The organism is Arthrobacter sp. R1-13, from assembly GCF_054161475.1.
Genome location: NZ_CP096420.1, coordinates 1,309,707 through 1,367,377 on the forward strand (window position 1 = coordinate 1,309,707; position 57,671 = coordinate 1,367,377).

At 62.1% G+C, this 57,671-nt stretch carries 43 protein-coding genes and 1 tRNA gene (1 of these 44 only partly in view); 26 read left to right on the forward strand and 18 right to left on the reverse strand.

Going from position 1 to position 57,671, the window contains the following annotated elements; translation table 11 throughout:
- A protein-coding gene (locus M1D88_RS06080; protein WP_458113660.1) for an ABC-F family ATP-binding cassette domain-containing protein crosses the window boundary here: on the forward strand, positions 1-365 show its end. Its footprint begins 1,462 nt before the window's first position; the window shows 365 of its 1,827 coding nt (coding positions 1,463-1,827); its start codon lies beyond the left edge, outside the window; the stop codon is at positions 363-365.
- Between the two features lie 275 nt (positions 366-640).
- Here the strand turns inward: M1D88_RS06080 and M1D88_RS06085 are convergent, their stop codons facing one another.
- Positions 641-1,240 carry a TetR/AcrR family transcriptional regulator gene (locus M1D88_RS06085; RefSeq protein WP_458114448.1) on the reverse strand — a complete coding sequence of 200 codons (600 nt, stop codon included), beginning with the start codon at positions 1,238-1,240 and terminating at the stop codon, positions 641-643.
- A gap of 210 nt (positions 1,241-1,450) precedes the next feature.
- Here M1D88_RS06085 and M1D88_RS06090 point away from each other — a divergent pair.
- The 8 genes from M1D88_RS06090 to M1D88_RS06125 all read left to right on the forward strand — a co-directional run bounded on the left by M1D88_RS06090 (position 1,451) and on the right by M1D88_RS06125 (position 14,330).
- A tRNA-Gln gene (locus M1D88_RS06090) sits at positions 1,451-1,522 on the forward strand.
- Between the two features lie 173 nt (positions 1,523-1,695).
- The gene (glmU, locus tag M1D88_RS06095; protein ID WP_458113661.1) at positions 1,696-3,186 is read left to right on the forward strand and encodes a bifunctional UDP-N-acetylglucosamine diphosphorylase/glucosamine-1-phosphate N-acetyltransferase GlmU; all 1,491 of its coding nucleotides are present in this window, start codon (positions 1,696-1,698) and stop codon (positions 3,184-3,186) included.
- Positions 3,183-4,163: a ribose-phosphate diphosphokinase gene (locus tag M1D88_RS06100; protein WP_458113662.1), complete on the forward strand. Its 981-nt coding sequence runs from the start codon at positions 3,183-3,185 to the stop codon at positions 4,161-4,163. Before glmU ends, M1D88_RS06100 begins: the two co-directional genes overlap by 4 nt.
- 282 nt (positions 4,164-4,445) lie before the next feature.
- Positions 4,446-5,039, forward strand: a complete 594-nt coding sequence (locus tag M1D88_RS06105) for a 50S ribosomal protein L25/general stress protein Ctc (protein ID WP_458113663.1) — start codon at positions 4,446-4,448, stop codon at positions 5,037-5,039.
- A gap of 147 nt (positions 5,040-5,186) precedes the next feature.
- Positions 5,187-5,771: an aminoacyl-tRNA hydrolase gene (pth, locus tag M1D88_RS06110; RefSeq protein WP_458113664.1), complete on the forward strand. Its 585-nt coding sequence runs from the start codon at positions 5,187-5,189 to the stop codon at positions 5,769-5,771.
- Between the two features lie 211 nt (positions 5,772-5,982).
- Positions 5,983-8,721 carry a LuxR C-terminal-related transcriptional regulator gene (locus M1D88_RS06115; protein WP_458113665.1) on the forward strand — a complete coding sequence of 913 codons (2,739 nt, stop codon included), beginning with the start codon at positions 5,983-5,985 and terminating at the stop codon, positions 8,719-8,721.
- A 25-nt stretch (positions 8,722-8,746) separates the two neighbouring features.
- On the forward strand, positions 8,747-11,419 hold the full coding sequence (locus tag M1D88_RS06120) for a LuxR C-terminal-related transcriptional regulator (protein ID WP_458113666.1): 2,673 nt from the start codon (positions 8,747-8,749) through the stop codon (positions 11,417-11,419).
- 217 nt (positions 11,420-11,636) lie between these two features.
- The gene (locus tag M1D88_RS06125; protein WP_458113667.1) at positions 11,637-14,330 is read left to right on the forward strand and encodes a LuxR C-terminal-related transcriptional regulator; all 2,694 of its coding nucleotides are present in this window, start codon (positions 11,637-11,639) and stop codon (positions 14,328-14,330) included.
- Here the strand turns inward: M1D88_RS06125 and cysC are convergent.
- Both cysC and M1D88_RS06135 read right to left on the reverse strand, forming a co-directional pair.
- Positions 14,311-15,690, reverse strand: coding sequence for an adenylyl-sulfate kinase (gene cysC, locus M1D88_RS06130; RefSeq protein WP_458113668.1), 1,380 nt, complete (start codon positions 15,688-15,690; stop codon positions 14,311-14,313). The two genes, M1D88_RS06125 and cysC, sit on opposite strands and share 20 nt — an antisense overlap.
- The gene (locus M1D88_RS06135) at positions 15,687-16,679 is read right to left on the reverse strand and encodes a sulfite exporter TauE/SafE family protein (RefSeq protein ID WP_458113669.1); all 993 of its coding nucleotides are present in this window, start codon (positions 16,677-16,679) and stop codon (positions 15,687-15,689) included. The genes cysC and M1D88_RS06135 overlap by 4 nt, the downstream gene beginning before the upstream one ends.
- A 504-nt stretch (positions 16,680-17,183) precedes the next feature.
- On the opposite strand from M1D88_RS06135, the gene M1D88_RS06140 reads away from it, so the two are divergent.
- The 7 genes from M1D88_RS06140 to M1D88_RS06170 are packed head-to-tail and all read left to right on the forward strand — an operon-like array spanning position 17,184 to position 24,569.
- Complete coding sequence (locus M1D88_RS06140) at positions 17,184-18,731, forward strand: sugar transferase (RefSeq protein ID WP_458113670.1); 1,548 nt, start codon at positions 17,184-17,186, stop codon at positions 18,729-18,731.
- A complete protein-coding gene (locus tag M1D88_RS06145; RefSeq protein ID WP_458113671.1) occupies positions 18,731-19,651 on the forward strand; it encodes a 3'(2'),5'-bisphosphate nucleotidase CysQ in 921 nt (306 codons plus the stop codon). Before M1D88_RS06140 ends, M1D88_RS06145 begins: the two co-directional genes overlap by 1 nt.
- A complete protein-coding gene (gene cysD, locus M1D88_RS06150; RefSeq protein WP_458113672.1) occupies positions 19,651-20,568 on the forward strand; it encodes a sulfate adenylyltransferase subunit CysD in 918 nt (305 codons plus the stop codon). The genes M1D88_RS06145 and cysD overlap by 1 nt, the downstream gene beginning before the upstream one ends.
- The gene (locus M1D88_RS06155; protein ID WP_458113673.1) at positions 20,568-21,815 is read left to right on the forward strand and encodes a sulfate adenylyltransferase subunit 1; all 1,248 of its coding nucleotides are present in this window, start codon (positions 20,568-20,570) and stop codon (positions 21,813-21,815) included. Before cysD ends, M1D88_RS06155 begins: the two co-directional genes overlap by 1 nt.
- Positions 21,816-21,868: 53 nt before the next feature.
- Positions 21,869-22,372, forward strand: coding sequence for a UDP-N-acetylglucosamine--LPS N-acetylglucosamine transferase (locus M1D88_RS06160; RefSeq protein WP_458113674.1), 504 nt, complete (start codon positions 21,869-21,871; stop codon positions 22,370-22,372).
- Complete coding sequence (locus M1D88_RS06165) at positions 22,369-23,664, forward strand: glycosyltransferase (RefSeq protein ID WP_458113675.1); 1,296 nt, start codon at positions 22,369-22,371, stop codon at positions 23,662-23,664. The genes M1D88_RS06160 and M1D88_RS06165 overlap by 4 nt, the downstream gene beginning before the upstream one ends.
- Positions 23,661-24,569: a glycosyltransferase family 2 protein gene (locus tag M1D88_RS06170; RefSeq protein ID WP_458113676.1), complete on the forward strand. Its 909-nt coding sequence runs from the start codon at positions 23,661-23,663 to the stop codon at positions 24,567-24,569. The genes M1D88_RS06165 and M1D88_RS06170 overlap by 4 nt, the downstream gene beginning before the upstream one ends.
- Positions 24,570-24,661: 92 nt before the next feature.
- On the opposite strand, the gene M1D88_RS06175 is transcribed toward M1D88_RS06170, so the two are convergent.
- From M1D88_RS06175 to M1D88_RS06190, 4 genes are all read right to left on the reverse strand, one after another.
- Positions 24,662-25,741: a CDP-glycerol glycerophosphotransferase family protein gene (locus tag M1D88_RS06175; RefSeq protein ID WP_458113677.1), complete on the reverse strand. Its 1,080-nt coding sequence runs from the start codon at positions 25,739-25,741 to the stop codon at positions 24,662-24,664.
- Positions 25,738-27,315, reverse strand: a complete 1,578-nt coding sequence (locus tag M1D88_RS06180) for a lipopolysaccharide biosynthesis protein (RefSeq protein ID WP_458113678.1) — start codon at positions 27,313-27,315, stop codon at positions 25,738-25,740. The genes M1D88_RS06175 and M1D88_RS06180 overlap by 4 nt, the downstream gene beginning before the upstream one ends.
- Complete coding sequence (locus M1D88_RS06185) at positions 27,293-28,933, reverse strand: hypothetical protein (protein ID WP_458113679.1); 1,641 nt, start codon at positions 28,931-28,933, stop codon at positions 27,293-27,295. Before M1D88_RS06185 ends, M1D88_RS06180 begins: the two co-directional genes overlap by 23 nt.
- Before the next feature lie 84 nt (positions 28,934-29,017).
- Positions 29,018-31,255, reverse strand: a complete 2,238-nt coding sequence (locus tag M1D88_RS06190) for a hypothetical protein (RefSeq protein ID WP_458113680.1) — start codon at positions 31,253-31,255, stop codon at positions 29,018-29,020.
- Positions 31,256-31,533: 278 nt separating this feature from the next.
- Here M1D88_RS06190 and M1D88_RS06195 point away from each other — a divergent pair, with 278 nt between their 5' ends.
- The 7 genes from M1D88_RS06195 to sufU all read left to right on the forward strand — a co-directional run bounded on the left by M1D88_RS06195 (position 31,534) and on the right by sufU (position 40,986).
- Complete coding sequence (locus tag M1D88_RS06195; RefSeq protein WP_458113681.1) at positions 31,534-34,710, forward strand: PKD domain-containing protein; 3,177 nt, start codon at positions 31,534-31,536, stop codon at positions 34,708-34,710.
- 1 nt (position 34,711) lies between these two features.
- On the forward strand, positions 34,712-35,401 hold the full coding sequence (locus tag M1D88_RS06200) for a hypothetical protein (RefSeq protein WP_458113682.1): 690 nt from the start codon (positions 34,712-34,714) through the stop codon (positions 35,399-35,401).
- A gap of 77 nt (positions 35,402-35,478) precedes the next feature.
- Entirely contained in the window at positions 35,479-36,846 is a 1,368-nt protein-coding gene (locus M1D88_RS06205) for a Gfo/Idh/MocA family oxidoreductase (RefSeq protein WP_458113683.1), read from the forward strand.
- An 83-nt stretch (positions 36,847-36,929) separates the two neighbouring features.
- The gene (locus tag M1D88_RS06210; RefSeq protein ID WP_458113684.1) at positions 36,930-38,231 is read left to right on the forward strand and encodes a hypothetical protein; all 1,302 of its coding nucleotides are present in this window, start codon (positions 36,930-36,932) and stop codon (positions 38,229-38,231) included.
- On the forward strand, positions 38,221-39,111 hold the full coding sequence (locus tag M1D88_RS06215; protein ID WP_458113685.1) for a sulfotransferase family protein: 891 nt from the start codon (positions 38,221-38,223) through the stop codon (positions 39,109-39,111). The genes M1D88_RS06210 and M1D88_RS06215 overlap by 11 nt, the downstream gene beginning before the upstream one ends.
- A gap of 73 nt (positions 39,112-39,184) precedes the next feature.
- Positions 39,185-40,510, forward strand: a complete 1,326-nt coding sequence (locus M1D88_RS06220; protein WP_458113686.1) for an aminotransferase class V-fold PLP-dependent enzyme — start codon at positions 39,185-39,187, stop codon at positions 40,508-40,510.
- Positions 40,511-40,536: 26 nt separating this feature from the next.
- Positions 40,537-40,986, forward strand: a complete 450-nt coding sequence (gene sufU / locus M1D88_RS06225) for a Fe-S cluster assembly sulfur transfer protein SufU (protein WP_458113687.1) — start codon at positions 40,537-40,539, stop codon at positions 40,984-40,986.
- A gap of 126 nt (positions 40,987-41,112) precedes the next feature.
- On the opposite strand, the gene M1D88_RS06230 is transcribed toward sufU, so the two are convergent.
- On the reverse strand, positions 41,113-41,331 hold the full coding sequence (locus tag M1D88_RS06230) for an SCO4848 family membrane protein (RefSeq protein WP_458113688.1): 219 nt from the start codon (positions 41,329-41,331) through the stop codon (positions 41,113-41,115).
- Between the two features lie 4 nt (positions 41,332-41,335).
- Positions 41,336-41,833: a DUF2505 domain-containing protein gene (locus M1D88_RS06235; protein WP_458113689.1), complete on the reverse strand. Its 498-nt coding sequence runs from the start codon at positions 41,831-41,833 to the stop codon at positions 41,336-41,338.
- A gap of 363 nt (positions 41,834-42,196) precedes the next feature.
- Here M1D88_RS06235 and mfd point away from each other — a divergent pair, with 363 nt between their 5' ends.
- Entirely contained in the window at positions 42,197-45,841 is a 3,645-nt protein-coding gene (gene mfd, locus M1D88_RS06240; protein WP_458113690.1) for a transcription-repair coupling factor, read from the forward strand.
- A gap of 6 nt (positions 45,842-45,847) precedes the next feature.
- The gene (locus M1D88_RS06245) at positions 45,848-46,681 is read left to right on the forward strand and encodes a metal-dependent hydrolase (RefSeq protein ID WP_458113691.1); all 834 of its coding nucleotides are present in this window, start codon (positions 45,848-45,850) and stop codon (positions 46,679-46,681) included.
- Between the two features lie 54 nt (positions 46,682-46,735).
- Here M1D88_RS06245 and M1D88_RS06250 read toward each other — a convergent pair whose 3' ends face one another.
- From M1D88_RS06250 to nirB, 6 genes are all read right to left on the reverse strand, one after another.
- Complete coding sequence (locus tag M1D88_RS06250; RefSeq protein WP_458113692.1) at positions 46,736-46,966, reverse strand: hypothetical protein; 231 nt, start codon at positions 46,964-46,966, stop codon at positions 46,736-46,738.
- Positions 46,967-47,062: 96 nt separating this feature from the next.
- Positions 47,063-47,821: a deoxyribose-phosphate aldolase gene (gene deoC / locus M1D88_RS06255; RefSeq protein ID WP_458113693.1), complete on the reverse strand. Its 759-nt coding sequence runs from the start codon at positions 47,819-47,821 to the stop codon at positions 47,063-47,065.
- A 70-nt stretch (positions 47,822-47,891) separates the two neighbouring features.
- Positions 47,892-48,797, reverse strand: coding sequence for an FAD-dependent oxidoreductase (locus M1D88_RS06260; protein ID WP_458113694.1), 906 nt, complete (start codon positions 48,795-48,797; stop codon positions 47,892-47,894).
- Between the two features lie 218 nt (positions 48,798-49,015).
- Entirely contained in the window at positions 49,016-50,194 is a 1,179-nt protein-coding gene (locus M1D88_RS06265; protein WP_458113695.1) for a uroporphyrinogen-III synthase, read from the reverse strand.
- An 8-nt stretch (positions 50,195-50,202) separates the two neighbouring features.
- On the reverse strand, positions 50,203-51,237 hold the full coding sequence (gene cobA, locus M1D88_RS06270; RefSeq protein WP_458113696.1) for a uroporphyrinogen-III C-methyltransferase: 1,035 nt from the start codon (positions 51,235-51,237) through the stop codon (positions 50,203-50,205).
- A 3-nt stretch (positions 51,238-51,240) separates the two neighbouring features.
- The gene (gene nirB / locus M1D88_RS06275) at positions 51,241-53,883 is read right to left on the reverse strand and encodes a nitrite reductase large subunit NirB (protein ID WP_458113697.1); all 2,643 of its coding nucleotides are present in this window, start codon (positions 53,881-53,883) and stop codon (positions 51,241-51,243) included.
- Positions 53,884-54,196: 313 nt separating this feature from the next.
- Here nirB and nirD point away from each other — a divergent pair, with 313 nt between their 5' ends.
- Positions 54,197-54,562: a nitrite reductase small subunit NirD gene (gene nirD, locus M1D88_RS06280; protein ID WP_458113698.1), complete on the forward strand. Its 366-nt coding sequence runs from the start codon at positions 54,197-54,199 to the stop codon at positions 54,560-54,562.
- Positions 54,563-54,597: 35 nt separating this feature from the next.
- Here the strand turns inward: nirD and M1D88_RS06285 are convergent, their stop codons facing one another.
- The 3 genes from M1D88_RS06285 to M1D88_RS06295 form a co-directional block, all read right to left on the reverse strand.
- Positions 54,598-56,346, reverse strand: coding sequence for a phospho-sugar mutase (locus M1D88_RS06285; protein ID WP_458113699.1), 1,749 nt, complete (start codon positions 56,344-56,346; stop codon positions 54,598-54,600).
- A 100-nt stretch (positions 56,347-56,446) separates the two neighbouring features.
- The gene (locus M1D88_RS06290) at positions 56,447-57,280 is read right to left on the reverse strand and encodes a purine-nucleoside phosphorylase (RefSeq protein WP_458113700.1); all 834 of its coding nucleotides are present in this window, start codon (positions 57,278-57,280) and stop codon (positions 56,447-56,449) included.
- Positions 57,281-57,336: 56 nt separating this feature from the next.
- Positions 57,337-57,597: a hypothetical protein gene (locus M1D88_RS06295; protein ID WP_458113701.1), complete on the reverse strand. Its 261-nt coding sequence runs from the start codon at positions 57,595-57,597 to the stop codon at positions 57,337-57,339.
- Between the last annotated feature and the right edge of the window lie 74 nt (positions 57,598-57,671).

Here is a 57,671-nt window from a genome sequence, read left to right on the forward strand (position 1 = left end):
AGATCCGCGCCCTGCCCCGCGGCGTGGATCAGTACCTGGAACTGCGCGAATCGGCACTCGCCGGTTCCACCATCACTGGAGGCGGCAATCCCGTCATCGCAGCAAGCGGCAGCACCGGTCCGGCGGCGCCCGGAGCGTCCGAAGCTGAGAAGCGGGACGCCCGCAAGGCCAAGAACAGGATCGAACGCCAGCTCGGCAAAGTCAGCCAGCAAGAGGAAAAGATCCACGCGCAGATGGTTAAGAGCACAGCCGACAACGACTTCGACGCCATGGCTGAGCTCAACAAGAAGCTGAAGACCCTGGCGGACGACCGGGAAGCCCTCGAGCTCGAATGGCTGGAAGCCCTGGAAGTCCTCGGCGAATAGTCTCTTCTCATCGTTGGGTGTGGCAGCAAGTGACATCCTCTGCTCGCCCTGGGTGCCTGAACCGGCCCTTCCGCGTCGCTTAGACACAGCACATAGGGAGCGCTCGGTCGCGGGGCGACCTCCGCGCTCCGATGTGCCGCGATGCGCTCCTTTCGGAAGAACCGCTTCCGGCGATGGAAGTCACCTCACGCTGTGGAACGGTCGGCAAGAGCGGTGCGGGGGACCTTCGTGTAGGAGCGCATCGCGTAGGTGCGGGGGAGCGGGGGACGGGTGGATTAGCCCTCGCTGTGGAGCTCTGGTTCCTTTTGCAGGCCTGTCAGACCGTTCCATGCCAGGTTCACGAGGTGGGCGGCTACTTCGCGTTTGTCCGGCTGGCGGCTGTCCTGCCACCACTGCCCGGTCATTGCCACCATGCCCACGAGCATCTGGGCGTACATTGCGCCGTCGGCCGAGCTGAAGCCGCGGCGGGCAAACTCGTCGGCAAGGATGTGCTCCACGCGTGCTGTGACATGGGAAAGCAAGGTGGAGAAGGCGCCCTCCGGCTGGGACGGCGGCGCGTCGCGCATCAGGATTCTGAACCCGTCCGTCCGGTCCTCGATATAGGTAAGGAGGGCTAACGCTGCACGTTCCACCAAAACCCTGGGCTTGGCTTCCTCTGTCAGGGCTTCATTGATGGATGCCAGGAGGATGCGGAACTCACATTCCACTACTTGCGTGTAGAGGCCCTCTTTGGACCCGAAGTGCTCATAGATGACAGGCTTGGACACTCCTGCGGCCGCGGCGATTTCCTCGATCGTGGTTCCATCAAGTCCGCGGACTGCGAAAAGCCCGCGTCCCACTTCAATCAGCTGGGTGCGTCGCTGCAGACCTGTCATTCTGGAGCGCGGGGTGTGGCGGGGCTCCCCGGCCGGCGTGCCGGTTGGGTTCTGTGCCCCGCGGGGCAAGCCTGCGCTCTTGCTCACTGCTCCATCATGCCCTATCAGGCGGGGTGGCCGGGGGAGGCGTCTGGGGTGCTGAGTCGCGTGTGCGCCGACGTTCATGGCAGAATTGATTCTCGTGCCGCGGGGCTTCACTCCGAGGCGCGGTCCGCTCTGGTGTAATGGCAGCACCCCGGCCTTTGGAGCCGTGGAGTATAGGTTCGAATCCTATGGGCGGAACTGCCGCAGTAGCCGGGTCACCGGAAACCCGGGCCGGTATGAAAGCGTGTCCAGTAGGATGATCTTGATGCCGCGACCGGACTGCAGCTCCGGATCGCATGCCGCATCATAGGCCAGCACGAAGCACACTGAACGCGCGATCCACCGAGCAATCTAGCAAGGAGACCCTGTACGTGAGCCCCGTAAATACTGGTCCCGCCGCCGTGATCGTCCTGGCTGCAGGTGCCGGTACCCGGATGAAATCGCGCACACCAAAAATCCTTCACGAAATTGGCGGACGTTCGCTTGTGGGGCACGCCCTCCACACTGCCCGCTCCGTCAACCCGAAGCAGCTGGCTCTGGTGGTCCGCCATGAACGTGATCTTGTCGCTTCCCACCTGAACGAGCTGGATCCTTCCGCGTTGATCGTGGATCAGGACGATCTTCCCGGCACCGGCCGCGCTGTCGAAGTTGCCTTGGAAGCCCTGGACAGCACCGCGCCGCTCACCGGAACTGTTGTAGTCACCTACGGTGATGTCCCGCTCCTGACCGGGGAACTGCTCTCCGAGCTGATCTCGGTCCACGAAGCGGAGGGGAACGCTGTCACCGTGCTGACGGCTGTACTCGACGACGCCACAGGTTACGGCCGGATTCTCCGGGACCTCGATGGAACTGTCGCAGGGATCCGCGAACATAAAGATGCTTCCGACGTCGAGTTGGGCATCAGCGAGATCAATTCTGGAATCTACGCCTTCGACGCAGCAGTCCTGCGGGATTCGTTGCGCCACATCACCACGGACAACGCCCAGGGCGAGAAGTACCTGACCGATGTCCTCGGCCTGGCCCGGGCGGCAGGCGGACGCGTTGCGGCCGTGGTCACCTCGGACCGCTGGCAGGTTGAAGGCGCGAATGACAGGGTCCAGCTCTCCGCGCTGCGTGCAGAGCACAACCGCCGCATTGTCGAGGCGTGGATGCGGGCAGGGGTCACCGTTGTTGACCCCGCGACGACCTGGATCGACTCGACGGTGATCCTTGAGGAAGATGTGCGGCTGCTGCCCAATACCCAGCTTCACGGCGCCACGCACGTGGCGAGGGACGCCGTCGTCGGCCCCGACACCACGTTGACCGACGTGACGGTGGGGGAGGGCGCCACCGTCATCCGGACCCACGGCTCCGGGGCGGTTCTTGGAGCCGGTTCGAACGTCGGGCCGTTTACCTACCTCCGGCCCGGCACCGTCCTGGGCGAGACGGGCAAGATCGGCGCGTTCTACGAAACCAAAAACGTCACGATCGGACGCGGCTCTAAACTTTCCCATCTTGGTTATGCCGGTGACGCTGAGATCGGTGAAGACACCAACATCGGCTGCGGGAACATCACCGCAAATTACGACGGCGAGAAAAAGCACCGCACGGTGATCGGCTCCGGTGTACGGACGGGTTCAAATACAGTTTTCGTGGCCCCTGTCGAGGTAGGCGACGGAGCCTACACCGGAGCGGGCGCCGTCGTGCGGCAGAACGTTCCCGCCGGGGCACTGGCTCTGTCGCTGGCTAAGCAGCGCAACGCCGAAGGCTGGGTGGCAGCGAACAGGCCAGGCAGCGTCTCGGCAAAGCTGGCGGAAGAAGCAGCCCACCGCGAAGATTCCTCAAATACTCCGGCATCAACAGAAGAGGGCAAGCAACCATGACCGAAATTACGGCGCGCGGCGAGAAGAAGCTGGTACTCGCTGCTGGGCGGGCTCATCCCGACCTTGCCCGCGAGATCGCCAAGGAGCTCGGCACAGAACTGCTGCCAGTTGACGCCTATGATTTCGCGAACGGCGAGATCTACGTACGCGCCGGCGAAAGCGTTCGCGGCACCGATGCATTCGTTATCCAGGCGCATCCGGCTCCGCTGAACAACTGGCTGATGGAACAGCTGATCATGATTGATTCGCTGAAGCGGGCTTCCGCGAAGCGCATCACCGTGGTCTCCCCTTTCTACCCGTATGCGCGGCAGGACAAAAAAGGCCGCGGCCGCGAGCCCATTTCGGCCCGCCTGATCGCTGATCTGTACAAAACGGCCGGTGCTGACCGCATCATGAGTGTGGATCTGCACACTTCCCAGATCCAAGGGTTCTTTGATGGCCCCGTGGATCACTTGATGGCCATCCCGCTCCTGGCCGATTACATCCGCACCCGCGTGGACGCTGACAACATCACGGTGGTGTCCCCGGACACCGGACGTGTGCGCGTTGCCGAGCAATGGGCGGAACGCCTGGGCGGCGCACCGCTGGCTTTCGTCCACAAGAGCCGCGACCTCACTGTTCCCAACCAGGCGGTCTCCAAGACCGTGGTGGGCCAGATTGAGGGCCGGACGTGCGTTCTTATCGATGACATGATCGACACCGGCGGTACCATCTCCGGTGCGGTCCAGGTCCTCAAGAACGCCGGGGCCAAGGACGTCATCATCGCCGCCACCCACGCCGTGTTCTCTGATCCGGCCGCACGCCGGCTCTCCGAGTCGGGAGCGCGCGAAGTTGTGGTCACCAACACCCTGCCGATCACCGCCGACAAGAGCTTCCCCCAACTCACAGTGCTCTCCATCGCACCGTTGATTGCCCGGGCCATCCGCGAAGTGTTCGACGACGGATCGGTGACGAGCCTGTTCGACGGCAACGCCTGAGCGCAGCCGGCAACAATTGCCGGCTTTGCCGGCTGGCGGCACAAGCCGGCGTCGGGCCCGTTTTCAGGAATCGGGCCCGACGCTGGTAAACTTCTTGACGATACCTTGGCGAGGGAGAGCGGCCGTGAGTTCCGGTAACTTACGGATCAATACCGCAGTCTCCGTTATCGACTGGGTCTGAATCTCCTTCGTGAAGGGCAGCCGCAAAAGGCTGGCCGGCGTTGAAGGTCGCAACAGACCTCCGCCCTTGCTGAACACACAATAGCTTTCAAGGAGATCGACATGTCTGAGCAGAAGCTCGCAGCAGAAGTACGTACCGAATTCGGCAAGGGCTTTGCCCGCCGCGCACGCATGGCCGGCCAGATTCCGGCCGTCATCTACGGCCACGGTGCAGAGCCCATCCACATCACCCTCCCGAGCAAGGCCACCACGCTCGCGGTCCGTAAGGCCAACGCCCTGCTTTCCCTGGACATCAACGGCGACGTTCACCTCGCCCTGGTAAAGGACATCCAGCGCGACCCGATCAAGCAGATCATCGAGCACATTGACCTCCTGACCGTTATCAAGGGCGAAAAGGTCACCGTCGACGTCCCCGTCCACGTGACCGGCGAGCTTGCTCCGGGCAACGTCTACAACCAGGAACTCACCGTCATCTCCCTTGAGGCCGAGGCAACCCACCTGCCCACCGCCGTCGAGGTAGACATCGAAGGCCGCACGGCCGGCGAGCACATCCACGCATCGGACCTGGTCCTGCCGAAGGGCTCCGTCCTGCTGGCCGACGCCGACGCACTCGTGGTCCACATCTCCGAGGCTACCGAGTCCGCTGAAGGCGAAGAGGCTGAAGCCGCCGAGGCAGCGGCCGCTTCCGCCGAGTAGCACAGGCAAGTTAAAACAGTGGCCGGGTCCGGGTGGACCCGGCCACTGCCGTTTCACGGCGTCGCTCTAACCAGGCACTGCTTTAGCCGGCATCGCTTTAGCTTGCATTACCAAAAACAGGGCGTTCGCCAACCTAGGATGGATTTCATGACTGAGACGTGGCTGATAGCAGGCCTTGGAAACCCGGGACCCGGGTACAGCCGCAACAGGCACAACGTGGGCCAAATGGTCCTGGACGAGCTTGCAGCCCGTCTGGGGGGCAGCTTTAAGACGCATAAGGCGAGAGCGCAGATTTTGGAGGGCCGGCTGGGACCCGGGGGTCCACGAGTGGTGCTGGCCAAGCCCCTGAGCTACATGAATCTCTCCGGCGGTCCTGTCTCAGGCCTGGCCGCGTTTTACTCAGTGGATCCGGCGCACGTCGTTGTTGTCCATGACGAGATTGATATTCCCTTTAATACCGTCAAGTTGAAGCTCGGTGGCGGGGAGGGCGGGCACAACGGACTAAGGGACATTTCGAAGGCGCTGGCTACCAAAGATTATCTGCGGGTGCGTGTAGGAGTGGGCCGTCCGCAGGGTCGAATGGACACGGCGGACTACGTCCTGAGGGATTTCTCGACGACAGAAAAGAAGGATCTTCCCTTCCTCGTGGATGAGGCCGCCGACGCCGTCGAACTCCTCGTCAGGGATGGCCTGACAGTGGCCCAACAGAAATTCCATCCGGCCAAAGCGTGACGTCCGGCAGGTCACGGAGAGGCCTCTGAGATGGAAAGGAGTTCGTCCCTTTCAGGGGCGTCACGGGACGGCGTCGGAATGCGCAATTCTTGATGAAATCTAGGTGCCAGCTGCCCTGTTTTACAGTCGGGGCCACGGGGTAGTCTTGCTCCTAAGCGGGGGAAGGTCATAAGCGCCTTATACCCGCCACGCGGGACGTAAGGAAAAGTTCATGTCAATCGAGCCACTCAGCTGGGGACGTGGGTCTACTGGTAGCGCGCTTGCTGATCCAGTGACGTTTGCCGGTCCGGACGAGCATCAAAAATGGTCACTGCCGGCAAGAAGCGCTGATCTCGGCCACATCCGCGCCGCACTAACCGAGGCCGATTCCCTGGGCGTTGTCATCACTGGGGCACGCGGGGTCGGGAAGTCTTCACTGGCCAGGACCGCGGTCATGGAATTGGGTCCCGAAGTCTTTACACTCCAACTGCGCAACACTTTGGCTGGCTCAAAGACTCCGTACGGCTGCCTTGCATTTCTCCTCGCCCGCCTGCCGCAGGCCGCCATGGGATCGCCCACCGCTATCCTCCAAGGCATCACTTCCCTCATCCGGAACGATGCCGGCGGACGGGAGTGCGTCATAACGCTGGACAGCACAGCCAGCCTGGATGACATGAGTGCCGGGGTGCTGCTGAACATCCTCCTGACACGCACGGCGAGGATCATCGCGATTGCCCCGAACATCAGTGATCTGCCGGCGGATTTCCACTGGCTTTTGACGGAGCGGCGGCTCACAGAGGTCCGTTTGGAGAACCTCAACGAACTGCAGACCAAGCAGGTGCTGCTCTCTTTGCTTGGCCATCGTGTTTCCTCCTCGCTTGTGAGTACCTTCCACTCCATTGTTGGCGGCAACCCCATGCTCCTGAAGGCGCTTGTGGCTGAGCAGCAACTGGCGGGGAACCTTATCCTTTCCGACTCGGTGTGGACGCTGCGGGACAAAGTGGTTCTCGACGGCGGCACCGGGCTCGATGACATCGTCCGGTCCCGCTGGACCCGCGAAACCCCCGAGACACGGGCAGTCATTGAAATGCTGTCCTGCGCGCGGACGGTTTCCTTGGCGAGACTGACCGGCGTGTTCGGCACAGACATCATTGCCGATATGGAAGACGCAGGAGTGCTGAGCGTGGCCCGGTCCGACAACCGCTGGGTGACCCTCAGGGAACAGTACCTCGGTGATGTGGTGCGCTCCTGGCTGAGCGTGGCGCGGCGAAGGGAGTTGCGGACCAGGCTCGTGGGCGACCGTGAGCCGGACGTCTCGCATATGACACTCGAAGAGCTCATAGGCTTCGCGGCGTGGACCCATGAATGCGAGGCCGAACTGCGGCCGCCCGTCGCGCTGGCGGCCGCTGAGGCGGCGAATCAGCTGTTCGATCCGAGGTTTGCACTCACCTGTGCGGGCAGCCTGAAGAAAACGGACGACGAATGGGTGGCGGGGCAGCGCCAAAAAGCGGCATCCTATCTGCTCCTGGATCTTCCGCTGCAAGCCATGGCCGCCCTCAAGGACATCACGCCGACTCAACTGCAAGAACTCGCTGACCTGGACTTCGCTGAAGTTGTTGCGGCCAAATGCGACGTGATGGTGTGGTTGCCCGAACATAAAAGCAAGGTGCCCGAACTCCTGGAGCAGGCACGGGAGCGCCTCGGAGTGAAGCGCGGCACCAGGCTGTCCTGGCCGGATCCGCTGGCTGCGGCCGCTAACCGCATCAGCCTGAGTGAATTCGAATACCACGCCTTCACAGGAAATTTTGGCCACATCATCCAGGACCTTGAAGAGGCGGCCGACCCCCAGCTGAACAATGACCTCTGGTTCAGGATGCAGTCAGCCATCATCCTCATGGAAGCCCTTTCAACCATGGGCCGGGAGATGGACGCTCTGCAGCTCATGCGGATGCTCGGCGGCCAGCTCTCCGACGCCGGACACATCGTTGGTCTCCGCGAAAAGTTCTCGATCCGGGCATTCACCGTGTTGCTTCAGGCAGGCAGGTGGCGGCAGTGCCTGGACCTCGTCAACCCTCCCAGGTCCCAGGACGCCCGTGGCCTCGCTTTCCGGACGTCCGCTTCAGAATTGTCCACGGGGCTTGCCTATGTTTATTCGGGACGCGGAGCCATTGCCCTGGAGTCCCTTCTTTCCTCCGTGGCACAGCTTGAGCTTCGGCCGGTCATGAACACGCTCCAGGCAGCTTATGCGGCAACGGCTTTCGCCTATGCACAGATAGGCGACGCCGGCCAGGCGCGCAAGTACCTTGAAAAGCTCCGCATCTCCCGGGGAGAATGTACCTTCGCGATCAGAACCGTCACCAACTTCTGTGCCGACATGGCAGGCCGGTGGCTGGGGGATGGAGCGGCAACCAACAGGCTCCTCGCCTCCGCACGCGAGGACATTGTCGAGGGCAGGTTTACGTTGGCCGGTATCAGTCTCCTCGGTGCAACAGTTAACGGTTCAGAGGAAGACTTGCGCCTTCTGGAAACCGTGGCCGGGCATCGGCAGGGCCCAATGGCTGAAATGTCGAGGCTGATAGCGATGGGCACCCGGACAAAGGACGCCAAAGTCCTGCTCGCCGGAGGTGAGCTCGCCGCATCAATGGAGCTCGACGTCGTGGAGGCACGTTGTGTGGCCCTTGCAGTTGATTTTGCCCGCATGGCCGGCGACTCAAGCTCTGCCCGGACTGCGCAGTCACGGCTGGACCATCTCTCTTCCACAGTCAGCAGCCTGCCCATTGTCCCCAGCAGCGGAAGTCCACTCCTTACCGCAAGGGAACGGCAGATAGCCCGACTGGCGGGCCGGGGCACCTCCAACCGTGACATCGCCCAGGAGATGGGCGTCTCGGTCCGCACCGTTGAGGGCCACCTTTACCAGGTTTTCACTAAGCTTGGCGTGACGTCACGGGGTGATTTGCCTGGACTCGTCTAGCGGCCGCGTTTCGAAGTCAGGCTCGGTGAACCGGCAACTGACCGGACGCCGGGAGACGATGGAACGCGTCTGCCAGACGATCCTTAGCAAAACCAGCCAGGCAGTTTTTCTGATCTCCGGCCCCGGGATCGGTAAAAGCGCCTTGGTTGAAGCAATCAGTGAACGGCTTACCCGGGACATGAATGTCTTGCGGATCCATGGAAGTTCGTCGCTGGCCAAGGTTCCCTTCGGCGTTTTAGCGCCCTATACCTCCGGATTGTCAGCGGAGGAGGCCGTATCTCCCGTCGCTGTGCTGAGGTCTGTCTGGACCTACTTCCAAAAACTCCGCTCAGCCAAAGACGGCCCGCTCCTGCTGGTAGTCGACGACGCCCATCACCTTGATGACGCCACCGCAAGCATTGTCGTTGACATGGTTTCCGCGGGGTGGGCAAGCGTGCTGGCTACTGGCCGTTCCCGTCCGGGCCTTCCTGCTGCCATGAACCAGCTTTGGTACGACGGACTCGCGGACCGGATCGATCTCCGGCCGCTGACACAGGAGCAGGTGGCGGAAGCGGTGGCCCATGCCCTGGAAGGCACCGTCCCGGAAAGCACTGTGCAGGCTCTTTGGGCAGAATCAGGGGGTAACCCCTTGTTGCTGGACTGCCTGCTGAACGACGCTATCGAATCCGGGTCCTTGGTGAAGCGGAACGGCATCTGGCTGCTCCTGGGCTCCTGGCCGTCGGGTGGACGTAAGCTCACCGACGTCGTAGCGAAGCAGCTGCAGCGCAGGAGCGCTGAGGAGCAGGAGGCACTGAAGCTGATCGCGCTCTCTGAGCCCGTTCCACGAGGACTTATCGAAGAAGTGTGCGGTGCTCCGGCCGTCCGTTCGCTCCTGGAACACCAGCTGGTGCGGGAGTCACCAGGGGGGTCGGCCGAGCTGAGGCTGTGGTATCCCAGCTACAGCGGTGCCATTCGCCGGATGGTTTCAGCATCAAGAAGCCTCCATTTACGCAAGCAGCTGCTTGAGCATGCCCATCACCACCCCACCACGGCCGAGGGAATGCTGCGGATGGTCAGCTGGTCCCTCGAGTGCGGAGCCGAAGTACCCGATGCGGAACTGCTGGAGGCATCTGTCCTGGCCGCGAGACTGTTCCAGGACTCGCTGGCACTGGAGGCGGCCGCCCGGATCCGTGACCCCGATCTCAGGCAACGCGGGCAGGTTGCCATGGCCAGGGCCCACTACAATCGGGGCAGCTATGAGGAGGCAGCCAGGCAGCTGGATCTCCATTTTGCTGCGGACGGGGAACCTGCACGGAACCCTGGGGATGTGCTCCTCTGGGCCAGCACCCATGCCGCCTTGGGGCACATTCCGGAGGCGTTCCTCGAAGATGCCCGGCGACTCCTGGACATTAACGGTCATGCTGCCAAAAAAGAGGAATTGTCCGATGCCTCGGGCAGCGAGATGCGGCACTGGACTGTCTTGGAACTCTTCGCTCTGAGTGCTGCTGCCGATTACCGGTCGCTTGGCAAATACCTGGATGAATTCGAATCCCTTCGGCCGGGAGAGGATCCAAGTGGAGGGTCGCCGGCAAGACGGGCTTTTATGCTGGCAATGCGGTCAGAAGTGCTTCGTTCGGAGGGACGGTCCGGGTCTGCGGAGAACCTTGCAGCTGAAGCTCAGGCACTCCTTAGCGCGGATGGCAGCGAGCTCTTTTTCTTCCCGGAGTTTGTGCTCCATCGCCAGCTGGGTGCAGCAATGGCCGCCGGACACTGGATAGCAGCGGAGGACTACCTTGGAGCGTATACAAGGCAGCGAAGCCATGCACTGGTTACCTTCGGCGGGACTGTTCAAAGCTGGCGCGGCGTTTCCCTGCTGTTGCGGGATCAGCTCGATGCTGCGGGGGCATATCTGCTTCCGGCCGTTGAAGCCCTGCGGGAGAATGACCCGCTTGGCCTGTTGCCCGTGACTCTCGCTGCGGCCACTTACGCCGCTGCCAGGACGGGAGATACTGTGCAAGCCCGGCGCCTCCTTCAGGATTTTGATTACCTGGAAACCCCTGGGAGAGGTTTCGACGCCGAGTACGCCCGGGTCTTTTCTGCTGCAAGCACTGATGTCCTACGGGGCGGTGATGGCGGCCCGGCCACTCTGCTGGCACTTCTTGATGACCCCTCGGTGGTGTCGTCGCCAGGGGCGGAGCTTTTGATCCACGCTGTGGCCGCGGAACTGGGCCATCACGGCGACTACTCCCGGATTGCCAGCCTGACAGAGAATATGGAAGGTACCTGGGCCGGTGCTTGGCACAAATTTGCCGCCGCGCATCTTTCAGGCACCGCTGCGGACTACCTGGAAGCAGGAGAAGCTGTGCACGCGGCGGGACTGATACGGGTTGCACGGAACCTGTTTGCAGCGGCAGCTGACCGTTACGGCACTGCCGGCGATCGGCTTCGGTCACGGGAGGCGGCAGCCCGCAGGGATGATTGTGATCGGGAAGTCCGGGTCACCATTGACATTGGGGCGGCCTCCGAGCCGTCCTCCGGTGTGCAGCTGACGCGGCGCGAGAGGGACATCGTTGTGCTGGCGGTCGAAGGGCTGACTGACAGGCAAATCGCGGACAGACTCATGGTTTCGGTCCGGACCGTTGAAGGGCACCTTTACCGCAGCTATGCCAAACTGGGCATCCGCGGCCGGGATCAACTCGCTTCTGCCGTTCGCCTCTGACCCGTCATCAGGCCGGGAACCACCTGTCCATGCAGAGACAGTAATGATCAGAACTACTTGTTTTTTCGGTGGCGAACAAGTGAGGCATGAGTACACTTGTTCTTCGTACTTCGGCAACTACTGGGAAATGGAGTACTTCGTACTCGTGTCCATGGTCAGGGACTTTCGTAAGTTGGGGGTTAGCACGGGCCCCTAACGGGATACGAAGGACTTCACCATGATTCATACCGACGCCGCCACCCTCTCCGGCCTACGACGCCCTCAGGCTTTTCAGGGCGAGCACGTACACAACGGCATGTCGACGTACTGCAGACAGCCCTTGGTCGATGAGGTTCTGGCGGCTCTGGTGCAGGGCCAGAACCTCGGCGTGGTCTTGGTGGGAGCCTACGGGACAGGAAAGACCTATCTGGCGCGGCAGGCGATCGATCGACTCGACGGGCAGGCCTTCGTTGTTCAAATACGGGGGAGCTCCGCCGCTGATGCCATGCCATACGGCGCCTTGAGTTCGTTGTTGTGCGAACTGGATGAAGACCTGGTCACCAGCCCGTTAGCCGTACTCAGGGGCATAACGCAGCTCCTGCGGCGGAGGGCGGACGGAAAGAGCATCCTCGTGTTTGTGGACAACGTCCAGGACCTCGATGAACTTGCCGCCATGGTCCTCACCCAGCTGGCGGCCAACGGAACCGTGCAGCTCGTCGTCACGTGCCAGGATCTGCCCAAGGCTCCACGTGGAATCGTGGGGCTGTGGAAGGACGGATTGTTGCACCGCGTGGATGTACGACCCTTCAGCCAGCGGGACGTAGCTCAGTGGCTGGAAGCAACACTTGGCGGACCCGTGTCATTGGCCTGCAGCGAGGTGCTCTACAACGCCAGCGGCGGGAACCCACGCTTTCTGGAAGCCATCCTGGACGAGCAGATCCGGGCGGCCACTCTGGTGCATTCCGACGGCGTCTGGGTGCTTACGGGCAAGCCGCTTGCTTACAGCCGGACCATGACAGACACGGTCTTCACTGCGCTGAGTTCAATTTCCGCTGCTGAGAAGCACGTGACCGAAGTGCTGGCCTTGGCGGGAACCCTGACCCTGGACCATCTCATCAGCGTCAGCGATCCGGCGGCCATTGACGCCCTGCAGCAACGCGGGTACGTCACCGTAGTGCACGGCGATCCATCGTCGGTTTCCCTTACGAATGCGCTGATGGCCAACGTTGTCCGCAAGGAAGTGCCAGCAGGCCGGAGCAGGGAACTCCTTGCCGGCGTCGTTGCTTGTGCAGATTTCTCCGTTATGCCCCCTTCAGCAGAATTGTCCCTGGCTGCATGGGCCGTCGATTGCGGGATGCAGCTGGAAGCAGATAAGGCTCTCTACGCTGCAGGCCTGGCCAACCGCTCAGGAAACCCGGCTTTGGCCCTCCGCCTCATTGACTTGCTCCATGATCCGGCAGGGCAGGCTGCAGCTGTGGCGGAAAAGATCAGGGCACTTATCGGGTTGGGGGAGCTGGTGAAGGCGAGGGACCTGGCTTTGGACCCTGCCGCCGTCGCGGAAGCGCCCTTGAGGCGCTGGGCTGACATCATGCTGCTCCGAAGCGCATTGCTGTGCTCCGATGACAGGCCGGAGGGCGATCCGCGTGCGCCGCTGGACGAAGTCCATGCCCGCCTGAAAGCGGAGGAAGCGGGTTCAGACCATGATGCCCACGGTCTGTTGGATATGCGCGAGGAGCTTTCATTGGCCCAGGCGCAGGTTGCCGTCCATGATGGCCGGTACCGGGAGGCACTTTCAGGCCTGACCCGTCTGGTTGATGGTGCGCGAAGCACCGAAGGCCGCACGCTGGCCGCAAGCTTGCTTGCCGCCCTGTTGGCTCTAACCGGGCGCGGGGCCGAGGCCTCATCGCTGATGAGGTCGGTACGGGCGTCTCGCTCCGAAATCGACGTACCACTGCCTGTACACACCTTGCCTGCCTCTGCACTGTTAGGGTTGCTGCCGGCAGCTTCTGCATCCCAGGACGCCGCGGCAGCTGCGGCCGGGTCCAATATCTTCCTTGCGGCACACGGCGCCACCTCACGGGAGCTTGGAACAGGCGTTCTGGACGCATATTGCGGACGATCCGAACAGGCTCTGGAACGATTGCTCCCCGCTCTGAGCCAGCTGAAGCAACTGGATCCTGACAGCACATCCGCGCTGGGAGCAGCCTCCATTGCCTACGTATATGCCTTGAAGGGCGAAAAAGACCTTGCCTTGGAGTACCTGCATACGAGCCAGCGGGAGCAAAAACGGACGTCGAGATGGGTGCTGAGTGTCTGCTCCTACTTCCAGCTGCTGACCTCCGCTGAACTCGCTTCCAAGGAAAAGGCAATCGTGCGGCTGTTCGGGCTTGCGGATGAAGCCCGCAGCAGGCACGCCACTGCCCTGGAACTGATGTTCCTGAGCGCAGCCGTGCGATTGGGCAGTAACGGTGGGACCGAGCGACTTGTGGCGGTGGCGTCCAGCGTCCAGAGCACTCTTGGCCGGCAATGTGAAGCGTATGGAACGGGACTTGTTCAGCGGAACAGCACCATGCTCCTGGAGGTAGCCAGGGAGGCTGCTACCGCAGGAAATGTGGTACTCGCCAGGGACGCTGCCCGAGCAGCCCTCAAAATTGCCAACGATGCTTCTGACCGGAACGCTATCAGGGCGGCGCAGCAGCTGATCCGGGGAGGTGCGCCGGCAGCAGCGGGAGGCGGCCACTCATCCCTCGGGGAGGGGCAACTGACGGCCCGCGAAAATGAGGTGGCAGCCATGGCCGCCGCCGGGGTGAGCAACAAGGATATTGCAGCCAAGATGCATATTTCAGTTCGTACCGTTGAGGGCCATCTTTACCAGATCTACGGCAAGCTGCAGGTGACCTCACGGGCCGAGCTCAGGGAATCATTTGCATAGCTGACGGGGTCCGACGGAGACTGAGGGCATCCATAATGGCGCTAACGGCAGCATCCACTCCGACTTCGGCCGTGTTGATGACCAGATCCGCATCAGCCGGCACTTCATAGGGCGAGCTGATTCCGGTAAATTCCGGAATCTGGCCGGACCTGGCCCGGGCATAGAGTCCTTTCCTGTCCCGCCCTTCGCACACGCTCAGCGGAGTGGACATATGGACCAGGATGAAGGAGCCTGCCGGAGCCATCGCCCGCACTTCCCTTCGAGTGGAATCGAACGGTGCAATGGGCGCACACACAGCGTCGCCTCCGGAAGCGGCAATCAGCGAAGCGACCCAACCGATACGGCGGATGTTCGTTTCCCTGTCCTCCTTCGAGAAGCCGAGCCCCGACGAGAGCAACCGACGGACGTCGTCACCATCGAGTAATGTCACAGTCCTCTCACCTGCTGCCTGCAGCCGTTGCGCGAGGGCCCGGGCGATGGTCGATTTTCCCGATCCGGAGAGCCCGGTGAAGAAGACGACGCTACCCGTAGCGCTGCCGGCCCCAACGTGGCCCGATACTGGGTGGCCGGCCCCAACGTGGCCCGATACTGGGTGGCCGGGGACTGACTGGCCGGGGATTGACTGGCTCGGACGATGGCCGAAGCGCGGCCGGTCGATGCCGGCCTGGGATTCATCTGGGGCTGTAAAGTCCAGAAGTACATTAGCGCCAAGGTTCCGGAAGACGAGCTCCTGGATCAGCTCGTCCTGTTTATCGCCCGAACGGGCCGGCGACCGGAGCACCAACAGCCTGGAACTGGAACCGGGAATTTCAGCGGCGCATTGCTCAAGGGCAGTCATCAACTCCAGCGCTGTATACCGCCCGTGCTGCTGCGGACCGGTCACAGCCACCAGACACAGGTCTGCGTTGCGGCTTGCGGCGACGGAAACTGTGCGGGCCATCTGGGCTGCCAGCGGGGGCTTGGAGAAGGCGGACACAACTTGCTTCCGGCCAGCAGCGGAAGCCAAGGGTCCTGTTATACGCAAGTGTCTAAGAGGCGGATGCTCTGCTGCCTTAAGCGGACTCAGGGCCCCAGCGAGGTAGATTCCCGTCCCCGAAGCCGACTCGAAACCGGAAACTGTCAGCAGAGCCAGGGGAGTGCCGTCCGGATCGCATAGCAGCAGCGCAGACTCCTGTACGGCGCGTTCGCCGACCGAACGGGGCAGCAACAGGGTCACCGCGGTTGGCCAATGTACCGGAATCTTGGAGGGAAGGCAGTATCCGTCGGCGGGAGCGTACAATCCACCCAGAAGGAGCTCAAGCTCATCCAAGGCCCCGTCCGAAAGTACGTGCCACGGAAGTGCGCCCGCTTGGCCGGTCATGGCTGCCTCTCCATCGAGTGAAGAGTCTGAGTGGCCGATGGTGCCGCGCTGCGGCGTTGGCGCATCTCGCTCGTGGCCAAAGCGGGAAAACCTTTCGAACGCCGAATAGCCATCCAGACCAACGGTGCCACCAGGACTGCTACCGCCAGGAATATGGCTGTGGGGAGCGTCTCCACCCCCAGCATTTTCAGGCCGGAGGCAAAAAGGACCACTGCAAGCGCCCTGCGAATGAATCCGCCGTTAAGCCGGCTCGAGAGCTGTGCACCCAAAAAGACGCCCGGCACACTTCCCAGGATCAGGGGAAGCGTCAGCTCGAGGCTGAGCTCACCGAAAAGGGAATGACTGACGGCGGCGGCGGCCACCAAGGGGACAGCCTGTACAAGGTCCGTTCCTACCAGCTGCCCGGCTTTCAGCCCGGGATAAATCATCATCAGCCCGATGATGATGAGCGAACCGGAACCCACCGACGTCATCCCGACCACCAGACCGCCGATCATGCCCAGGACTATGGTTATCAGCGGGCGGGCGGACACCAAGGGACGCGCCTGCGGAAGACCGGTGCCCTGTCCGCTCCGGTCTTTAGCCCGCTCCACGAGCCTCACGTAAGCCCGGACTGCCAGGAGGCCCGCGGAAAGCAGCAGGGCCGCTCCCAGAGCTGTTTTAACTGTCGTCTGAACGGCATCTCCTGGTCCCAGCCATTTCAGGATCAACACACCGCAGAAGGCTGCCGGGACAGAGCCAATCATCAGCCACTTCACGAGCTCAAGGTTGACGGTGCCGCGGCGGAAGTGGACTGCCGATCCAACAGGTTTCATGACAGCGCTCGCCACCAGGTCACTGGATACCGCGGCCAGGGGCGGAACCCCAAAAACCAGCACGAGTACAGGAGTCATGAGCGCGCCACCACCCATGCCGGTAAGACCGACCACTATTCCCACGCCGAAGGCGGCGAACACCAGCATCATGTCCATAAGAGCAGATTTTGTCACTGGCGGGACCCGCCGGAAATGCGTAGCGCCGACGCGGAAAGGCAGTACTTTCGGCGGAGGAACAAGTAGTGTTTGCGGCGCTTTCCATAACCCGGGCGGCGCCGGATAGACCCGGTCTCAGTGCTTTCGAAACACTAAATCAGAAGCCCGGCAGAACCAACAGGTAGTTCCCGGATCCACTGTGCCGGCAGACAGGTAATAGCGGCCCCGGAGTGCGTAAGCAGCACCCCAAAGACGAGTATGGGCTACCCATGTGCGGCAACGCCGGCCCGCCTAGGCTTTTGGTATCAAGTCATCCACGCAACGGGTCCGAAGCAGGTCTCACAATGCGCACCAGAAACCCTATTTCCCCCTTCCTTCCGGTAATTCCCGAATTAGCCCTGCACAGTAATCTGCGGGTCCCCAAGACGGGGCCGACGGCGTTGAAGTCTTCTGAGACCAAGACTTCTCCCCCCAGTCGTCGTCGGCCCCCCAAACTTTCCCCGGCCCGTTAGGACGGCCCGCATGAGTCCCCTGGACGAATCCGCTGTCATGGGCCCAGGCCTGAAGCTGACGCCCTCCCAGCACAGCTATCCGGAACGTCGGAGCTCACGACTGGAGCAATCGCGTCAGCAGACCAAATCCACAGGCCTCAGATGGGCCGGCCGCTATCAGCGGATTCTGTTCATGTCGGATGCGCTGGTTCTGACCGTTGTTGCTGCCGCTGCGCAAGTGGGCAGATTCGGTTTCGCCGACACTGATGTGACTGTCGGATTTTTTGAGGTTGCCTACACCTACCTGTCGATCGGGATTGCGGTCGCCTGGATGGTGGTGCTTGGTATTTACCGCACGCGTGATCCCCGGGTAGTGGGTGTTGGCGCAGAGGAGTACAAGCGCGTCATCAACGCCACCGTCACGCTGTTGGGGCTTGTGGCGATTCTTTGCGCAGTTCTCAAAGTGGACATCGCCAGGGGCTATTTCGCGCTCGCCTTCCCGTTGGGGATCGCGGGACTGATCACTTCGCGCTGGATCCTGCGCCAGTGGCTCACGAAGCAACGGACGTATGGGCACTATTTGTCGCGCGTAATAGTCCTGGGGCGTGGCAAGGACGTCCGCTATGTCATCAACCAGATCCAGAAGAAATCAGGCGCTGCCTACGACGTTGTAGGCGCAGCGTTGCCGCATGCGGAGGAAAGGGAATTCCTGGTCACCGGATCCGGCCCGGTTCCTGTGGTGGCGACCGTGGGTAACATCGTGGACGCGGTTGAACGCCTTGAAGCGGATGCAGTGATTGTGGCAGGACCGGTCAAGGGCGGCAGTAAGTATGTTCAACGGCTGGGTTGGAAGCTGGAGGAGTCCGCCACGGAACTGGTGCTGGCCACCGGCTTGACGAACGTTGCCGGCCCCAGAATCCATTCCCGCCCGGTTGAGGGACTGCCGTTGATGCATGTGGAGCTTCCACGCTACTCAGGAGCGAAGCACGTCCTGAAGAGGCTCCTGGACATCGTTCTCTCCGCCTTGGCCTTGATCGTCCTGCTTCCTGTTTTCGCGGTCCTCGCTGTCCTGATCAAGCGGGACAGTGATGGCCCTGTGATCTTCCGCCAGGAAAGGATTGGCCAGGGTGGCAAGAAGTTCCTGATGTACAAGTTCCGGTCAATGGTGCAGACGGCCGAGGATGATCTTGCCGGACTTCTGGACCTGAACGAGGGCTCCGGTGTCCTGTTTAAGATGCGTCATGACCCACGCGTTACGGATGTTGGACGCTGGATGCGCAAATACTCGCTGGACGAACTGCCCCAGTTCTGGAATGTGCTGCTAGGGGACATGAGCCTTGTAGGCCCGCGGCCGCCTCTGCAGCGGGAAGTGGATGGCTATAAGGCCCGGGTCCACAGGAGGCTTTACATCAAGCCAGGCCTGACAGGAATGTGGCAGATCAACGGACGGTCCGAGCTCAACTGGCAGGACAGTATCCGACTGGACCTTTATTATGTCGAAAACTGGTCACTTGCCGGCGACATCATCATCCTGTGGCGGACCCTCAAAATGCTCACCAACCCACAGGGAGCGTACTGATGAAGGGCATTCCGATCGATCTGATGCGGCTGACTTTGCTTGGGGAAATCGCAGCCGTTGCCGGGTCCAGGGCCGATGAAGAGCTTGCCCGCGAGCTGGCTACTGTCGCTGGATCGATGTTGCTCGCCTTCCGGGAATCGGCGGATGGGGCAGGCTTAGCTGGGGATGAACTGCGGGCTCAGGGTGATGCACGCGCCCAGAAGCTGCTGAGCAAGGCCCTGCTTCAGCACCGGCCAGGGGACGCCGTCCTCTCTGAAGAGGCCCCGGACGACCCGGCCCGCCTGTCCGCCAATCGGGTCTGGATCATCGATCCGTTGGATGGAACCAGGGAATTCGCTGAGGGTCGAAGCGATTGGGCTGTCCATGTTGCGCTGCACTCCCACGGCAGATTGACGGCTGGAGCGGTTGCCGTTCCTGCATTGGGCTACGTTACTGGCAGCAAGGCCGGGCTATGGGTACGGAAACCCGGCCGGCAGCTTCGAATCGCCGTTTCCCGCTCACGGCCTCCCCAGTTGGCGGAAGCCGTGGCCGGACGACTTGGCGCAAAACTGGAGCCGATGGGGTCAGCCGGCTACAAAACCTGCGCCGTGATCAGCGGGGAGGTAGATGCCTACCTGCATTCGGGCGGCCAGTTCGAGTGGGATTCAGCGGCACCGGTTTTCGCTGCGCGCCAGGCTGGATTGCACGCCAGCCGGGTGGACGGTTCCGAGTTGCGCTACAACCAGAAGTCGCCGAGCCTGCCTGATCTGCTGATTTGCCATCCTGATATTCGCGACTTACTGCTGGTCGCCATTGCGGACGTTCAGAAAGATCCGTCCGGAAGGGGTTCTCTGGACCAGCGCACATCGGGACAGCCTGCATCAGAACGGCGTCCATCCGGTCAGTCCCGGTTTGGAGATACACAGGATAGGAGAGCCTGATGACTCCCAGAGAGCCGCTCAAGCGCAGGTTGACGCAGCTGGAAGTGCTGGAGTCGGAGGCGATCTTCATCATCCGCGAAGTTGTCGCCGAGACGGACAATCCGGCCATGCTGTTCTCCGGAGGCAAGGACTCCACGGTGATGCTCCATCTCGCAGTGAAGGCCTTCGCTCCAGGATCCGTGCCGTTTTCCCTCCTTCACGTGGATACCGGGCACAACTTTCCGGAAGTCCTGGAGTTCAGGGACCGCTGTGTAGGAAAGTACTTGCTGAACCTCGTGGTGGCTTCTGTCCAGGACGCATTGGACCGCGGCATAGTTCAGGAGGAACCGAACGGCTCGCGCAACAGAATCCAAACGCCTGTACTGCTCGAAACCGTGCAGAAGAACGGGTTCACCTCATTACTGGGCGGGGCGCGCAGGGATGAAGAAAAGGCCCGTGCGAAGGAACGTGTTTTTTCGTTCCGGGATGAGTTTGGGCAGTGGGATCCAAAAAACCAGCGCCCCGAGCTGTGGAGCATCTTCAACGCTGAGGTCCACCAAGGTGAAAGCATCAGGGTGTTTCCGCTCTCCAACTGGACCGAATTGGACGTCTGGGACTACATCCGTCAAGAGGGCATTGATCTTCCGCCGATCTACTACGCGCACCAGCGGGAAGTCTTCGAACGCGGGGGGATGCTGTTTGCGGCCAACGAATTCTGCAGGCCTAAAGACGACGAACCCACGTCAGTGCAAAAAGTCAGGTACCGGACAGTGGGGGATGCGACCCTGACGGCGGCGGTCCGCTCCGATGCCGACACTGTGGACAAGGTGGTAGCTGAGATAGCAACGACCCGGGTCACCGAGCGCGGTGCCACCCGGGGAGATGACCGCGTCAGTGCAGCGGCCATGGAGGACCGGAAGAAAGAAGGCTACTTCTAATGGATCTCCTGAGATTTGCCACGGCGGGATCAGTAGATGACGGCAAGAGCACCTTGATCGGACGGCTTCTCTATGACTCGAAATCTATCTTCACTGACCAGCTTGAATCCATTGAGCGGACCAGCCAGGCCATGGGCTCGGACTACACGGAACTTGCGTTGCTGACCGACGGGTTACGGGCCGAACGTGAGCAGGGAATAACGATCGACGTCGCCTACAGATACTTTGCTACATCCAAGCGGAAATTCATCGTGGCGGACACTCCCGGACACATCCAGTACACGCGGAACATGGTGACCGGGGCATCAACCGCGGACATGGCAATTATGCTCGTCGATGCGCGGAAGGGGCTGCAGGAGCAAAGCCGGCGTCATGCATTCCTTGTCTCGCTGCTGAAAGTGCCGCACCTGGTGCTTGCCATCAACAAGATGGATCTCGTTGCCTGGTCACAGGACGTCTTTGAGGATATCCGGCATGACTTCGTGGAATTCGCCGCCAAGCTCGATATTCCTGACCTGACGGTCATTCCGCTTTCCGCCCTCACCGGTGACAACGTGGTGAGCCGCTCAGAGAATATGCCCTGGTACCAGGGAACGTCGCTGATGACCCATCTGGAGAACGTTTACATAGCCAGTGACAGGAATCTGGTGGATGGCCGGTTCCCTGTCCAATACGTGATCCGGCCCCATTCAAACCGCTTCCCCGATTACCGCGGGTACGCGGGGAAGATCGCCGGCGGAGTCATGCGCGTCGGCGATGAGGTGGTGGTCCTGCCCAGCGGGCTTCCGTCCCGCATCGCCTCGATCGAGTCCGCAAGCGGACCCGTCAACGAAGCGTTCGCTCCGATGTCCGTCGTCGTACGGCTCGAGGACGACATTGATATCTCACGCGGGGACATGATCTGCAGACCGCACAACCAACCAAAAGTCTCGCAGGATATTGACGCGATGATCTGCTGGATGAGCGAGGAGCCCCTGCGCCCGGGCCAGAAGCTGGTGGTCAAGCACACGACGCGGCGGGCACGGGCACTCGTCAAGGAAATGCAGTACGAACTGGACATCAACACCCTGCACCGCAACGAACAGGCAGAGGAGCTCAAGCTCAACGCCATCGGGAGGGTTCGGCTGCGTACCACCATTCCGCTTCTCGCGGATGAGTACCACCGAAACAGGGAAACGGGCGGCTTCATCCTCATTGATGAACACACCCTTCGAACAGTAGGCGCGGGAATGATCCTGTCCGTCTGAAGCATCCGCCGGTACGTCACCGGATCATCAAAGAAACGTGGAGAAACGAGACGATGAGAACAGCCAGGTATGGTGTCCGCAATCATCCCGTTGCGCCCGGTACCGAGAGGATTCTGCTGGTTGGATCCAGCGGCGGTCATCTCGCGCAATTGCTGGCCCTTGAACCCTGGTGGGCGCACCAATCGAGGGCCTGGGTAACCTTCAAAACGCCCGACGCCGAGTTCGGCCTGCGGAATGAGCAAGACATCACGTGGGCATACTCCCCAACCACCCGGAACATCCCGAACCTTCTGCGGAACACAAAACTGGCGTGGTCATTGATGCGACGGTTCCGTCCAACCGTGGTGATCTCGACTGGAGCAGGAAGCGCCCTGCCCTTTTTTGCCCTTGCGAAGATGATGCCCACCACGACTGTGTACATCGAAGTTTATGACCGGGTGGACAGCCCCACGCTCACCGGAAGACTGTGCCGGCCATTTACCGACCTGATGTTGGTCCAGTGGCATGACCAGCTGGGACTTTACCGTGACGCCCATGTACTGGGGAGGCTGCTGTGAACGAGGCTCCGGTACATGGCCAGCCTGACAATGCCTCCACTCCGAGAAGCATCAGTGTTCTTGTGGGCACTGACCATCACGAGTTTTCCCGGTTGGTCGACTGGGCTGATGGTTGGGCAGCCGAACATCCGCAGGACAAAGTCACGGTGCAGTTCGGCCACAGCCGGGCACCCGCTTCTGCCGAGGGACACAGCTTCATGTCTCCTGCCGCGCTCGCGGAACTCATGGCCACGAGCGACATCGTTGTTGCGCATGGCGGACCTGCCACTATCTCCGGGGCGAGGGCTGCGGGGCACGTACCGCTGGTGCTGCCAAGGGATCCGGCCCTGGGAGAGCATGTTGACGATCATCAGCAGCGGTTCGCGAGCTGGTCCGCCCAGAGATCGCTGGTCACCAAGGTGGTCTCGGTGCCCGAGCTGCAGGAACGGGTCTCGGCCTTGGCAGGGGAAGGTTCAGGGACCAAGAGCGGAAACCTCGATGGAGCGCGGCAGGGTGACGACGCGGCAAGCCACCTTCCGCTGCTCCTGGAGAAGGCAAGGACTGCTACCAACCGAGCCACACCAGGCGCCCCCGTGGTCTTGTACGTCTCCGCCGCAAGTGCCGCGACGTCGTCGTACCTTTCCGCCCTCAGCCGTGCAGAAGGCGCCGTGATGCTGGGGGACATCGGGCAGTTATGGGAGCAGGGAATAATCAAAAACGCCAACTGCGCCTGCGGGACGGCTTTTTCCTCCTGTCAGTTCTGGCTTCGAGTGGGGAAGGAGGCCTTCGGAGGCTGGGAGGATGTGGACGTCCGCTCCATCAAACGACTGGGGCAGTCCGTCAGGTCTGCTGGAAAGCTGATGCTGGGGGTTTTGCCCTTTGAGCCTCCTTTGCTCCGCCGACAGCTCGCTGAGCACTCGTCGTACTACCTTGCTCTGTTCCGGGCAGTGCAGGACATCACCGGAGGGAAGGTGCTGGTGTGTTGCGGTGCGGACCCTGTTTTGGCTTTCGCCTTGAGCCACAACCGTGAGATAGATGTGCGGATTCTGTATCTGGCTGGAAGGACGGGGCGGCCAGTGACCAGCGACGACGTCCATGGTTCGTTAGCCGCGAGATGGCTGTCATCGAGGATGGGGGCACAATTCCTCAGGATGCGGCACGTTCCCCGCGCCGTCATCGGGCGCAAGCGTTATCTGAACGACCCCGTGAAGGCCCTGCACTCAGTGGGCCAAGAACTCGAACTCCCCGATTCCTGGCCCGTTCAGGGCGCTCCCCAGGAGTTCCATCCCCTTCTGCGAGAGGACCTGGCGTGAGCACAGTGTCGGTGATCATAGCCACGCGGGACCGCCCCGAGATGCTCAGGGAGGCGATCGCGGCGGTCGCTGACCAGACTTTCGACGGTGAGATCGAGATTATCGTGGTTTACGATCAGTCAGCCCCGGACACCTCACTCCAACTATCAGAGGGCACCAGGCGTGTCAGGGTGATCAGCAACTCCCGCACCCCCGGCCTGGCGGGGGCCCGCAACAGCGGGATCCTGGCTGGCACCGGAGACTATGTGGCCTTTTGCGACGACGACGACTATTGGAAGCCCGGAAAGCTCGCGGCCCAGGTTCAACGCATGGAGACCGATTCCGGCGTCGAGTTTGTCACATGCGGAATTTCAGTCCAGTACGACGGCGTCACCCATGACCGCCCGCTGGGCAGGGACATCGTGACCTTCGATGAACTGCTGCGGGACCGGCATACGGAGCTGCACCCCTCAACTTTTCTGATGCGGCGTTCAGCGGCAATCACTGGTTTTGGACTCGTGGACGAAGAGGTCCCTGGCGGATTCGGCGAAGACTACGAATTTCTGCTCCGCGCCGCCAAGTCCCACGCGATTTCCCATGTTCGCGAGGTCCTGGCGGTGGTCCGCTGGGGTGGACAGTCATTTTTCTTCCGACGCTGGCAGACCATGTCAGACGGGCTGTCCTGCCTGCTCGACAGATTCCCGGAATTTGAAACTACACCTGCAGGCTCTGCCAGGATCCGGGGGCAGATTGCCTTCGCCAACGCCGCTTTGAAGAACCGGCGGATCGCCCTCCTGTGGGCAGTGTCGGCCTTCAGGCGCAACCCCCTTGAACTGAGGGCTCCGCTGGCCATCGCCGTCGCTGCCGGGGTGCTGTCCCCGGACAGGGTGATGGTTGAGCTGCACAAGCGGGGGCGCGGAATCTGACCGGGCAGGGTGTTCGCGGCAGTCTACAACGGAAGAGGCGGCAGGAGCATTGCTCCGGCCGCCTCTCCCGTGTCCACAAGATCAACTGTCAGTCAGTATCCAAACACGCGCTCCACCACACGTACTGAGGCCTGTCCATCGTCCAGCGGACAGAAACGTGAGACGAAGGTCCGGTACCGCTCTGCGTTGGCGCGGTGGTCCTTTTCGAGATTACTCAAAGCTGCGCCCAGGGATTCAGTGTCCGTCACGATGGTTCCTGGGGCCCACTCCTCGTAGTCGTAGTACAACCCACGAACATTGTCCCGGTAACGGGCCAGGTCGTAGGGGAAGAGAACTACCGGCTTTCCTGTGACGGCATAGTCAAAAATGGCTGAGGAGTAGTCCGAGACCATCACATCTGCGGCCAAATAGAGTTCGGCGATATCCGGGTAATTGCTGACGTCGAGAGTAAAGCCTTCGCGGCCAGGCGGCGCGCTCTTCACCACGCTGTGCATGCGGTTGAGGATCACTGTTCCGGCAGGTGTTGCCTTCTTCAGCAGATCCAGGTCCAACGCTTCAGGATCTTTGAATTTGCCTTCTTGATGGGGAGAATCATCGCGCCATGTGGGGGCGTTCAGGACCACTAGAGCGGAAGGATCCAGCCCCAGCTCCTTACGTACCTCATCCCTGATCCTGGGCGCTTCGGCCGACTTAAGGATGTCGTTACGGGGGTAGCCGGTTTCCAGCAACTCCCCCTCAAAGCGGAACGCACCCCTGAGAATGTCGGAGCTGCTGGGAGCTGGGGAGAGCAGATAGTCCCATTTTTTGATGTCCCGTTCGAGCCGCTTCTGATGGGCGGCAGCGCCTGGGTAAGTACGGAACTCCTCGTCGAAACCAATGGTCTTGAACGGGGTGCCGTGCCAGGTTTGGAGGTACCTGACCCGTGGACCTTTGACCAAGTGTTTGCTGACCACGTCATTGCTGATGAGATAGTCGCAGCTGTACAGCCTGGCAAAGTACTCCGGGGTGTGCCGACGCACCCTCGCTACGCCGTCAGGCAAGCGGGTTGACTCGTGCGCTACCCAAACCAGCTTCAGATCGGGGCGAAGCCTTTGCAGGGCCTCGGAAATGGCCCGGGGGCTGTCGGAGTATTTTCCACGCCAGCTTTCAAAGAGAACGGTTTTCTGTTTCATGTCTCGTACCTTTCAGGGGAAGGGGAGTCTTTTCTCGAGAGAAGGGTTTTTAGTGTCGGAAGGCGCAGCTTCCCCCGCCAGAGCCACAGGAGAAAGGCATAAGCCAGGCAGCCGGCGGCGAGGACGCCGAAGAACTCCCACAGGTGTGTCCGCTGCAAGAGGCTCAGGATCAGCAGCGGGATTCCGAGGCAAGCCACATTGGCCACCGCTACCAGTGCCGACCTCCAGCCGAATGGGTCCATGGAGAGGAGCTTCTTGACCCGCTCCAGGGTCAGTAAGTTCTTGAGCAACACTGCCATGCCCCATGCAACTGCAGCACCGACAATTCCCCACAGTGGAATCAGGATCAGGCAAAGACCGATATCCGCCGCCAAAGTAGCCAATGCAATCCATAGACTGGTCCGGCTGCCGCCTGCCATCAGCAACAAGGTGTCCAGTGGTCCGGCAGCAACGCCTACAAGCATGGCGATGCTCATCACAATCACCACCGCTCCGGCACTTTCCACGTTGTAGCCCGCGCCGAAGATCATCAGATAGAAGCTGCCCGCCGCGCCTGTGACCATGTAGAGCGGCCATGCTACTGCCATGCTCCATGCTGTGGAGATCCGGAAGATGTCGGCAGCATCCGCGTGCCGCCCTTTTGCAAGCAGCTGGCTGAACCGGGGTTGCAGGACCTGTTGAATCGCGTGGGTGGCGAACTGGCCCAGGGCCACGAACCGTGTAGCCGCAGTGTAGAGCGCCGCATCCTGCACAGAAAGCAGGGCGGCGATCAGGATGATGTCGGACCGCTGAAGCAGGATCTGGCAAAGACGCGCGATTCCACGGGGCCAGGTGAAACTCCAGAATTCCCGACGCACCATGGCGCGGTCATTCAGCGGCGCCGTGTGATGATCAATACCGCGGCGGCGAAGCATTCGGCGGAAGATCAGGACCGACAACACGCCTGCAATGGCGTAGGGGGCCACCCATCCGGCAGAGAGCAGGAGCACTCCGCCGCCAGCCAGGGCAGCGAGCCATACACCCAGCGGCTGCAGCATAGTGCGCAGGAACTTGTCGATCAGGACGGTGCTGCGTACCGTTCCGAAGGAGCGGGCACCTGCCAACGAAAAATCACCCCAGGCGGCCACCGGCAGGAGCACGGCAAACATCAGCAGGACCAGTGACCCCTGGGGAGTATCCAGGCCGATCAAAGGTGCCAGCTGGCCGGCCAGAAGGGCGGTTCCCAGCGCCAGCACGAGGCTGGTCAGCAGGACTGGCCTGAGGGCGACCGACAGACATTGGGAGATATCGGCAGTGCGGCCAGTCGCCTCGTACCGGAGCATAAAGCGGGCCAGTCCGCTTTCAGTACCCAAGGAGGCGGCACCCAGCAGTATCAGAAACGCAGATGATGCTGCAAAGAACATACCGGCAGTGGCCTGGTCATAGAGTTGGGTGACCACCACGATGAGACCGAAGCCGAAAACTGCGGAAACGGCTGCCCCGAGGAGGTTGAACACTCCACTGCGTGCAATATGCGAGAGCTGGGCGTCGACCGCTTCAGTGTTCGCCGCTTCACTGCCCACGAGCACTGGCACTGCTGGAGGCGACTGGAACTTTGGCAGCGGCGGGACGCTCTGCTCCGTTGCCGTTCTTCTTGCTACCCGCCATCGGCTTGCCGGAAGTTGACTTGGCGGGACGCGTCTTGGCCGTTTCCAGTACCACGGCTCCAAGCAGGTTCACGGATAGCTCCCGGCAGACTTCAATAGAACTGTTGAGGTCCGTGACCTTGGTAGAGCCATAGGCGATCTCAATAATGACGGATTTGAAAGTGCTCGCCAACAGCTGCGTATTGGGGCTGAGCATAGGACCAGTGACGACCAGCACAACGTCTGCACGGTGGGCCAGGGAGCCAATCAGTCCGATAAGCCGGGGGGTGATCCGGTGGTGTGCAGAGCCTGCTTCCCGGGAACCGCTGCCCAGGACCTGAAGCGTGGGTGACAGGCTCACCAAGGTTTCGTCAACGGCGATATTCTCGTCCAGGAGATCAGCCAGGCCTGGATAATTTGCCCGGACCAAGGGTGGCATGACCAGGCGGCCCGTCGTGTCTACAACGAGTGTCTTGATCCCTGCCTCTGCAAGCGACCAGCCAATTGAGACTGCAGAGAGTGGCTGCGCTGCGTCTTTACCGGCAGTACTCAACAGGATGATATTGCTCCGGTGGAGCCGGGTGAAGTCCAGGACGTTGGCATTCAACCGGTTGAGCCCTGGAACGGCAGGAGGCGGGTTCTTGCTGAACAGGGGTGCAGGCGAGCCGTCGTGCCCATGGTGGGACGCGATGGTGGGAACGTTGAACGCTTTAATTTCCGCTGCCGATCGGATTACCTTGCCCGACTTGGGACGGGACCGTACCAGGGCCAAAGCGAGGGCCAAGGCCAGGCCGGCAAGCCCCCCGGCGACGGTAAGCAGTAGCGGCAGGTTCAGGAAGCTACCACCCTGGAGTCTTGCCGGCGTAATGACCTGTCCCGGATACAACGGCGTAGTGGAGATATCACCCATTTGCGCATTCAGTTGACTCACCTGGGTTGATACGGACTGGACCTGGGTCAGAAGGAGGCTCGCCTCGGGAGATCCGGCTCCAGCCCGGGTCAACCGCGAACTCAAGCCAGAAAGATCCTTCTGGTACCTGGCGACTTCAGCTTTGATTCCCTCCACGCGGCTATTGACCGAATCAGTCGCCCGGGCCTCGCGGAATGCGAGGTAGGACTCAGCAAAGGCTTGTGCCCGCCTTACTGCTACAGCCGGGTCCGGATCCGTGTAGCTGATCTGCAGGATCTGCGTGTTGACGGGAACCACCACGGTGACTTGGTCCAACACATCCTCGACATTGGCGTCCTGGCGGCCAGGGATGGTTTTTGCAACGGCGTCGGACCGCAGTACCTGGGCCTCAGTGTTCAGGTTGATCAGCTGCTCACCACGCGTGCTTGGATAGAACGCGTTGCCATCCAACGGGCTGAGGAGGATGGCAGAGGTGGCTATCTGGGGCTCGCGTGCGGAAACCCCGGCGGTTGCTCCCAGTACAGCGCCTATCACAGTGAGGCCCAGGATGACCGGCCACGTACGGGCCACTGCGGTGCGGAACAATGCCGTTCGGGTTTCAAAGCCCGGCTCGCGCGTAGGCCGTGTGACCGTGGGTTCTGGTGAGTGATGAGACATGAGACGTTCTCCGGTTCTTTCAGTACTGCGGGAAGATTCTTGGGACGCCCGGGGTAGCCGCGGCGATAGTGGCGGGAGGTGTGGTCAGGGGTTTAATGGCTTTTCCCCTTCCCATCCGGCAGGGCCGGCATATCCCTGGATGAGAGGCCCGGGTTCTTTGCGTTTGTTGGTCAGCCACCGACGTCGGCCGTCCATCCCGCTCCTGAAGGAGCGGACAAAAGCGATCGCAACTGATAGTGCGGCTGCCGCCAAAAACCCCAACAATGCACCGGAGGCGATGTCTACCTCAGGCTGTCCTCGAAGGGTCTGTGTCCGAGGGGCTCGGATGATTTCGCCCGCCACAGTCGACGTAGCCGAAAGGCTGACCACGGCTGCCCGTATATTGGCGGAAACTTCCGACGCATATGACGACCCGACCCGGCTGTCCGGGGACAGGGGTGTCGACAAGGGGATGGAGGCCTGCAGCCGCGCAAGGCGATCACGCAGGGCCAGCAGTACCTGCTCCCGGCGCTGTTTTAGACCCTCACTACGCACGGCGAGATAGGCCTCGGCCAACGAGGTGACAGTTCTTGTTGCCTGCTCGTCGGATGTCCCCGAGTAGCTCAGCGTGAGTACCTGCGAATTCCTTACGGCTGAAATGCCGACGCGGGATCGAAGGGTTTCCGGATCATTGATCCCCTCTGCTTTGGCCACGGGATCAATACTGCTTTGGGACAATACCAGCGCAGCCTCCGTATCGATCGTCATGCGGCCGGACCGGGGGTCCTCTGTGCCCTCAAAGGTCAGGTAGACCGGCGAGGGCGCCAGCAGCAACGTCACGGAGGCCTCATGGGCGGTAGGCCGGGAAGCAGCGACGGCGGCGCCGGCGGCAGTGCCGGCCAGGGTCCCTATCAGCAGCACAGGAAGGTAGCGGCGACCATTCCGGGTGAAATTACCCAGCAGGCGTACATCGTTACTGGCGCCGGCGGACATCCGTTGGCGCCACACCAGTCCGAGAGTCAGCATGATAGTGAAGAACGGCATGCCCAGGGTGTCATAGACGAACATCTGGATGGCGAAAAATAACAAAATGGCTGTCGCCGCAAATTCAAGCGGTGTTCGCGAGCGCCAGTGTGCCAGGAAGCGGGAAATAAAGAAAAGCAGGAAGAAGCACATGCCCACCAGGCCCTGCGAGAATATAACCAGCCAGATGTGACCTTGCGTTCCGAGCGGGGGAACCTGGCAGCCATCGCAGTCAGGCCTTCCACCACCAGCGATCGAGGAAAAGCTTCCCTTCACATCCCGAGTGCTGCCAAATCCAAGTATTGGCGATCCTTCGACGGTGCTGGTTACTGTTTCGACGAGCAGCTCTGTACGGCGTTCGTTGCTGTGGGCGTTTTCCAGCCTCTCTGCTGAAAGTGCTCCCAAGGGGCTTCCGACAAATATGGCGGCGCCAATTCCGAGCGCCACGAGGCTGGCGACGAGCGAGCGTATCCGCCGCTTTGCAATCAGGTAAACGATCAGGGCGCCTGCCCCCACGCCCAGGGAAACCCACAGGCCACGGTTCATCGAATGGACCACCGGGAACGCTGCCACCACCAGGATGATCGGGGCCAGGAGCCGCTTCCAGGCTGGCGCCCTGCCGAACCAGGTCATGAGGAAGAAGGGCAGGTAGATGGAAAAGTTGCTGCCCCACGAGTTGGCAAATTCAAAGGGTGCAATGGGCCGGTACTCTTCCCGGCCAAGGAAGGTGGTCAGGTTTGCTGCTGCCGGATGCACCAGAGGATGAATGAAGCTGTTCGAAGTGAGGGACTTTGGCAGGAGAATCTCTACAAGTGAGGTCAGCTCGAATTTTGGTGCGAGCATGCCAAGAACGCCGCCGGCCACAGTGAAAACGAACATCCAACCGAGCAAGCCGGTTACTCGGCGGGTTGAGGCATCCTCCTCACGGGCGTTTCCGATCCAGAGGAATGCGATGGTGCAGGTTCCGTACCAGGCGAGGCGGTAAAAAAACACCATGAGGCGCTCGGCGCCACCTCCACCAGGAACGCCGCCGGGGGCATCAGCCCAGAGTGCGACAACACTGACGACTACCCAGAGCAGGAACAGGAACCACCAGCCGGTGCCGCGCGGTACGCGGATACGGCCATTGCGCAGTAACTGGATCAGCATAGGCACAGCTAAAACCAAGGGCAGCAGGGCGCTGAGTCCGAGAACCCACCACAGCGGAAATCCGGCCAGCAGAACAACCAACGGCCAGGCATTGTGCTTGGACGGCAGGACCTGGCCGCCCGGAAGCGGAGCAGTTGCCGTCCGAGCCGAATGCTCAGCTGTTGTTGCCATGGGCGTATTCCCCTAACCTGTACGACCCGAGACCTGCATGCCGCAGTCAATGCCGCAGTGCAACGCGTTGAGACCGACTCTAGTCACGTGCGTGCGGCGCAAACACCGTGGAAACTACCTGTTTTGATGCCCGCGAAGTGCCGCCAACTACCTGTTTTCCCGGCTTGGGCAAGGGGTCAATACTTCAGATACTTCGTGTGCGTGTGCCGTCTTTAAGGACGCCACGTTGAAACTTGGCAAGGAAGTCCTAGCAGCTAGGGCTACGGAAAGTAGGAAACGTGCACCGGCCCATCACAAACCAGCCCGGACGGCTCCACGGCCGTTCCGAAACGCCGCGTTGGCTGGTTGCGCTGTGGTCAGTGGTAGCGGCTGCCTTGTGTGCAGGCTTCCTGGCTTTGGTTCCGCCATCACCAGCTGCGGCCGTCCAGCCGGGAACCCAGAATGTGGTGGTCAGCGCGAACGCCAAGCGGGGAACTCCGCACGTACTGGATGGCTACGTGGCCGGCTTCGCCCAGGTGGGCGATCTGACGGTTGCCACCGGAAACTTCACCAGGGTCCGAAACGATTCCAGCACCACGGAAATAGCCCGCACGCACATCTTCGCCTTTACCAGCGCCAACACCATCACCTCCCTCAACGTGGCTGTCAGCGGCGAGATAATGGACGTCCTCGCCGTGGGCGATGGAAAGCATGTGTGGATCGCCGGCTCGTTCAACACCGTGAATGGGGCAACGGCCCGCGGGCTTGCCAAGATCAATGTCTTCACAGGGCAGCGCGACACATCATTTGCGCCTCCTGCCTTTGACGGACGCGTGAACCAGATCCGCCTGCGGAACGGCCTCTTGTACCTCGCCGGACGCTTCATGAAGGCGGGGGAGAGTGCCCGGTCACTGTTCGCTGCGGTGAATCCCACCACCGGAGCCCTGGCTCCCAACGTCTCCCTCAACATCAGCGTTCCCCGGAAGGGTGCGCTGCAGATGTCCCGCATGGACATCACCCCTGATGGAACGCGGATGGTGGGCATCGGCAACTTCACCATGGCCAATGGCCAGTCCCGCAAACAGGTTCTGGTTGCTGATCTCACCACGTCACCGACATCGCTCGCCAACTGGTCCACCGAGGGCTATGCCCCCACCTGCAATCTGGTGTTTGACAGCTATATGAGGGATGTCGATATCTCACCTGACGGGAAGTACTTCGTCATCGTCACCACCGGCTCGTACTACGCCGACACTCTCTGCGACACCGCGGCCAGGTTTGAGACAGGAGCCAGCGGTGCGGACGTAAAACCCACTTGGGTTGACTACACCGGCGGCGATACGCTGACCCGCGTTGCCGTCACGCAAACAACCGTTTACCTTGGCGGCCATCAACGCTGGCTTAACAATCCGTTCGCTGCGGACAGCGTCGGCCCCGGGGCAGTGGAGCGGATGGGGCTTGCCGCCGTCGACGTCCGGAACGGCCTGCCCCTCGCCTGGAACCCCGGCCGCACCCGCGGCTACGGCGTCTACAGCTTTGTGGCCACCGACACCGGCCTTTGGATCGGCAGTGACACCGACCGCATCTCGAATTTCCAGTATCACGGCCGCTTGGCTTTCATGCCGGTCGCGGGCGGGACGCCGCTGCTCCCTGACTATCCGGGCATCCTCCCGGGAACCGTCTACCTGGCCGGTGCAGCTACCGACGACACCGGTAATGCGCTGCCGTCCACCTCCCTCATCAAGCGGAGTTTCAGCGGTACAGCAGTTACGGCTTCCTCCGTGATGGCCACCAGCCAGCCGTTCGGCTCAATGCGCGGCACGTTCATGATCGACAAGAAGCTGTACAGCGGCCGGACCGACGGAACATTCCGGGTCCAGTCGTTCGACGGAACCACCTTCGGCACGCCAACCATTGTCGATCAACGCGGCCTGACAGATTTCCCGGTTGACGTCGCCAAGATCACCGGAATGTTCTACGATGCCGCCACGTCACGGCTGTACTACACCCTGAGCGGTGATTCGCGGCTCTTCTACCGTTACTTCAGCACTGAGATCAACATTATTGGTGCCGTACGCTTCGTGGCACCGACTAATGTGGCAGGCCCGCTATGGGCGGGCACCAGATCGCTGATGCTGCACGGCGACGGCCTCTATGTTGCTGACTCCACCGGGACGCTGAAGCGCTGGGCATGGAACGCCAACACGGCAGTGGCCGGCGGGACACCAGCCACCGTCTCCGGCCCCACGGTCGACGGGAAGAGCTGGGCTGCTACCGAAGCGTTTATGTATGCGGGGGACAAAGCGGCACCGCCTCCTCCCGTGAACCAGGCACCAAACGCCAGCTTCACTTCGACCTCAGCCGGTTTGAAACTTACCGTTGACGGCTCCGGCTCGTCTGACCCTGACGGCAGCATCGCCTCGCACGCCTGGACGTTTGGTGACGGCGGTACCGCTACGGGCGCGACGGCGTCGCGCACCTATGCCGCGGCCGGAACCTACACGGTAACGCTCAAGGTCACCGACAACACCGGTGCCACTCATTCGGTATCAAAGAGCGTGACAGTCACGGCTGCGAACCAGCCGCCGGTGGCGTCCTTCACGGCAGCCGTTTCGAACTTCACCGTCAATGTGAACGGAAGCGGCTCAACTGATCCGGACGGTACGGTGGCGTCCCATGCCTGGGCATTCGGTAACGGCGGAACTGCAACGGGCGCGACGGCGTCGCACACCTACGCAACTGCCGGAACCTACACCATCACCTTGACAGTCACGGATAACGCCGGTGCCACCAACAGCAAAGCACAGCAGGTGACCGTTCCTGGCCAGACAACGGCCGGGTCGGTGACCTTCAGGGCGGCGTCGCAGTCGAACACCAACAGCACCGCCCCCGCCGTCGCGGTCCCGGCTTCCGCCCAGGTCGGAGACGCCATGCTGCTTTTCGCAACGGTGAACAACACCGACGGGACAGTTTCCAGCCCCACCGGAGTCACCGGATGGCAGGTGGTGGGATCAAAGTCCCAGGCCACCATCCAGTCCTTCCTCTGGGCCAGGCGCGTACAGACCGGAGACGCCGGCAAGACGGTGACGGTGCCAATATCCTTGCTGTCCAAGACGGCCCTGCAGCTGGTGGTGTACCAAGGGGTTACCGGCCCCAACTGGCTGGCCGCACAGGCCTCCGAGGTTGACGTGTCGGGAACCACCAAGCACACAACACCGCAAGTGCAGGCCCCAAGTGCAGGCAGCACCCTGGTGTCCTACTGGGCCGAAAAGATCAGCGCCAGCGACACCTGGACGGTGACTGCCCCGCAGATTATGCGTTCCACCACTGTCGGAAGCGGCGGAGGCGCAATCAACTCCGCCCTGAGCGACACAGGGCCCGTCGGGGCAGGAACTACCGGAGGCGTGACAGCGACGGCCGGGCTGGCTTCCACCAAGGTAGCCATGTGGTCCGTCGTGCTCCAACCGGGAGCCTGACGTGCTCCCGGCAAAAGTCAAGGCAGGGAGGAACGACGTGTTCCGCAAGTATCGGATAGTGATGGTTGCCGTTGCGGCCGCGGCCATCGGAGGAATCATCTGGGCAGGCTCCCAGGGCCCCACGGAAGCTGTTGTTGCGCAGGAGTCTCCTGCCGGAATTTCGGCGACTGAGAGTCCCTCCACGGCCACGTCACCGGAAATTCTGGTTCCGGGACCGATGGCGACGTCGGATGCCGCAGCACCAGCGCCACCTGCGCAGGCGCCTGAAGCGCCGGGACAAGCGCCTGAAGCGCAGGTACAGGCGCCGCTACCTGAGCAGCAGCCGGACAATCCACCACCGGCCAACGTTCCATTGGATGTCGCGGTAGACGTGCCTTCAGTAGCGGTCAACGACTGCACGTCGTTGGAGTCCTCCCTGACCGAGTACCAGGAGACAGCGAAGAGCGTGGGGCCCACGGGGTATCGGATGCTTTTGGTCGGACTGGACAATCTGGAGGGCATGGTGGGTTCGCTCGCCAGTTCGGATCAGCAGTACGAACCAGTGATGCAGGTGCTCTCTGATGTACGCCGGCAGTGGAGCTCGGCATTGTCCGCCCACGATGCAGGCATAACCGCTGAAGCCGACAAAGCGTCCCAGGAAGCACAGGCCTCCCTGCAGACAGCCAGGGACTCCCTGAAATGTACGTCGTGAGCGTGAGCCGAAACCTATAGACCGAAGGGGCCTTGGATGTCACGGAAGACCACAGCCAATCGAGGGGAATACAGCTGATGAACACCACTGAAGCACCTGTGAAAGTGATTACGTATGGAACCTTCGACATGTTGCATGAGGGTCACCTCAGGCTGCTGCGCCGGGCCAAAGCACTCGGTGACTACCTGATAGTCGGGATTACCACCAGCTCTTACGACGAAACCCGTGGCAAGCTCAACGTCCGTGACAGCATGATGACCCGAATTGCCAATGTGCAGGCAACCGGCCTGGCGGACGAGGTGATCATCGAAGACTATGAGGGCCAGAAGATCAATGACATCCAGCAACATGGTGCTGACATCTTCGCTATCGGTTCCGACTGGCTGGGGAAGTTCGACTACCTCAACGATTTCTGCAAAGTGGTCTATCTCGAGCGGACGGCCGGCGTTTCCAGCACCCAGTTACGTGCCGAGAAGCTGGGCATCGTCCGATTAGGGATTTCCGGCACGGGGAGCGCAACGAACTGGTTCACGGACGAGGCCCTCAAGGTCAGTGGCCTGGAGATTGAATCGGTCTTCAACCCGAATGCAGCCATCGCCCGGGACTTTGCCAAGAGTAACTCTATTCAAAACCACTTCTCGGACTCCGACGATTTCCTCGCCTCGGTGGATGCAGTGTTCATAGCAAGTCCTGCCCAGTCTCACTACCACCAGGTAAAGCAGGCTCTTGAAAGCGGCGTCCATGTGATGTGCGAGAGTCCCCTGACGCTGAGCCAGAAGGAAACGGCGGAGCTGTACGCTCTTGCAACAGACCGCGGCAAAGTTCTTCTGGAAGAGATCAGGACGGCATATTGTCCTGGATTCATCCGGCTCGTTGCGCTCGCCCGGAGTGGCTTGGTGGGAACGGTCAAGTGTGTCGATGCCACCTACACAAGGCTGACAGAGGGTCTGCGGGCGAATGCTCCTTTTGACGGCAGCGTGGCGCGGTTGGCAAGCACGCCGCTGCTGGCCATTTCAAAAATCATTGATTCGCAGCTTCAGGATATGCAGGCTGCCACCTACCCTCATCCTGACGATGGAGTGGACGAATTCAGCCGGATCAACCTGCGCTTCGATTCGTCAATCTCTTCCATCACGGTGGGCCTCGGAGTGGAGAGCGAGGGGCATTTGACGGTTACCGGTACCCGCGGCACCATCTACATCCCGGGTCCATGGTGGCAGACAACTGACATCTTTGTCCGGTTTCCTGACCCCAGCCGCGATCAGACGTTCCATTTTCCCTTTGCTGGAGACGGACTGCGTTACGCGATTGCTGAATTCGTCTCGATGATCCAGAACAACAGGTTGTCCACGTACAAGATGCGCTCCAAGGACTCCTTGTTCATTTCCGGAGTCATTGAGGCATTTCTCCAGCGACAAGCCCAGGGCGGATCAGACAGCTTCTAATTTCCTGCGGAAGAACTGCCGGCCACCCCGCCAGGGATCCGACGACGAAAGGCGACCGCCCCGGGCGGTCAGATGGGGGATCAGTGGAACCAACTGACACTATGAAACCCTTGCTGGCAACGCTGAGTGACCTGTGGCCCGGATCAACCGGGAGGGTGATACCGGCCCGTAGCCCGTACAACCCCACCACTGAGGTTACGAACGGGGAAGGGTTTTGGGTGGTGCCGCACATACGCGCTCCCCGAATCCTCATTCCAGTCAGCAATGCCCGCGCCGCCTCCTCAGCACTTCATCGCTACAGCGCCGCAATTTCCCTTTCCGAGACGGTGCAGCGGCTGGTTCTGGCTTCAGCCCTTGGCGTTGGAGCAGGACGGGCCCTTCTGCCGGACAGGGTGCAGTTGGACAGTGCGCCGTCAGACACTTTGCCGTTGGACCAGGCGCAGCTGGGCGGGTTTCAGCAGGGCGAAGCGGGGGACAGCAGCATTCTCGGGTATCTGGAGGGCGTCCTGGGCGAGCCGGTGTCGGTCAGCTTGAGCATCGGACCTGCGAGAGCCAACCGTAAACCGGTGCTGCAGGTTTTCGATTCGAAAGGCAGAAGCCTCGCCTTCGTCAAAGTCGGCGATACTGCAACAGCCTCGAGCCATGTCAGCCGGGAAGCCAAGAACCTCGCCCTGCTCTCCGCAAAGGATTTTTCCACGCTGGAACTGCCGGCTCTGATCAATTTCGGTTCGTGGCGTTCCATGACCGTGCTGGTGATGTCCGCCCTGAACACCGTCCCGGCAGCCCGGGGACCCCGCTTTGCAGGGCTCCGGGAACGCGCATTGCTGGAGCTGAATGAGGCCTTTCCGTACGAGGATTTACCGCTCGGTCAAACACCCTTGTGGGTGGGCCTGCGGACCCAATACCTGCAATTGACTGATGGCCCGGTCCGCCTTCGTTTTGGCCAGTGCCTGGAAAGGCTGGAAACGGCTTTTCCGGACCAGATATTGCGCGTCGGAGCATGGCACGGGGACTTCACCCCCTGGAACATGGCCAGGCGTCGCGGCAGGCTGCAGTTGTGGGACTGGGAACGCTTTGACGAAGGTGTCCCGGTGGGGTTGGACCAGTTGCACTATCCGCTCAACCTGCATCTCCGCCGGGCCGGCACCACACTGGCCGCCATCCTTGAAGGACTGGAGTTGGGCGCCCCGGGCTTCGGGATCCCGCACCGGCAGGCGCGCGGAACACATGCAGTACTTGGGGCCTACCTGGCTGCGATTTCATTGCGCTATCTGCTGGGCGCGCAGGGTGAAGGCGGAGAAGCCATCAGCACCAAGAGCAGGCTCATGCTGGAAGCACTGGAACTGGTAACAAGCCAAGGGGAGAAGGCAGCGCATGTCCACTAATACTTTTCGGGATTTGTCCCACTGGGCGAGCGGTCACCTCCCGAGCGGAATCGCCGATGCTGCCAGGGCTGCGGCCGAAGCAGCCGGCACCGTAACCGCGGGACTCCGCATGATGCCTTCCCTGATAATCGTTGGAACCCAGCGCAGCGGGACCACCACTCTGTACCGCCTGCTTTCCGACCATCCGGGCGTGATCCGTCCCACGGCGTCCAAAGGTGTGGGCTATTTTGACCTGAACTACCATCGCGGGCATAGCTGGTATCGCGGACATTTTCCGCTGGCAGCGCTCGGAGCAGGCGATACGCATGGCCAAAAGATTACGTTTGAGAGCAGCGGATATTACTCATTCCACCCACTGGCGATCGAACGGCTTGCCCAGGATATGCCGGCCGTGAAACTGCTGATGATGGTGCGGAACCCGGTCAACCGCGCTTATTCCGCTTACCGGCACGAGTTCAACAGGGGTTTTGAAACCGAGACGTTTGAGCGGGCGCTGGAACTCGAACCGAAACGGCTGCAGGGCGAGGTGGAGCGTATGCTGGCGGATCCCCTGTACCAAAGTTACGAGCATCGCCACCATGCTTATCTGGGACGGAGCCAGTACGCCGAGCAAGTGGAGCGGATCCACCGGCTGCTGGGGCCGGACCGGTTGCGGGTGGTGGATGCCGACAGGTTCTTTGCCTCGCCGCATGTGGAGTTTGAAGGCATCCAGCGCTGGCTGGGCCTGCCATTGTGGCAACCGGAGACTGTGCGTCCGTGGAACGAGCAACCCGGCGAACAGCTGGATCGCCGGGTGAGGGACCGCCTGATGGAGCACTTTGTTCCCTATGACCAAAGGCTGGCCGAGCTGACCGGCACAATCCCCTCCTGGCGCCAGTAGCCCGGCAGCGGCGCTATGGGACAGTCGCTATGGGACAATTGAGTGTCTTCTAATTGACACTGCAAGGAGTTTCATGGCTGTAGTAACAACGCCGACCACGCTGGAGCACGCTGTTCCGGCGATGGACAACGCGGAGGTCCTGCGGATCAGAAATGACTTTCCAGCCCTTTCCCAAACGGTCAACGGCCAGCCACTGATCTACCTGGATTCCGGGGCTACATCGCAGAACCCGCTCAGCGTGATTGAGGCCGAGCAGGAGTTCTACGAACAGCGCAATGCCGCCGTCCACCGCGGCGCCCACCACCTGGCGGTTGAGGCAACGGATGCTTTCGAGGATGCCCGCCAGACAGTCGCCGATTTCATCGGTGCCAACTATGAGGAAACGGTGTGGACCTCCAATGCCACCGAGGGCCTGAACCTGATCAGTTATGCGCTTTCCAATGCTGCACTTTGGGCAGCCCAAGGCCGGGGGGACAGGCGGCTGAATGATCTGGCCGTGGGTCCGGGGGACGAAATCGTTGTCACCGAGATGGAACACCACGCCAACCTCATCCCCTGGCAGGAACTCGCCTTCAGGACCGGGGCAACTCTGCGGTACATCCCGGTTGACAATTCCGGAACCCTGGACCTGGAGCAGGCCGCAGAGCTCATCGGGGACCGCACCCGGCTGCTGGCCTTCACGCATGCCTCAAACGTCCTTGGCAGCATCAATCCGGTTCAGAACCTGGTTGCCATGGCCAGAAAGCAGGGCGCCCTCGTGGTGCTGGACGCCTGCCAGTCAGCGCCACACCTGGCCCTGGACGTCAAAACCCTCGACGTCGATTTCGCCGTCTTCTCCGGTCACAAGATGCTCGCCCCCACAGGCATCGGCGTGCTGTACGGGAAGCAGGAACTCCTGGACTCATTGCCGCCGTTCCTCACGGGCGGTTCCATGATCACCACGGTGACGATGGAACGGGCGGAATACCTGCCCGCGCCACAGCGGTTTGAAGCAGGTACTCAGCGCATCTCGCAAGCTGTCGCCCTCGCCACGGCCGTCAACTACCTCAGCGAAACGGGTCTTGACCGGGTGCACCGGTGGGAATCTCAGCTCGGTCAACGGATGGTGGCGGGGCTTGAGCAAATCGAAGGGGTCCGGGTATTGGGTCCGGCGGCAGGGGTGGAACGAATCGGTCTGGCCGCTTTTGACGTAGCCGGAGTCCACGCGCACGACGTCGGCCAGTTTCTGGACTCACGCGGCATCGCCGTCCGCGTCGGTCACCACTGTGCCCAGCCGCTCCACCGGCGCCTTGGCCTTACTGCAACTACCCGGGCGAGCGCCTACCTCTACAACACCACAGACGACATTGATCAATTTCTGGACGCCGTCTCCGGGGTTCGCTCCTATTTCCGTGTCTGATCACCGGACCACCGAAGGTACTGAACATGAGCCTCGACCAGCTTTATCAGCAGATCATTCTTGATCACTCGAAGACCAGGTACGGCAGCGGACTTTCTGCCACCGCAGCGCCTCAGGGTGCATCAACGGGGCAATCGCACCAGTTGAACCCCGTCTGCGGCGATGAAGTAACTCTCCGCGTCGCCGTCGATCACGGGAAGGTGGCCCAAATTTCCTGGGACGGCGAAGGCTGTTCCATTTCGATGGCCTCCGCCTCTGTGCTCAGCGAAATGGCGGAGGGGATGACCGTTGATGAGCTTCACGAGACGATCGGGGCGTTCAGGGAAGTCCTCAGATCGCGGGGCAAGGTCCACGCGGATCCGGAAATCCTTGGCGACGCAGCCGCATTCGAGGGTGTGGCCCGTTACGCCGCCCGGGTCAAGTGCGCCATGATTTCCTGGGTTGCAGCCGAGGACGCCCTCAACCAGGCCTCATAAGTCGGGCCACCACTACTTCCCGGACCCAACTTCCGGACAAAGGATTGTAAACGAAGTTTGCACGCCTCAACAAAAATGCGCCTGGCCCAATCGGGGCAGGCGCATTTTTGTTGTTCCGGTTGCCGGCTATACCAGCGCAGCAATTCCAATCGCGGCGGTGGCGGCTCCGAGGGCCATGGAGACAGTCACCAGCACAATGTGGACTGTGAGGAATTTGGTGGCCTTCCCCGCCTCATCGCGTGCCCGTGGGTCTTTCATCACCCGGCGCAGGAACTGAGGCCAGACGGCCAGGGACCACACGCCCGAAATGATCAGGACAACTGACAGCAGTACCGGCAGTTGCACGGGATCAGTGACTTTCCAGCCAGGCCTGTGCCTGCTGGGACTGGATGTTGAGGGCCTTCCCCACCATGGGCTCAGCTGCATCGGCGATTTTTCCGCCGAGGAGTGGGACCGAAGAGGTGACGTTGCCTTCGAGCTCAACGCGCGTGCTGCCGCCGTCGGCAACCAGCCGCTGCACGGCTGTGACGTCGAGGGGAGCGCCGGCGATCTTGAGGCTGATGTTGCTCTGGCGGGAGCCGTCAGCGGCAGGGGCCTCCCAGGTTTCCAGCTGTGTCACCTTCAGCGTGTCGCCCACGAACTTGCGGGCAATTTCCGGCAGGCGGGTGGTGGGCAACGTCCGGACGGAAGTGGTGCTGAACGAGCCGGCGACGTCGCCGTCAACCGTAAAGGATTCCAGGGTCCCGCCGACCAGTTCGCTGGTATGGCGCTGGAATTCCTCATTGACGAAAACAGCTGCTACGAGCTCAACGTTGTGCGGCAGGGTAGTGGAAGCACTCAGTGCCATTGTTCCTCCGTGTGTCAGGAAAGGGGGTGGTCATCGCTTTTTGCCCTCCACATCCTACGGTGTTTGCGGGCGCTCCTCCGCATCGGTATGTGCTTGAGCTGCTGCCGTAATGTTCCGTGACATTGCGGTAAAAATCCGGCTAGGGAACGGTAGGACGGCCAGCCATTTGGGGCTGGAGCCGGCGATGCCAGAAATGGGATTGGCGGACGGGCATGACTGCTGGGGGCGAAATCACTCAGCGTCGCTATACAACCCGGGTGCCTATGCTCCTGTGGCAGGGGTAGGCTGGGAACACCCGGGATTCTCATGAATTTCGGGTTTTCGTGTTGCCTGCATCCCATGAACACTCCAGGAGCTTCAGTCATGAGCCTCAACGGCCCATCCCTCACCGGTCTGCGCCGCGTCCTCGCCGAAGACAGAACCTTCGCCAGGGTCCAGGCGGAGGCGGCCAGGAGCTTTGACGACCGCAGTGAGGACTACCAGATCAGCGCCCCGTCAGGACTCAGGGCTGCCCTGCTGGCTGAAATGGCCGACGGCCTGGCAAAGCAAGGTGCCAATGGAAACGCAGCGATAGTACTTGCAGTGACCGCCACCGGACGCGAGGCAGAGGACCTGACCGAGGCGCTGAGGGCATATTTGCCCGCGGACTCGGTGACAGAGTTCCCCAGTTGGGAGACGCTGCCCCATGAAAGGCTGTCCCCCCGCTCCGACACGGTGGGCCGGCGCCTGTCCGTTCTTCGCCGGTTGGCACACCCGGAAACCTCGCCCACCGGCCCCTTGCGCGTAGTGGTGGCACCGGTCCGTGCGGTTGTTCAGCCCATCGTGGCAGGACTGGGCGAACTGACCCCCGTTACCTTGGAGGTTGGCCAGGAGCGCTCCTTCACCGATGTCGTGCGAAGCCTCGCCGATGCCGCATATGCCCGCGTTGATATGGTGACCCACCGTGGGGAGTTCGCCGTCCGCGGCGGCATCCTGGATGTATTTCCGCCGACTGAAGACCACCCCATCCGCGTGGAGTTCTTTGGCGACGAAGTGGACCAGGTGCGCTGGTTCGCCGTCGCCGACCAGCGCTCACTGTCCGCCCCCGGCGTGCACCATCCCACGGAGCTTCATGCCCCGCCATGCCGGGAAATCCTGATCACGCCATCGGTTATGTCCCGCGCGGCAACGCTCAAGGCGCAGATGCCGGCAGCCGCAGACATGCTGGAGAAGATCGCGGGCGGGATCGCGGTCGAAGGTATGGAGTCTTTGGCGCCGGTGCTGGTGGACTCGATGGTGCCGTTCGTCGATCAGCTTCCGTCCGGCTCGATCTCCGTGGTGATTGAACCGGAAAAAGTACGCACACGAGCCCACGATCTGGCCGCCACCAACGAGGAGTTCCTTGAAGCGGCGTGGTCCACGGCATCCGACGGCGGGACGGCACCTTTGGATTTGAGCTCTGCGGCCTCCGCAGCGCTCCACTCAGCCAGTTTCCGCTCCCTTACGGACACCAGGACTGCAGCTTTGGCTCACGATGTGTCTTGGTGGTCCATCACCTCCCTTGCCACCGATGAGGAAATAGCGCCGGACATTGACGTCCTTAATCTGCACGCCCGTGAACCTCGCGGCTACCAGGGCGATGTGGCCGAGATGATGGACTTCATTGGATCCCACGTCCGGGACCAATGGCGCATTGTTGTAGTCACTGAGGGCCCTGGTCCTGCCCAGCGGCTGGCGGAGCTTTTCCATGACAACAACATTCCCTGCGCCCGAGTGGACTTGCTGGACAAGGAACCGCAGCCGGGCATCATCGAGATAACAACTGCCGCCGTCGGGCGCGGTTTTGTGCTGGAGGGACTCAAGCTCAGCCTGCTCACCGAGGCGGATCTGTTAGGGCGGACCTCCGTGGGTTCCACAAAGGACATGCGGCGCATGCCCTCCAAACGGCGGAACGCTGTGGACCCCCTGCAACTCCTCGCCGGCGACCACGTGGTGCACGAGCAACACGGTATCGGACGATTCGTGGAGCTCATCCAGCGGAAGGTCTCCGGCGGCGGAGACGGCATGCGCGAATATCTCGTTCTGGAATACGCTCCGTCCAAGCGCGGAGCCCCGGGGGACCGGCTGTTTGTCCCCACCGACCAGCTGGACCAGGTGACCCGCTACGTCGGCGGGGACACTCCGGTACTCAGCAAGATGGGCGGTTCGGACTGGGCCAGCACCAAGTCCAAAGCGCGCAAGGCCGTCAAGGAGATTGCCGGTGAGCTTATTCGGCTCTACTCAGCGCGTATGGCATCCCGCGGCTTCTCCTTCAGCCCGGATACCCCGTGGCAGCGTGAGTTGGAGGAGGCTTTCCCTTACGTTGAGACCCCCGACCAGCTGACCACCATCAACGAGGTCAAGGCGGACATGGAGCGCGAAATTCCCATGGACCGGCTCGTCTCGGGAGACGTGGGCTACGGCAAGACGGAGATCGCCGTCCGTGCAGCCTTCAAGGCGGTGCAGGATGGCAAGCAAGTGGCGGTGCTGGTGCCCACCACGCTCCTGGCGCAGCAGCATTATGAGACTTTCACCGAGCGGTTCTCCGGCTTCCCGCTCCGGGTCAAGCCTTTGTCCCGCTTCCAAGGGACGAAGGAGACCAAAGAGACGGTTGAGGGTGTCAAGAGCGGCGCTGTCGACGTCGTGATCGGCACCCACCGCCTGCTCTCCAAGGACTTTGAGTTCAAGGACCTCGGCCTGGTGATCGTGGACGAGGAACAGCGTTTCGGCGTGGAACACAAGGAGGCGCTCAAGAAGATGCGCACCAATGTGGACGTGCTGGCCATGAGCGCCACTCCCATTCCGCGAACGCTGGAGATGTCGCTGACCGGGATCCGGGAAACATCCACCCTGGCCACGCCACCCGAAGAACGCCATCCCGTGCTGACGTACGTGGGCCCGTACACGGACAAGCAGAGCTCTGCCGCAATCCGGCGTGAGCTCATGCGCGAAGGCCAGGTCTTCTTTGTCCACAACCGGGTTTCCACCATTGAACGGACGGCCGCCAAGATCCGGGAACTTGTACCCGAAGCGCGGGTGGAAGTGGCCCACGGGCAGATGTCCGAGAGCCGGCTGGAGCAGATCATAGTCGACTTCTGGGAGAAGCGCTTTGACGTCCTGGTCTGCACCACGATCATCGAAACGGGCCTCGATATCTCCAACGCCAACACCTTGATCGTCGACGGCGCCGACAAGTACGGGCTCTCTCAGCTGCACCAGCTGCGAGGCCGTGTGGGCCGGGGCCGTGAACGAGCCTATGCCTACTTCCTGTACCCGGCTGAAAAGCCGTTGGGGGAGGTGGCCTTGGAGCGCCTTAAGGCCGTAGCCACCCACAACGAGCTGGGCGCCGGCATGCAGCTGGCTATGAAGGACCTCGAAATCCGCGGGGCTGGAAACCTGCTGGGCGGGGAACAGTCCGGCCACATCCAGGGCGTCGGGTTCGATCTCTACATCCGCCTGGTGGGCGAGGCCGTGGCAGATTACCGCGGGGATGCTGAAGAAAAGGCGGCCGAGATGAAGATCGAGCTGCCCGTGAACGCGCACCTGCCGCACGATTACGTTCCCGGTGAGCGCCTCCGGCTGGAGGCGTACCGCAAGCTGGCCGCTGCCGTCAGTTACGAAGCCATTGACGAAGTCCTGGCGGAGCTTGTGGACCGCTACGGCGAGCCGCCGCTGCCCGCGCAGAACCTTATCGCCGTCGCCCGCTTCCGGGTAGGGGCCCGCCAAGCCGGACTGTCTGACGTCGCGCTGCAGGGCAACTTCATCCGCTTCTCGCCGGCGCAGCTGCCCGAGTCCAAGACCATGCGCCTGAACCGCATGTATCCGGGAGCCCAGTCGAAGCCGGCGCTGGACGCCGTTCTGATTCCCAAGCCGAAGACCGCGAAAATTGGTGGACGGGACCTGCAGGACGCCGAAATTCTCGAATGGGCCAACGGCGTCATCCGCAATATCTTCTCTGACGCTCCAGCAGCCCAACTGACCGCGGGCTGAGCCGTGATGGGAGGACACCATGCCGCGTCGGGAGCCGCGGCGTGGGTAGCCATTGCTTCCACCGGTCCCTACACCTTGGGCTGGTATCCGCTGGACGCCACCGGAATCTTGATCGGCGGGATGGCAACGGCGGGAACCGCCTTGGTGCTCGACTGGGACCACCGCCACAGCACAGTGGCCCAGTCGCTGCCTCCGTTGTCTAACATGATCGCCGTCGGAATAGAGAACGCGAGCGGTGGGCACCGGCAGGGAACGCACTCCCTGTTGGGCGGGGCCTTCTTCGTGGTGCTGGCCATGATGGCCGGACAGATCCAGCTGCACACGGACTGGGGGATCCTGTCCGTTGGGGCAGGGCTCCTGTGCATGTTCCTGATCAACATCGCCGCCAAGGCCCTCAAGCTGTTCCCGAAATCGGGCTGGATCACCAACTGGCTGTTCGCCCTCACGATGGCTGGCCTCGTGACCTGGTTCGCACCTGACCAATGGACCTGGCTCCCGGTGTCCATGCTGACCGGAGTGGTGGTCCACATAGTCGGGGACATGATCACCACCGGAGGCGTCCCGCTTCTTTGGCCGATTGTGATCAAGCCGCCGAAATTCCTGCGGAAGCTGCCTTTGCTGAAGGACGTCTGGAAAGCCAATGGCGCGTTTTCCATCCCGCTGCTGGGCCGTGCCGGTTCCCGACGTGAATGGCTGGTCCTGATTCCCGTGAGCGCCTATGGCATGGTGGGCATGTGCATGGCCGCCTGGGCGCTGGGAAATGTGCACTTTCCTGCCGCCCTGGCCTTCGGGAGCAGGTTCATGAGCACCTTGCTGGGCACCGGCCAGGACTCCGGTTAAACGGCTGACGCCCCGGGATATCCGGGGCGTCAGCGAGAAATCGTGAAATGCTTCTTAGTGCTCGCCGGCCGAATCGGAGCGGCCGAGGATGGTCTGCGGGATCCAGAAGGAGGCAGCGAAAAGGCCCAGGCAGACAGCCATCGGCCAAGGGTTGCCGAGAGTCAGGTAGGACAATGAGTAGATGGAACCCAGGAACAGAGCCATCATGATCACGAAGACGACGACGCTGCCGACTAGGCTGTTCTCGTTCTGAGGGGTCTTGGGGCTATCAACGATCTTGGACATTCATTCCTCCCGGCCCCGAAGGGCTCCAAACATCAAAACATACGGCCCCGAAGGGCTCAAAACATCATTCAAAAACTCTGGCGGCAGCCGGCCGCATCAGTAGGCGGATGAACCCTGTTCACCCTTAACGATTGCAATTCCGGAGCTGGCGCCAATACGTGTTGCACCTGCAGCAATCATAGCCTGCGCATCAGCAAGCGAGCGCACGCCGCCGGAGGCCTTGACACCCAAGTCCGGGCCCACCGTCCGCCGCATGAGGGCTATATCTTCCGGGGTTGCCCCACCGCCGTTGAATCCCGTGGACGTTTTGACGAAGTCTGCTCCGGCTTCCACCGCAGCCTCGCAGGCAATGACTTTCTGCTCGTCGTTCAGGAGCGCGGTTTCGATGATCACCTTCAGGATGGCCCCGCCGGCGTGCACCACTTCGGCGACGGCGGTTATGTCATCTACCAGCGTGCCCTTGTCCCCAGCCCTGGCGGCAGCGATGTTGACCACCATGTCGATCTCGTCGGCACCGTCCAGGACGGCGCCACGGGCCTCGAACGCCTTGACGTCACTGGGCGTCGCACCCAACGGGAATCCAACCACTGAACAGGTCAGCACGTCCGATCCCTTGAGGGCAGTTTTCACAGTCTTGACCCAGACCGGGTTGACGCACACGGACTTAAAGCGGTATTCGGCGGCCTCGGAACAAACTTTGAGGATTTCTGCTTCACTGGCTTCAGGCTTGAGGAGCGTGTGGTCGATGTAGGAGGCGATGTCCCTGCCTGTTCCGGGGGCGGAGGCTCCTCCGGCGGCGGGTGCTCCTGCGGCAGTCCCTGCGGCGGCGCCTGCCGCAGCGGCTTGGTTGCTCATGATGGTCCTTTCCCAGTGGGTGTTTCAGGTGACCATCTTGCCACGTGTCCGGGCAGGGAACCGGGACTTGTCAAGCGGCTGCGGAAACTGACCCCGCCGAGGCCGCGTGGAGCAGCTGCGTTGCACAGACATCCGCGGCCGGATCGGCGGCCACCAGCAGGCCCAGGCGGACGCCGTCGAACGAAGCAGCGTCGCCGATAGCCCAAATGCCAGGGGCTGAGGTGCGGAACTCCCTGTCGATCACAATTCCGCCGTCGGCTGTGGTGAGCAGCCCGGCGCTGGCGGCAAGCGCGCTTCGCGCAACGCGCTCTTCCGCCAGCACCACGAGGTCGCCCTGCATGGTGCTGCCGTCTTCGAAGACGATGCCGGCGGCGGGTAGGACGGAGCCTGCAATGGTGGGCACCACAGAAGCCGGCCGGAGGGTTGTGCGTATGGGCCGGACACCCCGCGCCCTGAGGACTGCCTCGGCCTGGCCAGCAGCAGCACCAGTGCCCACAAGAATTCCCAAGGGGCGCCGGCCCAGCACCCTGGTTACTTCCTTGACCGCTTCGCCGATCCGGCCGGCGTCGTCAATGGTGGAGTAGCTGAGGCAGCGTGCGGAGCCGTCAACGGGGGAGTGAACGGGGGCTGATCCAGTGGCTATGACCAGTTGGTCGTAACTGAATTCCATGCCGTCAGCCGTTGTCACGAAACGCTGGACCGGGTCAATGTAACTGGCAGGCTGGCCGAAGCGCACCGATACCCGGGGCAGGACGGCGAGCTGAAGCAGCTCGTGCGGAGCGTCGTCCCGGTTGCTGAGTACTGTGATGCTTCCGGCGAAGCGCTGACGGGCGAGCTGGGCCACCAGTGCCTGGGCGGCCGGACCCGCTCCTGCGATGACAATTCTGGGGGCAGGGGTACCTGAGGGGGGCGCGGCCGAGGGGGCGTCAGCGGGTGAAGAAGTTATAGGGGAGAGTGAGGATGCCGGAGCGGACATGTGCAGGCCCTTTCATGGTGCGGCCCTGGTGTGGCCGCAAGGTTCGTGATGGAACCTAGGCTAGACCGTCCATTTTTCGCCCGTGTTTCCCCGCGGTTGCCGAAACGTCCCGCTGCCTGGAGAAAGCACTACGAGTTGTACTGGGTTGTTTACCGGCCGGTAACACGACGCTGTGCCACGGGCCGGAAGCTGGGGAGCTAGACGCGGATCCTGGGGGGCTAGACGCGGATCCGGTAGCCGCGCTTGACCACGGTTTCCACGAGGCGTCCATCGGGCAGGGACGACCTCAACCGGCTGACCGTCATGTCCAGCGCGTGCACCGAGCCACGGAGTTCAAGGAGCTCAGACAACGAATCCCTGGACAGGACCGCCCCGCCCGCGCCGAGCAGGGCGCGGAGCAGCAGGAGCGGTGCCGGAGCCATCTCCACCTGCTCGCCGTTGATCCGCAAGGAACGGCCACGCAATTCCACGTTGCCGGAGCGTGTATCCAGCCTGCGGACATGGTTCAACGCGAGATGTTCAACCACCAGGCGTATCAGGGCACCCATGCGGAACCGCTCCGGAACCAGCGGTGAGAGTCCGGCGTCGATAAGCGGCTGAGCCGTCACCGGTCCGACGACGGCGGTGGTCACGGTGGTCTTCAGGGCCTCGATCAGTTGCTTGTACAGGCCCATTTCATGGGCAGTGCTCCACAATGCGTCCACTGCGGGGGCGCTGGTAAACGTCAGGACATCGAGGTTTCCGCTGCAGGCAGCCTCAATCAGCCGCGGGAGCTTGTCCTCACCCTCAGGCTTGACCCAGCGGTACGGCGTCACGGTGAGGACGGTGGCACCGGACATCCGGAGCCGCTCAAGCTGGCGGACGTCCGTGTAGCCGTGCAGCTGGACGGCGACGGTTTTCCCTCGGACACCTTCGGCCAGCAGCATGTCCACCAGGGTCGCCGTGGTTTCATCGCTGCTGATTCCGACGTCGGCAAGGCCGGCCGCCCGGACAGCGCCGCGCGCCTTGGGCCCGCGGACGAACATCCGGCAGGCAGCGAGCGTCTCCAGGAGTTCGTCGCCGATGCCGAACGAATCAGCGGCTTCGCACCAGCGGCGCATGCCGTAGGCCGTCGTCGCGATACAAAGATCAGGCTTGGCTGCGATGACGGCCCGCGTGTCGTCAATGAGGCGGAAATCCTCCTGGACGGGGGCAATCTTCAAAGCCGGAGCGTGCAGCACCTCAGCACCGCGCCGTTCCAGGGCCTCGATCAGGTCCTGCGACCTCCGGTGGGAGGTTACGCCGATCCGGAAACCTTCAAGGGGCAACTCGCCCCCCTCTGCGGAGGGAAGTTCCTGGGCGCCGGCGGAGGCAAGCGCAGGGTTCGGAAAGGGGGCAACCGTATCTACAGCAGTCATGGGGTCTGTCACGATCCCAGCAGCGATGCCGCAAGGCGGTCAAGATCAGCTGACGCTTCGGCATGCCCCCGGTTGGCTTCCCCCACGCGAACCACCTCGCCGATCACCAGAACGGCGGGGTTGGTGCACTCTGCAGCCGCTGACACGATGGTTCCCAGTTGGGCAATGGTGGTCCGCTGGCCGGGCCGGTAACCGCGTTCGATAACCGCCATGGGCATCTCCGGGCTCATTCCGGCCTTCCGGAGGCCGGCGGCGAGTTGATGCAGTGTTCCGATTCCCATCAGCACCACGATAGTGCCACCGAGGCCGGCAAGGTGCATGTGCTCCTTCTCCGTGAGGGGTGCATGACCGGAAACCACGGTGAACATGTGGCTCACTTCACGGTGGGTTACGGGGATGCCCGCAGCCGCCGGGACAGAGATGGCGCTGGTAACGCCGGAGACCACGCGGACGGGAACACCGGCTGCCACGCAGGCCGCTACTTCCTCGCCTCCACGGCCAAAGACGTAAGGGTCGCCGCCCTTGAGCCTGACTACGTTCTTGCCGTCCAGGGCGGCCTCGACCATAAGCTTCTCAATGCCGGACTGGCTGACCGGGTGGTGGCCGGGGCGTTTGCCCACGTCCACCAGCTCGGCCGAAGTCAGCGACGGCAGTTCCTGATACGGCGCCAACCTGTCGTAGAAGACGACGTCAGCGTCCCGGAGCGCTTTGATAGCGGCAACAGTGAGCAGCTCGGCAGTGCCTGGTCCGCCGCCCACCAGTGTGACGTGCCCGTTGGCACCGGCCGCGGGCTCAGTGGTGACCGGGATCCCGTTTTCACGGCACCGCTCCAGGAGCCCATCCCAGCCTGGCTGGCCGTCGTCCACCGCTGCGACCAGGAACGGCCGCTCAGGGAGGGGACCGTCATGGCGTGCACCGTGGGGAGTGCTCAGCCTGGAAATCACTGCGCCGGCAGCCTCGTAGCGGCGGACCGCCTGGCGGGCTGCATGGTCGGAGCCCGTGATGAGAACTTCGCGGCCATTGACATCGATGCTGAGCTGCATGGGTTACACCTTGCTTTCAGTGACGGATTCGTTGGCTGACCGGACGGGGATGGAAGCTCCAATGAGCACTTTCCCTTTTTCTTCAGCGGTGGCCGGGCGCATCTGGCCGCGCTCGTCCGGTACGAAGGTGATGGAGTCATCCTTCTGATCGGGGGCGTTGACGAAGGAGCGGAACCGGCGCAGGCGCTCGGGATCCTTCAGTGTGTCAGCCCATTCGTCCACGTACGTGTCCACGTGCTTGGCCATGGCCGCCTCGAGCTCTTCGGCGATGCCCAGGGTGTCCTTCACCACCACGTCCTCGACGTGCTTGATGCCGCCGTCGAGCTCTTCCTGCCAGCGTGCGGTGCGCTGCAGGCGGTCGGCGGTGCGGATGTAGTACATGAAGTAACGGTCGATGTACTTCAGCAGGGTTTCGTCGTCCAGGTCCTTGGCCAGCAGCTGGGCGTGGGCCGGGGTGGCGCCGCCGTTGCCGCCGACGTAGAGGTTCCAGCCGTCCGCCGTCGCAATGACACCGACGTCCTTGCCGCGGGCCTCGGCGCATTCACGGGCACAGCCGGAAACGCCCATCTTGAGCTTGTGCGGGCTGCGGAGGCCGCGGTAGCGCAGTTCCAGCTGGATGGCCATGGCCACCGAATCCTGGACGCCGAAGCGGCACCAGGTGGACCCGACGCAGGACTTCACTGTACGCAGGCTCTTACCGTAGGCCTGGCCGGATTCGAACCCGGCGTCCACCAGTTCCTTCCAGATTTCCGGAAGCTGCTCCAGCCTCGCACCGAACATATCGATCCGTTGGCCGCCGGTGATCTTCGTGTACAGGTTGTACTTTTCGGCGACGGCGGCAATGACACCGAGCTTCTTGGGGGTGATTTCACCGCCGGCGATGCGGGGAACCACCGAGTACGTGCCGTCCTTCTGCATATTCGCGAGGGCACGGTCGTTGGTGTCCTGCAGGGCGCCGCGGCCGGCGTCGAGGACATAGGCGTTGTGCTGGCTGGCCAGAATGGAGGCAATGGTCGGCTTGCAGATGTCGCAGCCGGCACCCTTGCCGTACTTGGCCATGATGTCTTCGAAGGAGGTCAGTTCCAGGACGCGGATCGCGTCGAACAGCTCCTGGCGGGACAGTTCGATGTGCTCGCAAAGGGCTTTCGAGACCTCGACGCCGGACTTGGTCAGTTCGCCTTCGAGCAGCTTCTTCAGCATGGGTACACAGGAACCACAGCTGGTACCGGCCCTCGTGCAGCCCTTGAGCTCGCCGAGTTCCTGCACGGGGGCGTTGCCTTCGCAAGCGCCGCAGCCATTAACGGTGTCGCGGATGGTTCCGGCCGTTACGTTGTTGCAGGAACAGAGGATGGCGTCATCGGGCAGTTCGGTATCGGGCGCCTCTCCGCCGCCGGCGGCAGTGAGGTACGCGCCGGGCTCCGCAGAGAGTTCGCGGCCCAGGAGCGGGCGGAGGCTTGTGTACGGAGTAGCGTCACCGACGAAGATACCGCCCAGCAGGGTCTTGGCGTCATCGGTAGTAACGATCTTCTGGTAGACGCCGCGAGCGGGGTCGGCGTAGACGATTTCGAGGGCGTGCTCAGTCTTGGCGAACGCGTCACCGAAGCTGGCAACGTCAACGCCGGACAACTTCAGCTTGGTAGCGGTGTCAAAGCCGGGGAACGTGGCCTCGCCACCGTGCAGGCGGTCAGCGACGATCTCAGCCATGGTGTTGGCCGGGGCTACCAGGCCCAGGCACATGCCGCCGAAGTTGGCCACTTCACCGATGGCCCAGATGCCGGGAATCTCGGTTTCACAACCGTCGGTGATAACAACACCGCCGCGCTGGCCGAGCGAGAAGATCTGCTCTTCGCCTTCCGCGGCGCGGAAGAGTTCATCGCGCGGGCGGACGCCGATGGCGACGATCACAAGGTCAGCGTCGATGATGCGGCCGTCAGCCATGAGAACACCGGTGACCTGGCCGTCGTCGTCGGACAACACCTCGGAGGGGAACACGCCGCTGTGGACTTCGAAGCCCTTGGCCTTGATGAGGCGGCCCATCGCTTGGCCGGCGCCCTCATCGAGCTGGGTGGCCATCAGCCATGCTGCGCCATCGATGACGATGGGTGTGGCCCCCAGCTGCTCCGTACCGGCAGCCGACTCAAGGCCCAGGAGGCCACCGCCGATGGTGACCGCTTTGACCTTGCGCCCCAGCTTTTCAGTGAGCTCGGCAATAGCCTTGTTGATGGCCCAGACGTCTTCGAGCGTGCGGTAGACGTGGGTGTGCTCGGCACCAGGGATCGGCAGGCGGGCTGCGTTCGAGCCCGTGGCGACGACGAGGTGGTCGTATTCGTAGCTGTTGCCGGCTGCGGTTTCCACGGACTTGCCATCCGTGTTGATCTTAATGACGCGCTCGCCGGTCTTGAGCTCGAGCGAACCGTGGTCCCACATGGACGCCTCACCCAAGGTGAGGTCGTAGTCGTTGTCCGTGAGTGCCTTGCTGAGAGCCACGCGGTCGTAAGGGAGGTGGGTTTCCTCGGTGAGGACAGTAACGTGCCAGCCATCGAGGCCACGGGCATGCATTGCGTCCGCAAAACGGTGGGCCGCTGGGCCGCCGCCGGCGACCACGACGCGGCGTGGTGTCTCTGTGCTTGAAGTCTGTCCGGTCACTGTGGGCCTTTCGCATGGGCCGCAGACGGTGCTCTGCAGCTTGTCCATCCAGACTAGGCAAGGGCAGTTTCGCTTCAGTTTCCCAATTGTTTCGTGAACTTAACTTCTGCATCACGAACAGATTTCCCGGCAAGTGAGGTCTCTTTTACCCGCCGGACACATTCACTGCATGCCGATGAAACACCCGCCGCCTACTTTTGATGATGTGGCCGCGTCGGCGGTCCGGGTTCCACGGGAAGCAGCATTCAGCAGCACCCACAAAAGCACAGACGCTTCCCGCTGGACAGAAGGCAACGTGAGAGGGGCCCGAAAAATGACGGCAGTACTTGAACTTCAGGAAGAAACCACCGCAGCTGCGACAGGTTGGCACCGGGTGTGCCCCATTGCAGAGCTTGAGCCCGCCTGGGGCGAAGCAGCATTGATTGCCGGACGCCAGATTGCGGTATTCCGCACCGCTTCGGACGAGGTTTACGCCGTTTCCCAGGAGGATCCGGCCACCGGAGCCCACGTTATGGCCCGCGGCATCTTCGGTTCCCGCGGAGACAGGCCCACCATCGCCTCACCACTGCACAAAGAGGTCTATGACCTCGAAACCGGGGAATGCTTCGGCAATGCAGAGCTGAGCCTGCCCACGTTCAACGCCAAGGTTGTAGACGGCTACATCGAAGTCGAGCTCTAACAGCAGCTACAGCCCCAGCAGCTGTAGCCCCAGAGCTACAGCCCCAGAGCCTCGCGGACATCATGCAACACGTTGTCCAGCGAGGCTCTTGCTGCTTGGCGGGCCTGCGGAAGTTCGGCCGCCGATCCCACACTTTGGATCACTTCCAGGTAGCACTTCAGCTTGGGTTCGGTCCCGCTGGGCCTGATGATTACGCGGCTCAGGTCCTTGGTGATGTACAGCAGGCCGTCGGTGGGGGGAAGGTGTTCGCTTCCCTCCGAGAGATCCGTGTACGTTTCGACGGCGGATCCTCCGAATGATTCGGGGGGAGTCACACGGAGTCTGTTCATCATGGCTCCGAGCAGCCCGAGGTCCGCCACCCTGATGCTGAGCTGGTCGCTGGCATGCACCCCGTGAAACAGGTAGAGCTCGTCCAGGGTGTCGAAGATCGATTTCCCTTCAGCCTTCGCGGCGGCTGCGAGCTCCGCGATGAGCACTGATGCGGAAATGCCGTCCTTGTCCCGCACCAGCTCAGGGGCAACGCAATAACCCAGCGCTTCCTCGTAGCCGTAAAGGAGTCCCGGCACCCGCGAGATCCACTTGAAGCCTGTCAGCGTTTCCTCATGGGCATATCCTGCAGCCTTGGCGATTCGGGCGAGTAGGCGTGACGAGACAATTGAATTGGCCAGGACACCCTGGCTCTGCTCTCCTTCAATGGCCTGGCCGGCAAGCCTGGTAACAATGTGGTGGCCCAGAAGGGCCCCCACCTCGTCGCCCCGCAGCATGCGCCAGGCGCCGGTATCAGGATCCTTGGCGGCCACGGCAGCCCGGTCAGCATCTGGATCGTTGGCAAGCACAATATCTGCACCCACCCGTCGCGCCGTCTCCAAGGCAAGGTCCAGCGCCCCCGGTTCCTCCGGATTCGGGAAGCTGACGGTGGGGAAATCGGGGTCCGGGTGCGCCTGTTCCTGCACGAGGGTGACATCTTTGAAACCTGCAGCATTCAGGACGGACACTGCGGTCTCGCCGCCCACACCGTGCAGAGGGGTCAGGACGATCTTCAGCTCGCGGGCAGGGAATGCCTCCGGCATAGCCAGCGCGGCAACAGCTGACTGGTAGTCCGCGATGATTGAGGGATGCAGAATGTTCCAGCCTTCATCGGCAAGCTGCACCGAGTCCAGGGAGCCAACCTCGTTGATCTTGGCAGCAATACGCTCGTCGTAGGGTGTCACGATCTGTGCTCCACGCCCGCTTTCCTCCACAGCGTGGCGGCCAAGGTACACCTTGTACCCGTTGTCCTCGGGCGGGTTGTGGCTGGCGGTGACCATCACGCCGCCGTCGCAATCCAGGTGCCGCACAGCAAAGGCGAGCAACGGCGTCGGCAGGGCCGACGGCAAAAGGAAAGTTTCAATGCCTGACGCCGCGAAGATCGCGGCCGTCTCCTGAGCGAAGATGTCCGAGTTGTAGCGGGCATCGTAGCCGACGACGGCGCGGGGCCGGGTTCCGGGGGCCGCTGTGGAGACGGCGTCGGTGAGGAAGGCGGCAAAACCTGCAGCGGCACGGCGGACTACTACCCTGTTCATGCGGTTCGGCCCGGGTCCCAGCGGGGCGCGAAGCCCGGCCGTACCGAACTGGAGGGTGCCGTTGAAGCTGTCCGTCAGCTCCTGGCGGGCAGCGGGAACGCCATCAGCAACACGCAGGATGAGCTCAGAGAGAGCTGCTGCGGTAGCGGGATCCGGGTCCTGCGCTGCCCATTCACGGGCGGAGTCCAACAGCTGCGGCAGTTCGGGATCGATAGAGGTCATAGGATCCAAACTAGCCCCAAACGTTCAGGAAGCCTGCCTCGAAAGCGGGGGAGAACGGTCACAGTTTGGGTCAGTTGTTGGGGACTGACGGTTTCAGGGCTTAAAGCCTGGCGATGATTTCGGCCAGCAGTTTGGAGATGCGGGCGCCTGCCGCGTGGCCGGCCTCAAGGACCTCTTCATGGCTCAAGGGCACCGGGCTGATGCCTGCGGCGAGATTGGTCACAAGGGAGATGCCGAAGACTTCCATCCCGGCGTGCCGGGCGGCAATGGCTTCGAGGGCCGTGGACATGCCCACCAGATCGGCACCGATGCGCTTGGCATACTGCACTTCGGCCGGGGTCTCATAGTGCGGGCCGGTGAACTGCGCGTAAACACCTTCCTCCAACGAGGGATCCACTTCCTGCGCCAGGGCCCGGATGCGCGAGGAGTAGAGATCGGTGAGGTCCACGAACGTTGCGCCTTCGAGCGGGGACGTAGCGGTGAGGTTTATGTGATCTTTGATGAGCACAGGAGTGCCGGGAGCCCAGTTTTCGTTGAGTCCGCCGCAGCCGTTGGTGACCACCAGCGTCTTGCAACCGGCGGCGGCAGCAGTGCGCACCCCGTGGACCACGGCGCGGACCCCTTTGCCCTCGTAATAGTGCGTGCGGGCGCCAAGGACCAGCGCGCGTTTGCCGTCCCTTGTCAGCACTGAACGGATGGTGCCTACATGGCCTTCGACGGCCGGTGCCGAGAATCCGGGCACTTCGTCTGCCGAAAGGGTGGCCGTGGTGTGGCCGATCAGGTCAGCTGCACCTCCCCAGCCGGAGCCGAGCACCAGGGCGACATCGTGACGGTCGACGTCTGTCTCCTGGGCGATGTACTCGGCCGCGCGACGCGCAGCGTCAAAGGGATCAGCCTCAAGGGGATCAGTGTTCCGGAAGTCTGTATTACTCACTGGTACAAGTTATCGTGCCGCCGCCGTCCTGCCCAGTAGGGCGATTCGAGCAGCGATTACAGTACAGCGATTAGGGTGGGCAGATGCGAATCGCTGTCATTTCCGATGTCCATGGCAACCTGCTGGCCCTTGACGCAGTGCTGGCCGACATTGAAAAGCGCAGCGTGGACAGCATCGTCAACTTTGGTGATTTGCTGTCCGGAGCTGTCCAGCGGAAACCACGAACGGCAAGTGCTCGAAACAGAACCGGCAAACATGGGCCCCTCAGACCTGCTGGCCCGCAAGGAGATGACCGAAACCCACCGTGAGTGGTTCAAGTGCCTTCCGCTGTTGCCGAGGGCAATGGACGCCCCGATGTTGCCCGCGCGCTTCTGACCGGCCGCATGTCCCC

Excerpts from the sequence above, each read along its gene's own strand:
- deoC (WP_458113693.1), bottom strand. The coding sequence starts at position 47,821 with ATGAGCAACCAAGCCGCTGCGGCAGGCGCCGCCGCAGGGACTGCCGCA.
- M1D88_RS06235 (WP_458113689.1), bottom strand. The coding sequence starts at position 41,833 with ATGGCACTGAGTGCTTCCACTACCCTGCCGCACAACGTTGAGCTCGTA.
- M1D88_RS06160 (WP_458113674.1), top strand. The coding sequence starts at position 21,869 with ATGAGAACAGCCAGGTATGGTGTCCGCAATCATCCCGTTGCGCCCGGT.
- M1D88_RS06140 (WP_458113670.1), top strand. The coding sequence starts at position 17,184 with ATGAGTCCCCTGGACGAATCCGCTGTCATGGGCCCAGGCCTGAAGCTG.
- M1D88_RS06245 (WP_458113691.1), top strand. The coding sequence starts at position 45,848 with ATGGGAGGACACCATGCCGCGTCGGGAGCCGCGGCGTGGGTAGCCATT.
- M1D88_RS06205 (WP_458113683.1), top strand. The coding sequence starts at position 35,479 with ATGAACACCACTGAAGCACCTGTGAAAGTGATTACGTATGGAACCTTC.
- pth (WP_458113664.1), top strand. The coding sequence starts at position 5,187 with ATGACTGAGACGTGGCTGATAGCAGGCCTTGGAAACCCGGGACCCGGG.
- cysC (WP_458113668.1), bottom strand. The coding sequence starts at position 15,690 with ATGACCGGCCAAGCGGGCGCACTTCCGTGGCACGTACTTTCGGACGGG.
- M1D88_RS06125 (WP_458113667.1), top strand. The coding sequence starts at position 11,637 with ATGATTCATACCGACGCCGCCACCCTCTCCGGCCTACGACGCCCTCAG.
- M1D88_RS06085 (WP_458114448.1), bottom strand. The coding sequence starts at position 1,240 with ATGACAGGTCTGCAGCGACGCACCCAGCTGATTGAAGTGGGACGCGGG.
- cobA (WP_458113696.1), bottom strand. The coding sequence starts at position 51,237 with ATGCAGCTCAGCATCGATGTCAATGGCCGCGAAGTTCTCATCACGGGC.
- M1D88_RS06175 (WP_458113677.1), bottom strand. The coding sequence starts at position 25,741 with ATGAAACAGAAAACCGTTCTCTTTGAAAGCTGGCGTGGAAAATACTCC.
- M1D88_RS06260 (WP_458113694.1), bottom strand. The coding sequence starts at position 48,797 with ATGTCCGCTCCGGCATCCTCACTCTCCCCTATAACTTCTTCACCCGCT.
- M1D88_RS06190 (WP_458113680.1), bottom strand. The coding sequence starts at position 31,255 with ATGGCAACAACAGCTGAGCATTCGGCTCGGACGGCAACTGCTCCGCTT.
- M1D88_RS06285 (WP_458113699.1), bottom strand. The coding sequence starts at position 56,346 with ATGACCTCTATCGATCCCGAACTGCCGCAGCTGTTGGACTCCGCCCGT.
- mfd (WP_458113690.1), top strand. The coding sequence starts at position 42,197 with ATGAGCCTCAACGGCCCATCCCTCACCGGTCTGCGCCGCGTCCTCGCC.
- M1D88_RS06115 (WP_458113665.1), top strand. The coding sequence starts at position 5,983 with ATGTCAATCGAGCCACTCAGCTGGGGACGTGGGTCTACTGGTAGCGCG.
- M1D88_RS06145 (WP_458113671.1), top strand. The coding sequence starts at position 18,731 with ATGAAGGGCATTCCGATCGATCTGATGCGGCTGACTTTGCTTGGGGAA.
- M1D88_RS06220 (WP_458113686.1), top strand. The coding sequence starts at position 39,185 with ATGGCTGTAGTAACAACGCCGACCACGCTGGAGCACGCTGTTCCGGCG.
- M1D88_RS06250 (WP_458113692.1), bottom strand. The coding sequence starts at position 46,966 with ATGTCCAAGATCGTTGATAGCCCCAAGACCCCTCAGAACGAGAACAGC.
- M1D88_RS06185 (WP_458113679.1), bottom strand. The coding sequence starts at position 28,933 with ATGTCTCATCACTCACCAGAACCCACGGTCACACGGCCTACGCGCGAG.
- M1D88_RS06215 (WP_458113685.1), top strand. The coding sequence starts at position 38,221 with ATGTCCACTAATACTTTTCGGGATTTGTCCCACTGGGCGAGCGGTCAC.
- cysD (WP_458113672.1), top strand. The coding sequence starts at position 19,651 with ATGACTCCCAGAGAGCCGCTCAAGCGCAGGTTGACGCAGCTGGAAGTG.
- sufU (WP_458113687.1), top strand. The coding sequence starts at position 40,537 with ATGAGCCTCGACCAGCTTTATCAGCAGATCATTCTTGATCACTCGAAG.
- M1D88_RS06100 (WP_458113662.1), top strand. The coding sequence starts at position 3,183 with ATGACCGAAATTACGGCGCGCGGCGAGAAGAAGCTGGTACTCGCTGCT.
- M1D88_RS06265 (WP_458113695.1), bottom strand. The coding sequence starts at position 50,194 with ATGACTGCTGTAGATACGGTTGCCCCCTTTCCGAACCCTGCGCTTGCC.
- M1D88_RS06155 (WP_458113673.1), top strand. The coding sequence starts at position 20,568 with ATGGATCTCCTGAGATTTGCCACGGCGGGATCAGTAGATGACGGCAAG.
- nirD (WP_458113698.1), top strand. The coding sequence starts at position 54,197 with ATGACGGCAGTACTTGAACTTCAGGAAGAAACCACCGCAGCTGCGACA.
- M1D88_RS06105 (WP_458113663.1), top strand. The coding sequence starts at position 4,446 with ATGTCTGAGCAGAAGCTCGCAGCAGAAGTACGTACCGAATTCGGCAAG.